We start from the raw sequence: 40,663 nt of genomic DNA, 5'->3' as shown, positions 1-40,663 counted from the left end.
ATCATCAAATACAAATGAAGAAGAAATAAGCGCTTTATCTGGTGTTGAAAGTAACGATATGAATCAAGCTTCAAGTAAAACATTAGATGATGGAGTATTAGATTTAGGAATTTCAGCGGATTTTCCTCCATATGAATATCATGAAGATGAAAAAATAGTCGGCATAGATCCTGAAATTGCAGAAGCTATTGGAGAAAAACTTGGTTATGAGATAGCTTTACACGATATGGATTTTTCAGCAATTATAGCATCTATAGAAAGTGGCAAACTAGATGGTGGAATTTCAGGTTTTACAGTTACTGAAGAGAGGGCACAACAAGTTAATTTTACTGATACTTATGCTAATAGTGTACAAGAAGTATTAGTGAAAAAAGGATCAGTTATAAAACAAATTGAAGATTTAGAAGGCAAAAAAATAGGTACACAACTGGGTTCGACTGGTGATTTACTAGCAGGAGATGATTTTGGTAGTGAGAATGTTCAATCATTTGCAAAATTTCCTGATGCTGTTCTTTCATTACAAAATGGTAAAATTGATGCAATTATAATAGATCAACAAGCTGCTGAAAAATTTGCGGATGCAAATGATGACTTGGAAATATTAGAAACTAAATATGCTGACGAAGAATATGCAATGGCAATTACAAAAGATAATGAAGAACTTTTTAAAGAGGTAAATGATGTAATTAAAGATTTAAAAGAATCAGGTGAAATACAAGATATAATTGATAAGTATATCAAAACAGAATAGGATAAAGAAATGAAAGTAAAAAAATTATTGATATTAGGATTAAGCAGTATTTTATTATCAGCTTGTTCAGCTAACGATAATGACAAAGCTGGTCAAACATTAGATAGCGGCCAAACTGCTAGTGCGGTAAGTAATGTAGAAACAACATCTAATTTAGTAAGTGATGGGATTATTGATCTGGGAACAAGTGCAGATTTTCCTCCATTTGAATTTTATAAAGATCAAGAAATGACAGGAATTGACATTGATATAGCTAATGAAATTAGTAAAAAAATTGGAATAGAAATAAAATTTCATGATATGGAATTCTCAGCTATTATAGCTTCTATCGAAAGTGGAAAGCTTGATGGCGGAATGTCTGGTTTTACAGTAACAGATGAAAGAAAAAAACAAGTTAATTTTACAGATTCTTATACCAAGAGCGTACAAAAAATAATGATTAAAAATGATTCTGAAATAGCTGCAATTGATCAATTAAAAGATAAAAAAATAGGTGTTCAATTAGGCACAACGGGTGAAATATTTGCTGTTGATGATTTTGGAGATGAAAATGTTCAATCATTTGCTAAATATTCAGATGCAGTATTGGCGCTTCAAAGTGGGAAGATTGATGCAATGGTTCTTGATCAACAAACAGCCGATAAGTTTGTAAAAGCAAATGATGATTTAAAAATATTAGAAACAGATTATGCACAAGAAGATTACGCCATAGCCTTAGGTAAAGAAAATCAAGCTTTATACGATGAGATAAATAAGGCTTTAAATGAGCTAAAAGAAGATGGGACAATTGATAAAATTTTAGATAAATATATAAATAGTGAAGATTAAAAATAGAAGAGAGAAAAAAGATGACTAGTATAATCGATGCTTTTGAAAGAAATCTTATAGAAAACAACAATTATAATTATCTGCTAGATGGATTTAAAACAACTATAATAGTAACCATAGTATCATTGTTTTTTTCACTTATAGTTGGCTTAATAGTTGCCCTCATACGTTCAGCAAAAATAGATATAAAACCTGGTCGGAAAAAGCCCAAAGAAATATTATTAAATATTTTAGATTTTATAGCAAAAATATATGTTACTGTAGTACGTGGAACACCATCAACAATTCAATTATTAATAGTTTTCAATGTAATATTAGTAAATATTGATAATCTATTAATAGTAGCAATTGTAACATTTTCTATAAACTCTTCTGCTTATATGTCAGAATTATTTAGAGGTGGTATCCAAGCAGTAGATAAGGGAGAAATAGAAGCGGCCAGATCTTTAGGTCTGAACTATTGGCAAACAATGAAACTAATAGTATTACCTCAAGCTTTTAAAAACTCACTACCCGCTTTAGGAAATGAGATTATTACTTTATTCAAAGAAACATCTATATCAGGGTTTATCGGATTAGTAGATTTAACAAGAGGAGCTGCTATAATAATCTCTAGAACATTTGAAGCGGCAATACCATATTTTGCTGCAGCGATGATTTATCTAGTAGTTGTTTTAATATTAGAGCAAATATTTAAGAAATTAGAAAAGAGATATGCCTATGCTTAAAGTTAAAAATTTAAAAAAATCATTTGGACAATTGGAAGTCTTAAAGGGGATAAATTTAGATATAGAAAAAGGTGACATAATTGCAATTATAGGTCCTTCTGGTTCAGGAAAATCTACATTTCTTCGATGCTTAAACTTATTAGAAATTCCTACTAGTGGTGATGTTATATTCCATGACAAAAAAATAAATTCAGATAATGTTGACATAAATAGCATTAGAGAAGAAATGGGCATGGTCTTTCAACAATTTAATTTATTTTCTAATATGAATATTATAGAAAATATGACCTTAGCACCGGTACAAAGAAAAAAAATGTCCAAAAGTAAAGCAAGAGAAAAAGCAATTGAATTGTTAGAAACAATAGGATTAGAGGATAAAAAAACATCTTTTGCATCACAATTATCAGGTGGTCAAAAGCAAAGAATTGCAATAGTTAGGGCCTTGATGATGAATCCTGAACTTATGTTATTTGATGAACCAACATCAGCATTAGATCCGGAAATGGTTGGTGATGTACTAGAATTGATGAAAAAACTTGCTAATCAAGGAATGACTATGGTTGTAGTTACTCACGAAATGGGCTTTGCTAAAGAAGTATCTAACAAGGTAATCTTTATGGATGATGGTGAAATAGTAGAAAAATCAGAAAATCCACAACAATTTTTCGAAAATCCAATAGAGGCTAGAACAAAAAAATTCCTATCAGCCATCCTATAGTTGACAAAAACAAAAATAGGGAGTATTATATAAAAGTAATACTCAAGCGGGATTGGCGGAATTGGCAGACGCGCAAGACTAAGGATCTTGTGACCGCCTTTAGGTCGTGGAAGTTCAAGTCTTCTATCCCGCACCATAAAGAGCTTAGGAATGTTGATTTTTCAGCATTCCTTTTTTAGTTAGTGGGTAACTAGTGGGTAATGTTAATTGCACATGTTTTATTATTTTAAATTTGTATTTTAAATAAAAGAAATATTAAAAAATTTATTAAAATTTGACACTACCATTATGTCTGGTAAGTCAAACTTTTTTATAATATATTTTAATTATATATTCTTGTACTTTCTATTACAATATCCTTACATAATTAATTATTATTTGAATTCTCCCTAAGTTTTGTTATAAAATATATACAAGTAAATATTTAGAACGGAGTTTGTATTAAGAAATATATTATGGCCCTTGATGCAGGTACTACTTCTAATAGGTGTATTATTTTTGATAAGAGGGGGAGGATTGTTTCTCTGGCTCAGAAGGAGTTTAGTCAGATTTTCCCTCATCCTGGTTGGGTGGAGCATGATGCGACTGAGATTTGGTCGACTCAACTGGGTGTCTGTATCGAGGCCTTGGCGAAGATTAATGCTCAGGCATCAGATATAGCTGCCATAGGAATTACTAACCAAAGGGAGACTACTATTATTTGGGATAAGGAGACTGGAGATCCTGTATATAATGCAATTGTTTGGCAATGTAGGCGTACTGCTGATATGGCTGATAAGCTAATCAAAGATGGCTACAAGGAGATGATCCAATCGAAGACTGGCCTTGTGATAGACCCTTATTTTTCTGCTACAAAGATTAGGTGGATTTTAGATAATATTGAAAATGGTCAAGACAGGGCAGAGAGGGGAGAGCTTCTTTTTGGTACTGTGGATACTTGGTTAATTTGGAAATTGACTGGGGGCAAGGTTCATGTTACTGATTATTCTAATGCCTCTAGGACTATGCTTTTTAATATAAATTCCTTGGTATGGGATGAGGAGATTCTTGAGATTTTAAATATTCCAAAGGCTATACTACCTGATGTTAAGCCATCTTCTTATGTCTATGGAAAGACTTTATCATCATATTTTGGTGGAGAAATTCTTATAGCTGGAGCAGGAGGGGACCAACAATGTGCCTTGTTTGGCCAAACTTGTTTTAATAGGGGCGACGCCAAGAATACCTATGGAACGGGTGCCTTTTTGCTAATGAATATAGGGGATAGGGCAATTATGTCTGATAAGGGACTTGTTACAACTATTGGTTGGGGACTTGAAGAAGGCAAGGTAACCTACGCCTTAGAAGGTTCGATTTTTGTAGTAGGATCTGCCATTCAATGGCTAAGGGATGAGCTTAGGATAGTAGATAGGGCAGAGGATACAGAGTATATGGCGACCAGGGTTGATGATACAGGTGGTTGCTATGTTGTGCCTGCCTTTACAGGACTAGGTGCGCCCTACTGGGATGCCTATGCTAGGGGAGCCATAGTGGGTATCACTAGAGGAACTAATAAATACCATATAATAAGGGCAACTCTCGAATCCCTAGCCTATCTTTCTAATGATGTCCTAAGAGCTATGGAGGAAGATAGTGGAACCAAGTTAAAGTCCCTCAAGGTAGATGGTGGAGCGTCTGCCAATAATTTCTTGATGCAATTTCAAGCAGATATGATCCAAACAGAGGTGCTAAGACCTAAGACCCTAGAGACTACAGCTCTTGGTGCAGCATATCTTTCAGGTCTTGCTGTTGGTTTTTGGGAAAGTTTGGATGAGATTAAGTAAAATTGGTCCATAGACAAGGTCTTTGAGCCTCAAATTATCAAGGAAGAGCGAGATAAGAAGTATAGGAATTGGAAGAGGGCTGTTGAGAGGTCTTTTGACTGGGCATAGGACTTTGAAGAATAAATTACGAGAAATTAACTAATTAGCCTACTATTTTTGGTAGGCTTTTATCGTGGAAAAATTTATAGGGAATTATATTCTAGTCGTTAATTTTACCTAGCAAATTTCGCCTCTTAAGTTTTCTTATGATATAATTAAAATGAGGTATTTTATGGAAAAAAATTGTTATGCAAAGATTAATCTAACTTTAGATAGTCTTTATAAAAGAAATGATGGTTATCACGAAATTGATTCTATCATGGTTAGGATTGGTTTATTTGATAAATTGATAATTAATAAAAACGAGAATGGAACTTTTAACTTCAAGTCCAATGTGGACCTAGGAGACCTTGAGGATAATCTTATTTATAAGGCCTATGCCCTCCTAAAGGACAGGGTGGATGATCAGGGTCTTGACGTTGAATTGGTTAAAAATATCCCTGTCGCTGCAGGTCTTGCTGGGGGGTCTACCGATGCTGCCGAGATGATAAAGGCCCTAAATGACCTTTGGGAGCTGGGTCTTAGTAAAGGAGAGATGATAAAGTTAGGGGCGAGCCTAGGGGCAGATATTCCATTTTTCTTCCTAGAAAAAGCTGCTAGGGCTAGGGGGATAGGTGAAATCCTAAGTCCCTTTACAAATAAGGTAAATATAAAGATTTTACTAATAAATGATGGGACCGAGATTTCTTCAGCCTTTGTCTACAATAGACTTAAGGATTATGGGGTAATTGATAATGAAAAGATAATTGAGGGACTCAAGGCAGGAGATCCTTATGTAGTAAAAGATTTTAGGAATGTTATGGAAGATGTTATTTTCGAAAATTATCCCCACCTAAAAGAAATCCGAGATATTCTCTTGGATAAAGGGGCTGCTAATGCCTTGGTGTCAGGGTCCGGTGCTAGTATTTTTGGAGTCTTCCTTGATGATGACTTCTACCAAAGGGCCTATGAAGACTTAAAGACTTCCTACAAATTTTGTGAAAAGGTGGACTTGATAGATGACTAATATTGGAGTTTTTGATACAGGTCTTGGTGGACTTACGGTCCTTTCTAAGCTTGTTGAGTCAAAAAAAGCAAATTACTTTTATTTTGGAGATACCCTTAGGGTTCCCTATGGCAATCGTCCCAAGGATGAAATCTTTGAGTTTTCTTGTGATATAGTCGACTTTTTGGAAAAGTTTGATATCGACTACTATGTAATAGCCTGCAATACTATATCAGTTACCTGCCTAAATCTCTTAGAAGAGAAGTACAAGAAGACCTTTATCCCAATAACTGATGGGGGCCTTAAGGCAGGGAGGTCTATCCCAGGGGATTTATTAGTGCTTGCTACCAAGGCAACAGTAGACAGCCATTTTTATAGGGATAATATTGAGAAAGTTGGCAAAAAAGTATATGAGGTAGCAGGTTACAACCTTGTTGACCTAATTGAAAATAACCAAATAGAAAGTCCCAAGATGGATGAGTCCCTTGAGGAGTACCTAGACCTTGCCAACAAAATTCAAATCCCTAATATCCTCCTTGGATGTACACATTTTCCCTTGATAAAAGATGAGATAGGGAGGAAATTAACTTATGAGGTCAATATCATAGATCCAGCAGACTATATTTTGGATAAGATCGAGACTAATGATAATGACCTTAAGATTAAAATTTTCCTATCCCAAAAATCTAAAATTGCTGAAAGTATTATACAAAGTTTGATAAAGTTTGACTATTCATTAACTTATGTAGACTTTGTTTAAAATAAAAGGGAAAATCTGTATAAAATCTATAGAAAAGCCCTTTTGCCCCTGTATTTTTTAAGAAAAAGATGTTATAATATAAATAAGAAATTTAGTAGTCTAGAGTAATTGGAAGGTTGAAATACATTTTCCAAAAAACTACTTATCCTAAAGATTTACTTAAAAATATTGAAATAAATAGAGGTAGGGAATGTCTAACAAAGGTTTAAGAGAGTTGAAGAGAAGAAAGCTTAGAGAAGCTAAGAAGAGAAGGAAAAGGATCCTTGCAGGTGGTATAGCGCTTGTGGGAGTGTTTTCGGTTGGCTATTTTATCAATGTAGATGATGATGACTTTACAATAGGAAGGCCAACAGAATATAGACAGGCACTAGGTGCAAGCGAGACTAATGATAAGCAAAAGCAAGAACCCCAAGGTGAATTTAATGAGAAGGCAACCAAGGCTGGCTTTTCTGATGTCGAAGTTAGTGAGGGGATGGAGGTAGAAGATACAGAGTATTCAGACACTCTAGTATCCTATATAAGAGCTGTCTGTGACCAAGAGGCCTTTCAATATCCAAACGACTATTCTAAAACAGACAAATCTATAAGGGAAGGGTCATACTTGCCCTTTTATGGTTGCCAAAATGGCTATGCCAAGATTAAGATAGATGATTCCTTTTATTATGTAAATAAGTATGGCCTAGAAAAATTAAGTGCTGAAGCTAGTGTCAAGGTAATCAATGGTATTGCCTATGTTAATAGCGACTACACCTTGCCTCAAGACTTCAATCCTGGTCTTGATAAGACTGCCTATAGAGCCTTCGAAACTATGAGACAGGATATGCAAAGACAAGGTCTTGACCTAAAGATAGCATCAGATTATAGGGACTTTGACCTAGAAACTAGACTATATGAAGCAGGAGATGTAGATAGTGATGTGCCTGCTACATCTGAACACCAATTAGGAGATGCATTTGACTTTTTTACAGGCACTATTAAGTATGATGATAAATTTACTTCAAGTAAGGAATATAATTGGCTTAAGGATAATTCTTACAAGTATGGCTTTATAGAAAGATATCCGGCTGGTAAGGAAAATATTACCAACCACCGTAGCCTACCATGGCACTTTAGGTTTGTAGGAGTCTACAATGCCAAGGAAATCTACGACAATGATCTTACTTTGGAAGAATATTTAAAGATAAATTAATTGTTATTAGAAATAAAATCCATATAATAGATAGTAAAAGAAAGGAGAACGATTATGGAAATTATTAAAACAGACAAGGCTCCAGCAGCAGTAGGAGCATACTCACAAGGAATTAAAACAGGAAACTTTATTTTTACATCTGGACAACTACCAATCAATCCAGAAACAAAGGAATTATATAAGGATATTAAGGAAGCCACCAAGCAATCTTTATTAAATGTTGAAGCTATAGTGAAGGAAGCTGGAGCTAGCAAGGAAAATATTGTAAAATGTACAGTATTTTTGGCAGATGTAAACGACTTTGAAGCCTTCAATGCAGTTTATGAAGAGTTCTTTGGAGATCACAAACCAGCTAGATCAGCTTTTCAAGTAGGAGCAGTTCCAAAGGGAGCACCACTAGAAATCGAAGCAATCGCTGAATTATAATAATAATCTTGGAGGGGCATAGGTCCCTCTTTTTTTGCCTAAAATGGGTATATAATATAGGAATAGAAAAAGTTAGTTTATATTTACAAATAAATAATAATGATAATGTAAGTATAGAAGTTAACCATAAATACTTTGTTTGGCAAGAGCTTTTGAAATTATATAGCTAATAGTTCTATATTCTAAGTAATAGTTACTTAAAGAAAAATGGCAAAAATTTGCTCTTTTTAGTAAGGAGAAGTTATGATTGAATTAAAAAATATTGTAGAAAGGCAGAGGGAATTTTTCTTGAAAGGTGAGTCAAAGACCAAGGCCTTTAGGAAAGAAAACCTAACTAAGTTAAAGAATTTGATAAGCAATCATGAAGATGACATAGTAGAAGCCCTAAGGGAGGACTTGGGTAAGTCAGCCTTTGAGTCCTATGTAAGTGAGATTGCCTTCGCAAAAGAAGAAATTGATTTTGCCCTAGATAACTTGGATGATTGGATGAAGCCTATCAAGGCAAAGACTCCCCTACCAGCCCAACCAGCCAAGTCCTACACCCTCTATGAGCCACTGGGCCTTACCTTAATAATATCCCCTTGGAATTACCCCCTTAATCTAACCCTAGATCCCCTAGTTGGGGTTATTGCAGCAGGAAATACTGCTATTATAAAAACATCATCTAAGACTCCCCACACATCAAAGCTTATTAGAGAGATGCTAAATACAAATTTTCCTAATGAATATATTTTTGTAGTAAATAATGACCTAGTTAGCCATGATGAGCTTTTGAACTACCAATATGACCATATCTTCTATACTGGTGGAAGAGAAGTAGGCAAGAAGATTATGGAAGTTGCTTCACAAAACCTAAGTAAGGTTACCCTAGAGCTTGGGGGCAAGAGTCCTTGTATAGTAGATAGGACAGCCAACCTCGCCAATGCTGCAAGGTCAATCGCCTGGGGCAAGACCTTCAATGCTGGTCAAACTTGTGTGGCTCCTGACTATATCTTGGTAGATGTTGCTATCAAGGATGAATTTATCAAAAGACTTAGGGGAGCCTTGCTAGAATTTTTCGGGGAAGACCCTATTAGAAACCCTGACTACCCAAAGATTATTAACCAAGACCACCTTGATAGGCTAGTCGACCTAACCAAGGATCAAGATATAATATGGGGTGGCAATTTTGATAGGGAAAATTTAAAATTAGCCCCAACTATAATTGATGGAGTGGACTTTGATAATAAAGTCATGGAAGAAGAAATATTTGGACCAATAATTCCAATATTGACCTATGATAATATAAATCCAATCCTATATAAGATTAAGAGACTTCCTAAGCCATTAGCCTTCTACCTATTTTCTGAAGATAAGCGCCTAATAGAGAAGGTAATGTATAATATAGAATTTGGTAATGGCTGCGTCAACGAAGTCCTTATGGAAATAAGCTCACCTTACCTTGAATTTGGTGGAGTAGGTGGATCTGGAATGGGTGGCTACCATGGCTACAATTCCTTTGTAAACTTCTCCAACAAAAAGTCCATAATGGAAGCCTCATCCTTCCCAAGACCAAAGGTAAAATACCCACCTTATACAAAAGGGAAGCTCGAACTAATTAAGAAAATATTGTAAATATAAATAAACCGGAGGTAAATCATAGTCCTCCGGTTTTACTTTACTTAAATTTCTGTATTTTTGATATCTTCAGCTATTACCTTAGCAAGTTCTGCTATTTGAGCTAGGTTTTCTTCCTTGACTGAAGAATTAATTTTAACATCTTCACCAATATAGTTTAATTTAGCTGGTTCTAATATTTCCTTAGAGATCTCTAGGGACTTACCACCCCATGACCAGTTGTTTAGGAAGGATACAGTTCTATTTTGATAGCCTGTTCCAACAAGTTCTCTTAAGAAGGCATCCATCTTGTAGTAGAGTCCTGAGTTATAGTTGATAGGTGCAAATACTGCGTGAGAATACCTATGGCAATCTGCTATAGGGAAGGATGGGTCCCAAGCTGATATATCGTAAAGAACTATATCTTCTACACCAAGATCAGCCAGGTTATTTGCCAAGATATCACTAGCTTGTTCAGTATCTCCATACATTGAGCAATAGATTATAGCCACACCTTTTTCTTCAGGGATGAATTTTGACCATCTTTGGTATTTTTCCATAATGAAGTTAATTGATTCTTCATCCTTGAAGATTGGTCCATGAAGGGCAAGTATTGCCTTAATCTCAAGTCCATCGACCTTCTTAAATAGGTTTTGAACCATGTTACCAAACTTACCTACTATATTAATATAGTATCTTCTAGCTTGATCTATCCAATCACCCTTGTGGATTACATATTTAGCATCGATATTACCATTTAGGGCATTGAAGGAACCAAAGGCATCAGCTGAGAAGAGGATCTTATCCTTAAGTTCATAGGCAACCATTACTTCTGGCCAGTGAACCATAGGTGCTGTAACAAACTTGAGAGTCCTCTCACCAATATTTAGCTCGTCCATATCCTTAACTTCGTAGTACCTATCCTTGAAACGATCATCATAGAATTGTTCATAGAACTTGAAGGTCTTGGCATTGCCAACGAATTTGGCATTTGGCCATCTTGTCAAGGCTGCTTCGATTGACCTACAGTGGTCTGGTTCCATGTGCAATACAACTATATAATCAAGCTCTTCTCCATCTAGGGCAGCTTCAATATTTTGGATGTAGTTTCTAGTAAAGGCTGCATCTACACTGTCAAATAAGACATTTTTTTCATCTCTAACAAGATAAGAATTGTAGGCAACGCCCTTGTCTAACTCAAAAAGGTTTTCGAAACGTTCGATTCTTCTATCGTTTACTCCAACCCAATAAACATTATCTAATATTTCTCTTATAGTGTGCATATTTACTCCTTTGAAATGTTTGACGAAAATGTTTTGTGTTTGTACCTATATTATACTTTATATATCTAAATTTTAAAAATAATTAAATAACTTATGGTTTATTAAAGTCAAGTCCATAATATTGTGTAAATTAGTCTAGTACAATATTTACTACTTCATTTTAATATACAATTTAGAAGATGTGATCCAATCCTCATTGATATCAATGAGGATTGAACCTATTAAGCGCATAGCAGATTTTTCATTAGGAAATATCCTAACGACTTTCTCTCGTCTTCTAACTTCTTGATTTAATCTTTCTATGCAATTTGTTGACCTAAGTCTACTATGAATTATATCATTAGCTAGATATGCAAAAGCATCTTCAAATCCTTCATCTAAGGTTTTTAATGAGTTTTGATATTTCTTTTCTTTTTCATATTTTACGAATATCTCATCTTTCATTTTTCTTGCTAGAGATATATCTTGAATTTTAAATAAAGACTTCATATCTGCCCTAAATTCTTCAGTGTTTTTCTTTGGTGCTTTTGTTAGGATGGTTCTTAGAAAATGGACTTGACATCTTTGCCATGATACATTTATAAATGTTTCTTTTATTGCTTTGACTAGACCTTTGTGAGCATCTGATATTACCATTTTAACTCCAGATAATCCTCTAACTTTTAGATATTCAAAGAAATTTGACCATGAGTATTCACTTTCGCTAGCACTTAGGTCTAAGCCTATGATTTCTCTGTTTCCTTTTTCATTTATTCCTATTGCAATGTGACAAGCTTTTGATACTACTCTATTGTTTTCTCTTACTTTTATGTATACTACATCTACAATTATGTAGGGATATGTTATCGTGCTTAGATCACTATTTCTCCATAGTTTTACTTCTTCGTCTAACTCTTTAGTTAAGGATGATACAAAGGATTTGGAATATGTTTTACCGCACATGTTTTCTATTACCTTGGATACTTTTCTTGTTGATACTCCTTGGATGTACATTTCTAACATGGTTGCAAGTAGTGCTTTCTCATTTCTTTGATATCTTTCAAAGACTTCTGTAGAGAATTTACCATCTCTTGTCCTAGGTACTCTTAGGGTTAACGTTCCTATTTTTGTCGTATAGTCACGTTCATAGTATCCATTACGGTAAGTGCTCCTATTAGGATCTCTTTGATAGGCTTGATTATCTAAGTATTCATCTCTTTCTTTTTCCATAAGCTCATTAAATACCTTGGTTAGAATTTTCTTAGCTATATCATTTTTAACTTCTGAGTTAATTAAATTTTGAATATCTTCTATGTTTAATGTAAAATGTAATTGGGTCATATGATTCCTCCTAGTTTGTTTTTGTGGTTAAAAACATTGTACTAGTTTAGGTTTCAAATGACCTTTTCTTTTTACACAATTATACGGGCACTATCTTTATTAATAATTTAGAAAAGTTTTTATGAAAATAAAAAGCGTTAAATTTTTGTAAAGTGGGTATATTATAAATATAAGAAATATTTTAGAAAAATATAATTTATACTAAAGGAGACATTATGGCTTACAATCTACCAAGAGATTTAGAAGAATTTAGAAAGTATGTTAGAGATTTTGCTGAGGAAAAAGTTAAACCTATAGCTTACCACTTAGACCGTGACAAAGTATTTCCTAAGGAAATAGTTAAAGAAATGGGTCAATTGGGTCTTATGGGAATACCATTTCCAGAAGAGTACGGTGGAGCGGGCTTAACCAATGAACATTACGCAATTGCAGTTGAAGAATTATCAAGAGTAGACGGCGGTGTTGGAGTTATCTTATCAGCTCATACATCACTAGGTACTTGGGGACTTAATGAATTTGGTAACGAAGAACAAAAACAAAAATATCTTGTTCCACTATTAACAGGTAAATCAATAGGTGGTTTTGGTCTTACAGAAGAAAATGCAGGATCTGACTCAGCTGGAACAGAAACAACAGCTGTTCTTCAAGGAGACCACTATCTTCTAAATGGTAAAAAAATCTTTATCACTAATGCACCAGAAGCTCAAACTTACCTAGTAACTGCAGTTACTACACCAGGTAAGGGTAATCACGGTATATCAATGTTTATCGTAGACAAGGACTTTGAAGGATTTACTTTCTCAGAACCATATGATAAGTTAGGTATCAGAGCATCAATTACAGCTGAACTTCACTTCAAGGATGTTAAGGTTCCAAAGGAAAACCTACTTGGTGAAGAAGGCAAGGGATTCAAATACGCTATGATGATCCTAGACGGTGGTAGAATTGGTATCGCTTCACAAGCCCTAGGAATTGCACAAGGAGCTTACGAAAGTGCCAAAGACTATGCATTATCTCGTATCCAATTTGGTGAACAAATCGCAAGGATGCAACACAACTCATTCAAACTTGCTGATATGGCAACATCTATCAAGGCTTCTAGACTACTAATTTATGATGCAGCAAAGAAAAAAGATGCTCATGATAACTATGGTATGGATGCAGCTATGGCTAAGATGTTTGCATCAGATACAGCTGAAAGAATTACTTCTGAAGCCCTACAAATGTATGGTGGGTCAGGATTTATTAAGGGAGTTGATGTAGAAAGATTCTACAGAGACTCAAAGATTACACAAATCTACGAAGGTACAAATGAAATAATGAGGGTAGTTATTTCTAACAATATCCTTCCTAGAGTTAAGAAAGATAAGAAAAAACCAGAAGCTAAGAAAGCACCTAGCCTAGTAGGAGATAGAAAACTTCAAATCTTCAAGGGTGATGCTAAAGAATCTGCTAAGAAACTAGTAGAAGCTCTAAAGGCTGAAGGATATACCTTCGATAAAAAAGATGTTGACCTAGAAGGACCTATCGATGGAGCTCAAAGAGTAGTAGCTGCTGGTATGGGAATAGGTGAGAGCCAAAACCTAGAACTAATCAAAGATCTAGCTAGAGAAACAGGAGCTGTTCTATCATCATCAAGACCTGCTTCACAAGTTAGAGGCTATGTACCAACAGATAGGTATATAGGACTTTCCGGAAAGAAATTTAATGGAGAGCTATATATAGGAGTTGGTATATCAGGAGCTATGCAACACTTAAAGGGAATTCCTGAAGCTAAGACAATTGTTGCAATAAACAATGACGAAAGTGCAGCCTTCTTTAATAACTGCGACTACGGTATCGTAGGCGACTTCCATGAAGTAGTTCCAGCACTTATTGAAGAAATCAAAAACGCTTAATATTTAGTAATCCACAATCTTAACAATAAAGTTTACACAAAAAAGGCTATGAGTTTTATCGCTCATAGCTTTTAATTTGAATATTTTTCTAATCGACTAAGTAAGCCCTATAAATTTTCCCTAATAAAGGCTTTGAGGGCCTCTATTAAATCATCAGATGTCTTATAAATTCTTGGATTCTCAAAAATATTGCCTTCCTTGTCTGCATAGGAAAGACCTGTTACTAGTTTATTGATGTAGAGAAAGTCGTTTTGGAAGACATCTTTCTTGATCTCCTCTAGTTTATTTTCTTTGTCATTGCCAGTAAGACGGATGTCTGTATAGAGTTGAAAGATGGGAATGCCGAGTTGGAAGGCTATACCCATCTCTGCTGCAAGACCTAGGTCCTTGGTATCCATAAGTCCTATTAGCAAGTCACTTTCCTTAAGCCTATCATAGTCGCCCAAAAGAATTTGGTAAGTTGAAGCAAAACCTGCTTCCTTATCATTTATCTCGTCATTATCTGCTGGGTTATATAGGTCAATCCCATCGCCAAACTCTTCTTCCAAGGCCCCTTGGACCTTCTTTGCTTGGAGTCTTTGACCTTCTGTAAATAAGTCACAACCTAAATAAATTTTCATATCATCACCTCTCCTTAATTATACTAAAAGTCTTAGTAAAAAACGATTTTTATTATATAATAGTAGAGAGGTGCTTATGTATAAGAATTTAAAAATATTAGGAGAAAATTTTAATATTGAACTTGGCGATATAGCCAAAAATATTGAAAGTATAAAGAAAATTATGACAAGGGCAAGGGACGAAGGTGTAGATTTAATCTGCCTACCTGAATTATCCCTTAGTGGAGCAAGCCTTTATGACTTGTATACAGAAAAAGTCCTAATCGAAAGGTCAAGACAAGCGATAAGGGACCTGGTAGATTTTTCTAAGGACTTTAACTTTATCCTAGGCCTTGGCTCTGCTCTTAAATCTGGCAAGGATATCTTTAATGCTTATATATTGATAAAAGCTGGGGAGATTTTGGATATTTGTATCAAGGAAAATCTAAAGCCTTATGAAAAAATGATTTTTTCTAATAACGCTCCAGACTATATTAGCCTTGACGGACTAGATATACCAGTTAATAAGGGAGAAGTCCTTGATATAGATGGGCTAAGGCTGGGAGTATCCATAGGGGAAGATGAAAGGATGCCTATAGCCAAGTCCTTGATTTTTAAGGAAAAAGGAGCGAGGCTAATTTTAAATCCTCATGCCTTCGAGAGATTTACCCTAAGTGAAAAGAAGTTAAAAGATGACATCACCTACCTATCCAATGAACTAATTTACCTGTCTGTAGGACCTGGTGAGGGTGAGTCTTCTACAGACTTTGCCTATAGCGACCTTTGTCTGATAGGATCAAATGGAATTATTGAGTCTTGTGATAGACATAGGGCTCTAACAACTTGTCCAATAGAGATAGAAGGGGAAAGTGCCTTTACTAGGAAAAATCTTAGCCAAGTTACTAGATTCCCTTACCTGCCTAAAGATGAAGATAGGGATGAGTATGTAAGGGATGTCTTCGAGATTGGAGCAAGGGGAATTCTTACTAGGTGCAAGAAGGTGGGAACCTATGACCTTTACCTGGGTCTATCTGGTGGTCTTGATTCTACCATGAGCCTTTTACTGATGACCTATGCTTATCATAAAGAAGGAATTGACTTTGACCATATCCACCTAGTAACCATGCCAGCCTTTGCTACCAGCAAGAAAACCAAGACCAATGCCTATAGGCTATCCGATGCTCTTGAACTTGATCTTAGAGAAATTGATATATCTGAGTCTGTTAGAAGCCACCTAAGAGATATAGGCCACGACCTAGAAAGTCAGGATGTTACCTACGAAAATTCCCAAGCCAGGGAGAGGACCCAGGTCTTATTTGACCTTGCCAACCAAGGATCAGGTCTTGTAATTGGAACGGGTGACCTATCTGAAGCCATGCAGGGCTTTGCTACCTATAATGGAGACCACATGTCATCCTACAGTACCAATGCCTCCCTAACCAAGACTCACCTACGCTATATTATTTCCTACGTGGCGGAAACAACAGACAATGAAAAGCTAAGTGAAGTTCTTGAGGATATCCTAGCTACTCCAATTTCACCGGAATTAACTAGTGAGAAGGAGGGGGAGATTAGTCAAAAGACTGAAGATATAATAGGTCCTTATGAATTAATTGACTTTTTCATCTACCACCACTTGGCAAATAAACTTGCCCCAAGGGAGATCAGAGACCTAGCCCAAGTTGCCTTTGCTGATACCTATGATAAAAAGATCATAGATAAGTGGCTTAGGTCCTACTATAAGCGCTTTAGCCAAAGCCAATTTAAGAGGGCAGCCTCAGTCGATTCTGTTTCAATTACTGGCCTATCCTATAGTCCAAGGACAGGTTACAAGATCCCATCTGATATGGGTAGTGGTATATATTTGGAAGAACTATGAAAAATAAAAAATTCCTATTCGCCTTAGGAGCCTTAGGTCTTGCTATTTACTTAGACCACGAGGCTTATTATGCTAGGGAAAAAATAATAAATCTTACTTCAAAAAAAATCAAAGATGAGATAAGGCTTACTCAAATTAGCGATCTCCATTCTAACCCTCTTGCCAATTTGGATGAGATGGTTGAAAATATAAGGGACTTTGATCCCCACTTTATAATTCTAACCGGAGATATAATTGACTATGGGACAGATAGGAAAATCGAAAGGTCCTCCTATGTTCTTAGAAAAGTAATGACCCTTAGCAAAAAAGTTTTCTTGATTACCGGAAACCACGAGGAGAGAGGTCCCAAGCTTGATATTTTCTTAGAAAAATGCAAGGACCTAGGGATAAGCTACCTATCCAACTCTTCTGTTGAATTTTCTATCAATAATAATATAGTAAATTTGTATGGGCTAAAAAATTTTGAGAGGTCCTACACAAGCTATAAGCCTAGTCCTGATAAGGTTAATATAATCCTGTCCCATTCTTTTAGGGCCATAAGGGATGATGGAATAAAAGACTTTGACTTTGTATTTTCAGGTCACACCCATGGGGGTCAGGTGAGAATGCCTCTAGTTGGGGCCTTGCTTGCACCAGGTGAGGGGATTTTGCCTAAGTATGATATGGGCAAATATTCCTATGGCAAGGGTCAAGTCTATATAGATTCTGGACTTGGCAATACCTTCTTACCTCTTAGATTTTTTAATCCAATTGGATATTCAAATATAAGACTCGGGTCTGTAGTTTAGTGGTAAAATAGAGGTGTCCGAAGCCAAAGATGGGGGTTCGATTCCCTCCAGGCCTGCCAATTAAGCACTTAGGTGCTTATTTTTTTGCCCTAAAATAGTTTGATTTAGGGATTTTCTTAAGTAAGTAATTTATTACATTACTAATTTAACAAAGTATATTGAAAAATAAAAATCTAAGAATATAATAATATAAGAATACTCATACATTAAAGGAGGCAATATGAAATTTGGAGTTAGAGATAAGATCTGGATTACAGGATCTACAGGCAGGCTAGGTTCTACAATTTATAGGTACCTAGACCCTATAGATTGTGAGATAGTTGCCACTGATAAACACGAGGTCGACATTACTAATCTAAAGGAAGTAGCCACATTTACTGAAAGGCTTAGGCCTACGGTTATAATAAATGCATCAGGTATTACCAAGCGCAATGAGTGTCAGGCTGACCCTGACAAGGCTTATTTGTTAAATGCAGTTGGTGCCAAAAATATAGCCATAGTGGCTAATAGGTTCCATGCAAAAATTGTTCAATTATCAACTGCAGATGTATTTGATGGCAAGGCAACAAGTCCTTATAAAGAAATAGATGAGCCAAGGCCTAGAACAATCTATGGCAAGAGCAAGTTTTTGGGTGAGCAATTTGTAAGGGACTTTTCTGACCATTACTTTATAGTGAGGGTTTCAAGGCTCTACTCAAGGGAAAATGGCTTGGTAGAAGATATAATAAGTCAGGCAAAAAGTGGCGAGGTTAGGGTAGCCAAGGATAGATTTTCTTCACCAACTCCAGCCTTTGAATTAAGTAAGTTCTTGATAGGGCTAATTAATACCAATAACTTTGGTACTTATCATGCATCTTGTGGTGGGGTATGTTCTCAGAAAGAATTTGCCCAAGAAATTATTGACTTCTTAGGTCTAGATGCCAAAATAAAAGAAGAAAACGATCCATCAAGGGTTGACTTTAGTCCTTTCTATGGAGGTATAGATAATTACTTCTTAAAAATTACCAAGGACTATGAGTTTTTGGAATGGAAGTTAGCCCTACATGAATACATAAAGAAGGAGGGATTAAATGGATAAGGGTAAAAAGGAGAAAAATAAACAAAGGTTCGGCCTATCACAAAGAATATTTTTATCATTGATACTAGGTGTTGTGGTGGGGATATTAATCCATTATTTTATACCGGAAGGACACTTTAGAGATGATATACTAATAGAAGGAATTTTTTATACCATAGGCCAGATTTTTATAAGACTCATGCAAATGCTAGTAGTTCCTTTGGTATTTTTCTCCATAGCAGATGGATGTAGGAACCTCGGAGACACGGATACCCTAGGCAAGGTTGGTGTAAGGATAGTGGTCTTTTACTTATTTACCACCTTTCTTGCCATAGTAGTTGCTCTTCTTCTTGCTAATCTTATTAATCCAGGTAAGGGGATGAACATAAATATTGGCGATAATAAGTTTGATATGGAAGGAAGTACAGAGATTTCTCTTTCTGAAACCATCCTAAACTTTATACCTACCAATCCAATCGAAGCCTTGGCTAGTGGTAATATGATTCAAATCATAATATTTGCAGTAATCTGTGGCCTTCTAATTGCCTATATGGAAGATAGGATGACAACTCTAGGCAATATTGTTACAGAGATGAATGACCTAATGATGGGGATGACCATGTGGGTAATGAAGCTTGCTCCAATAGGGGTATTCTTCCTCCTAACTAGGACATTCGCATCACTGGGCTACGAGGTAATCTTGTCTATGATTTCCTACATGGCAACGGTCTTAACAGGACTATTGTTCCAACTAGTGATTGTTTACCTCGTCTTATTAACGATCTTTACTAGGGTCAATCCTTTTACCTTTTTAAAGAAATTCTTCCCAGTAATGACCTTCGCTTTTTCTACAGCTTCATCATCAGCGACAGTTCCGCTCCACATAAAGACCCTAGATGAGATGGGAATTGATAGGAAGATCTCTTCCTTTACTGTTCCATTAGGATCTACCATCAACATGGACGGAACTGCTATAATGCAAGGAGTGGCAGTAGTATTTATAGCCAATGCCTACAAGATAGACCTAAGCCTGACAGACTTCTTGACTGTAATCCTTACTGCGACCATAGCATCAGTTGGTACTGCTGGTATACCATCTGTTGGACTTGTTACCCTATCCATGGTCTTACAATCGGTAGGACTTCCAGTAGAAGGAATAGCCATGATAATGGGTATTGATAGGATTCTTGATATGTCAAGAACTGCTATCAATATAACTGGAGATGCAGTGGGCACTATAGTTGTGGCAAACTCATTAAAGGCCTTTGACAAGAAAAAATATATGGAAAAAATTCAAGAAAATTAAAAAAAGGGCTGTTGCAAAACTATGAAAAATCATCGTCCCATCGTAAGAATGTTCTTCTAATGATTTTGGAACGATTTATTCATTTTACAACAGCCCTTAAATTTTCCTATAAACTTTTTTGACAATCAGGGCATATACCTGTAAATTCAAAATTATGACCAGAAATAATAAAACCTGTATCCTTTTCTATCTTATCTTCTAAGATATGGACAGGGCATGAGTCTATAAGAAACTTTTTGTGGCAGATATTACAAGTTATAAAATGCTTGTGGTCTGCATTATTTAGTTGGTAATAACTTACCCCATTTAGGTCAATGGACCTTAACAAAATACCATTTTCTTCCAAAGTGTTTAGGTTCCTATAAATGGTTGATAAGTCTAGTTCAATCTCATTTCTCAATAAATCGTAAAGATCTTCTGCTGATATAGGATTACCATCTTCAAGGAAGGCCTTAAGGATTAGCTTCCTTTGGTTTGTAACCCTAAGATTTTTATCTTTAAGTGTTTGTCTAATATCCAAAATGTCACCTCTTTTCGATATTATACCTTATTTGACAAAGGTTTAAACTCGAATATAATTAAATATGCAAATAAATTGCAAGAGGAGGAATAATGAAAAACAAGAAAATAATAACCCTACTTGCTTTGAGCTTAGCCTTAACAGCTTGTGGCAACAATAATCAAGGAGAACCGGCAAATATAGAAAATACAGAAGTAACATCTGGACCATCTACAGAAGATAGTGAGGGAGTAGTTAGACCTTCAACAGAAAAAGAGAAATCAGAAGAAAATGAAGAAAGCTCTGTAGTCTATGCTTCTTTTTATCCTATATATAATTTAACCAAACAAATAGCAGGAGATAAATTCGAAGTAAAATCCTTCACCAATCTAAAGACAGAATCCCATGGCTTTGAACCATCAGCCAAGGAAATAGCAGACCTATCAGAGGCTGGACTAATCTTTATAAATGGAGCTGGTATGGAAGAATGGGCTGAAGATGTTGAAGAAAATGTAGAAACAGACTTTGTCAATACATCAGAAAATATCGAATATATAAAGGCAGAAGGTGGCCATGTACATGACCATGAAGAAGGCGAAGAAGACCACGAACATGAAGAGGGTGAAGACCACGATCATGAACACGAAGAAGACCATGAACACGAAGACGTTGAAGACAACGATCATGAACACGAAGACGTTGAAGAGCATGACCGTGAAGAAGAAGGCCATCACCACCACAACCACGGCGAATTTGACCCTCATACTTGGTTAGACCCAGAAAATGGTAAAGAACAAGCCAAGGTTATAGCTGACAAGCTATCAGAGATAGATCCTGCCAACAAGGACTACTTCCAAGCCAACTACCAAAAAATTGCCGATGAACTAGATGCTATAGTTAATGAATATAGCGAAAAATTCTCATCAGTAGAAAACAAGAAATTCATAGTACCACATGAAGCCTTTGGTTACTTGGCTAAAAGATTTGACCTTGAACAAATCCCCCTAAACAACCTAACTTCAACAGGAGAAACAGATGCCAAGGTTCTTAAGGAAGTAACAGACCTTGCCAAGGAAGAAAAACTAAAGGTAGTCTTCTATGAAAAGGGTGGTTCAGATGAAGAAGCCAAGACCCTAGCTAATGAAATTGGCGCAACTGCTGAGCCTATCTCAACTATAGAGTTTGCATCTGATGAAGAATTAGAAAACGAAGTAACCTACCAAGAATTAATCAAAGAAAACCTAGAAGCAATCTACAATTCCCTAGCCTAATATGACTAAACTTATAGAAATAAGGAATTTAAAATTTTCCTATCCGTACAATTTAATATTAGACGATATAAATTTTGACGTAAATGAAGGAGACTTCCTAGCACTTAGTGGAGAAAATGGGGCTGGGAAGTCTACTCTTATAAATATCCTCCTTAAGAACCTAAAAAAGGATGGAGGAGAGATAAAAATCCTAGGTAAGGACATAGAAGCCTTCAAGGACTATGACAAGATTGGATATGTTCCTCAAGCGAAGGATTCGACAAAGATAGCTTTCCCCATAACTTGTGAGGAATATGCCATCCTGGGTCTCTACAAAAAGTTTAATATCTTCAAGAGACCTACAAAAGAGTGCTGGGAGAGACTTGACTTTACCTTCAAGGACCTCTCCATCCAAAAGCTTAGGAAAAAGCCCTTCAAGGACCTCTCAGGAGGTCAGCAACAAAGGGTGATGATAGCTAGGGCCTTGGTATCAGATCCCAAGCTCCTTATCCTAGATGAGCCTACAGTTGGTATTGATGCCAGGCACAAGAAAGACTTCTTGAAACTCCTAATCCACTTAAACAAGTACCATGGCCTAACGATCCTTATTATTAGTCACGAGCTTGATTTAATAAAGGACTATGTTACAAGAATCCTATACCTTCATGAGGGGAGGATAAGCCATGCTTAGTTACGATTTTATGAGAAGAGCCCTTTTGGCAGGGTTTATGATTTCCCTAATTATCCCTATGATAGGGATGGTAATGATTAATAGAAAGACCTCTATGATAGGCGATGCCCTTAGCCACTCATCCCTATCTGGAATAGCCCTAGGCTTAATTATGGGAATAAATCCCCTTTTGGTTTCACTAATTATATGTATCCTATCAGCCTTTGCCATAGAAACAATAAGGAAGAAGTTTGACCAATATGGGGATATGGCGACAGCTATAGTAATGTCTACTGGTATAGGCCTTGCTGCAGTCCTATCAGACTTTACACCTGGAGGGGCAAGCTTTGAATCCTTCTTATTTGGATCAATAACTACAGTAAGTAAAGAAGAGTTGCTTATTATAGGCGTCATGTTTATCTTAGTTAGCTTTGTTTCCATATACTACTACCATGGACTCTTGTATAACTCCATCAATCCCCTAATGGCTAGACTGTCTGGGGTTAAGATCCATGTGGTCGATGGTCTCTTTACCCTAATAACTGCCATAACAGTAGCTATTTCAGTAAAGACCGTAGGAGCCCTGATGATAACATCCCTCATGGTAATACCAGTGGCATCAGCCCTAATGGTCGCAAGGTCCTACAGGTCAACCTATATACTATCCCTAGTCCTCTCCCTAATATTTATGCTAGGAGGAATAAGCATCTCCTTCTACAAGGGACTAAAACCTGGAGGAACCATAGTTTTAATAGGAATAACCTTCCTAATAATCTTTTCCATAATAGGACTTATCAGAAGAAAGCTTAAGTAAGAGACTTAGGCTTTTTTTCTTGTGAGCTTTAGTGAGAATTTCGGAATATGTTAGTAAAAATACTAAGAAGGCTTAGGGATTAAATTGAAGTTCTTAGATATTGTCATTAGAGATAAATTTATTTTATTGGTCATACTTGTCAGGTTAATCTTATAACCTGGTCATTCTACTTTTTCCTAATCCTTTGAATAAAATTATAATTATGTGATATGATTATATTATCGATAAAAATATGAGTAAAAAACTGATAGTGATTCATGGGGAAAATTATAGGAATTAGGTATTATGACTAGTGAAAGTATTTTTTTAAATAAGATCAGTACGACTAAATATCTAGCATCAACCCTTAGCTTGGGGCTTTGTCTTTATTTGATGGTTAAATTAGAAGACTTTTCCTTAAAACAAATTTTTCTAGGGTGTCTTTGCCTAATTAATATTAAAGATTTGCTGGTAGGGGTAAGTGAAAAAGTTACCCATAAGGAAATATTAATCAAGTGGTTAGGAAAAACTTATAGGAATTTATATCCTACCTTAGGCCAAAGAGCCACTAAACTATTCTTTCTTTTCCTTGCTGTGCTTATTATAGCAATTAGAATTATCCTCCCTATAGTCATCTACCTTATTTAAGGAGGAAATGAGTTTGAAATTATCAAAAACAAAGGATACAAAGTTCAAACTCAGTCCTTTGTAAAAATGACAAATCAATTAAGCTAAATCAAGAAAAAAGATCAAAAGAAAATCCTATCAGCCTCTGGGATTTACATATTAATATAAAGGATACGAAATGGTAATACTAAATAATAGAGAAATATTTAATAAACTTATAGAAGAAGGTTACAAGAAAGAAGATGATAAAATTCCTCAAGGTCTACCAGTAGCAAAATATGCTAAGGGGTCTGATAGTTTCTACATATCTCATGGCAAGCTCCACCTAGATGATAAGACAAGTGAGCTTGTAAAAAGCTTTGGGATAAGTTATGAAGAATTTGGACCGAAAGATTCCCAAGCCCTCAAGGATTTAAAAAGAAAGATCTTGGATAATTTGTAAGATGGAGTAATTATGAAAAAGACATTTAAAATATTCTTACTTATTTTTGGACTTTTTTTCTTTGCTGGCAGGGCCTATGCCAGTGAAGCCGATTTAAAAAATGATATTCGAGAGGCCGTTTTTTCTACTGTTGATGGTAAACTTGACTACCAAGTCCATATCAAAAGCCTTTATGGGCCAAGTGATGTCGATGTTTATATGCAAAATACTGATGTAGACTACTTTACATCAGCGTCAACCATCAAGATTTTTATAGGACTTGCTGTAAGAGAGCAGGTCCTAGGTGGAGATTTATCTTATACAGATGAGATAAAAAGAGATCTTGACCTTGCTTTAAGAAATTCAGATAATGAAGCGACAAATAGACTAATAGATGCCCTGGGTGGTTTTGATAGGATAAACCAAACAATTTATAAGTATACCAAGAGTAATTTGACCCAACTAAATAGGTATATGCTAGGAGGAGGTAAGCAAAATATACCAATCCAAGGGACTTAACCAAGGGGATGGTAGCCATATACACAGCAGATGACTACATAAGTAAAGATATGCTTGAGTCTATGGAAAATTCGTCTTCCAAAAGAAAAAAGCTTCTAAAAAATATAAATCCAAATTATACCGCCTACAACAAAACAGGTGAGCTTATAACTATAGAAAATGACCTTGCCCTTATAGAAACAGACAAGTCAGCCTTTACCATTAGCCTTCTTACTGACAACCAAGACTATATGGATAAGGCTAGCCAAGTTAATTTAATGAACCTCCTAGGAGAGAAGGTAACCAAGGCCTTCGAAAGCTTTGATGAAGAATATATCAAAGACCAGGAAAGAAAAGAAGAAGAATTCTATGAAAGATTGGCTACAGATAATAAAAAAATAGCCTATACCATCTACAAAAACCAAATCTTTGTAGAAGCATCCAAGATCCTTATAAATACTAGTCCCAATACCGTAAAACCTATAAGGGCGAATTTCGAAGAACTTATAGGAGAATCTGAAGACCTAGTAGGTAAGGCTATCGATATCTTAAATCAAGGGTCAAATAGTCCTACAGGAGATGAAGATATTTGGAAAATCAACCTAATAAGACTTGTATTTACTGATGAAAGCGAGCTTAAAAATATAAACAAGGACCTAGCCCTAGCCTTTTATCAAAATGATATATATGTAAGGGCAGGCAAAATCCTCCTAGAAAAGGCCCCTAAGACAAGCCTAGGGATAAGGAATGAATTAATAAAAAGTATAAGGGAAGCCCAAAAAATAAGAAGTCAATTAGATGATATCATAAAGGCTAATAGGGGATAGGGATTTATTAAGGTCATAGACAATAAAATTTTGTAATATCGTAAGAAAGATCGGTAGGATTACTGGTCTTTTTTTAATATTCTTAAAGATTTTGGGCATATATATAAGGAGGGGTGTCCATATCCTCACTATAGGACTTTTGTTAATTTCATATTTGAATCAAGTTAAAAAATTCTTATAATATTAGGCGAAAATATTAAAATAATTATAAGCTTAGAATTGATTTAAAATTTAATGAGAGTACAATAGTTTTATAAGTAAATTAAATAAATAGATGATTATTGTCTATTTTGTGGAGAATATGAATCAATAGGAGGTTAACATGGCAAAAATTGATCCAACAAAAAAAAACAAGGTTGAAAAGTCAATACCAAGTAGAAATCAAAATGTAGCTGATGATCCAACTCTTAGACGTGCTGGTGGACAAGTTGTAGACAACAACGAAGATTCTATGACTGCCGGAGAACGTGGTCACATTTCTATCCAAGACTTGTGGTTATTTGAGAAACAAGCTCATTTTAATAGGGAAGTTATTCCAGAAAGAAGAATGCATGCCAAGGGATGGGGTGCTTGGGGAGAATTTACTGTAACAGATGATATCACCAAGTATACCAAGGCTAAATTATTCTCTAAGGTAGGTAATAAGTGCAAGGTCTTCTCTAGAATGTCTACAGTAGCTGGAGAACGTGGAGCTGCTGATGCTGAAAGAGATATCCGTGGATTTGCTGTAAGATTTTATACAGAAGATGGTAACTGGGATGTAGTAGGAAACAATACACCAGTATTCTTCTTTAGAGATCCAATGAAGTTTATCGACCTAAACCACGCTGTTAAGAGAGATCCTAAGAGCCACCTAAGAAGCCCAAATACAAACTTTGACTACTGGTCAGCTCTACCAGAATCATTACTACAAACAACAATAATTAACTCTGATAGGGGTATCCCATCATCATTTAGATATATGCATGGATTCGGTTCTCATACATATTCTATGTACAATGAAGAGGGAGAAAGATTCTGGGTTAAATTCCACTTCAGAAGCCAACAAGGTATCCAAAACTACACAGACCAAGAAGCAGAGATTGTAAATGGTAAGGATAGAGAATCTTCAGGTAGAGACCTATATGAAGCTATAGAAAATGGTCAATATCCAAAATGGAAGATGTATATCCAAGTTATGACAGAAGAGCAAGCTAAAAAACATCCAAACAACCCATTCGACCTAACAAAGATGTGGTTAAAGGAAGATTATCCACTAATTCCAGTAGGTGAATATGTGCTAAATAAATACCCAGATAATTTCTTCCAAGATGTAGAACAAGTTGCTTTCTCACCTGCTAATATAGTTCCTGGTATTGCTCTATCACCAGATAGGATGCTCCAAGCTAGAGCCTTCTTCTATTCAGATGCTCAAAGATATAGACTAGGTGTAAACCACCATCAAATACCAGTAAATAGCCCACAAGGTGTAAAAAATCCTCACGATTTCCACAGGGATGGAGCTATGAGAGTAGATGGGAACAAGGGCTCAGAACTCCACTACGGTCCAAACTCATACGGAGCATGGAAAGACCAACCAGAACTTGAAATACCACACGATGAAGGTGGTACTGTAAAAAGATATGACTTCAGGGAAGATGACCACGACTACTTTACCCAACCAGGTATGCTATTTAATAGAATGACAGATGAGCAAAAACTAGTTTTATTTGAAAATACTGCTAGAAATATGGGCGATTCTACCATGCAAATAAAACATAGATACATCAGAAACTGCTACCAAGCAGACCCTGAATATGGTAAGGGTGTAGCTAAGGCACTTGGCATAAACATTGACGATGTAGATGTAACAATGAACATACCTGCATCAAGAGAAGAGTGGGAGAAGGAAATAGCAAGAGATGCTGATCTCAACTATCCAACAGAACCTGCTGAACCAGAAAGTGCAATGGACCTACCAGAAGAAGGTAGAGATACCAACGTGGAAGATCCTAAGAGTCTTATCTCTTGGGAAAACGACCCATACTTGCTATAAAAATTTTACAAATAGGGATTGCTTTCGGGCAGTCCTTATTTAATTAAAAAAGGAGGTTAAATGAACATTGTATCATTAAATACAACCAGGGCTTGCAACCTATTTTGTAAACATTGCTATAGAAATTCTGGCGAAGATGTAGATACTTCAGGAGAATTGACTACAGAAGAATGTAAGCAATTGTTTAGGGATATGAAGGAAGCTGGTTTTAATATGATCAAACTATCAGGTGGAGAACCCCTTATGAGACCTGATATCTTTGAACTCGCTAAATATGCCAAGGACCTTGGTCTCTATACTTGCCTTGGATCAAATGGAACTTTGATAAATGAAGATAATATATTGGATATCAAAAAATACATAAAGTCTGTAGCTGTATCAATTGATTCTACTGACAAGAAGACCCATGATGAATTTAGAGGCTACGAGGGTGCCTTCGATAAAACCATGGAGGGGATTAGACTTCTTAGGGAAAATGGGGTCAAGCTCCAAATAAATACTACCATATCAAGACTTAATAAGGATGAAATAAGAGAGATCCTAGACTTTGCAACAGAGCTAGGTGCATCATCCATCCATGTTTTATTCTTGGTAATGACAGGTAGAGGGAAAAATCTCGGCGATTCCTACTTAAATAAGGAGGAGTACCTCCAAGCCATAAAGGAAGTTTTGGAATACGAGAGCGACATCTTTATCAAGCCAACCTGCGCTCCTCAATCCACAGTAATAGCCAAAGACCTAGGTCTTGATCCAAGGGTTAGGAAGGCCTGCATAGCTGGAACATCTTACTGCTCTGTAGTCTATGACGGTAGGGTAAATATCTGTCCTTATGCAGAGATAGAGGCTGGTAACTTGAGGGAAAATTCTTTCCTTGATATATGGAATAATAGTTCGATATTTGAGAAGTTAAGAGATTTTGACCAATACAAAGGTCTATGTAAGACTTGCAACAACCACGATATATGTGGTGGATGTAGGGCTAGGGCCTTTGCTGATAGCGGAGACTATTTGGGCTTCGATAGATATTGTAGTTTGGTGGATTAATATGGAAAATTTAAAAAAATTTACACTAAGAGATTGGGTTTTGATGGCACTTGCCCTAGCCCTAATGGTAGTTGTAGGTAGGCTTTTGTATACTATAAGCATGACTCTACCAATTCCTTCATCTAGAGTACTTGTTACAGCACCAGTCTTTGCCTTTATCTATGCGGCAACAGCCATGGTAACTAGGAGAATTGGTACAGTTTCTATAATTTCAATAGCCTATGGACTTTATATGATGAGGATGACAATATTTGGTGCTTTGGCTGGAGTTCTTTCAGGAATCTTGGCAGATATAATAACCCTTGTGATTTTTAGAAACTATAAGAAGAATAGAAATATAGTTTATTCTGTCCCAATAAGGTCATGTATTTCTGTGTGGACTTCGTTTTTTATAGTAAAATTCTTTGTCCCACAATCTAGATTTATCCAAGCAGGCTATATACCAACAGCTATAGTTACTGTAGTGATTTATTTTGTTGGTCTACTTGTTAGTAAGTACACAGTAGAAATCCTAAATAAAAGGCTAGGCCTATAATGATGAAGCTTGGAGTAAAAGAATACGATAGTGCCAAAGAGCTTGACCTTAGGGAGAGGAAGTATATCCTAGCCCACGATGATGAAACAGGCAATCTCATGGTTCACATTGTGAAGGACTTTGATGAATACAAGCTTTCAGATAAGCTAGATGAGGTCTTTGCCTATTGGGGAGATAATAAATTTGTAGTTGCCTTCCTCCTTGATAATGAAAAATCAGCATACGTCCCAGAAGGAAGGTTTAAGATATTTGAAGGTCACCTAAAGAATTCCCTTATAGCCATTCTAAAGGCTGAGAGAAAGCTTAGTCCTGATGATCTTAATCTTACACTCAGAGAAGAGTATAGGTCAGCTAATCCAAGCTTAAACCTTGTTAGGGAAGAAAAGAACCTCTATGATTATATTTATGGAGATGATGGTTTAGAGAAATATAAGCCAGGCTTTGACTACAAGACACTTGCCCACTATAAGAAAAAAATTTGATATGCTTGTAATAAATTAAGTGTAGGGCCATGCCCTTCATTTTTTGTGGGGATTTTTGCTTGCTAGTACTTTACATCTATAATCTAGTTTCTTATTACTAATTATAATTTTTAAGATGTGGTATAATATAAGTATGAAAGGTAAATTTATAGTATTTGAAGGACCGGATGGATCAGGAAAGACTACGGTTTTAGCAAAAGTTAAGGAAAGACTCAGAGAAGAAAGAATCGATTTTATAGATTTTAGGGAACCTGGAGGAACTGATATCTCTGAGAAAATCCGTGATATAATAATTGATAAGGCAAATTCTTCTATGACGGCGAGGTGTGAGGCTTTATTGTTTGCAGCATCAAGGGCACAACTAGTAGAAGAGAAGATAAGGCCAGCCCTAGAAGAGGGCAAGCTTGTCTTATCAGATAGGTTCGTCCTATCATCTCTTTGTTACCAGGGAGTCGGCAGGGGGCTTGGAGTTGATGAGATAAGAGCTATCAATGACTTTGCAACGGGAAGTATAGAGCCTGATTTGACCATATTTTTTGATATAGATTACAAGACTGCACTCATTAGGAAGAGGGAAAATTTTGAAGCAGACCGTCTTGAGAGCGAAGATTTTGACTTCCACAAGAAGATTTTTGATGCCTATAATTCTATAGCAGAGACCTATAAGGACAAGATCAAAAAAATTGATGCGACCTTGAGTGTGGATGAAGTAAGAGATCAAGCAATAGATTTAATATATAGGTTATTGGAGGAGAAGATATGAAATTACTTATAGCTATTGTGCAAGATGCAGACGTTAATTTTCTAATAGATGCACTAACAGAAGAGGGTTATAGGATAACTAAGCTTGCGACAACTGGTGGTTTTCTTAAGAAGGGAAACACAACCTTGCTTATAGGTGTCGAAGAAAATGAGCTTGAAGAGGTACTTGGTATTATAGAAAGTAATTGCAAGAAGAGAAATACCAAGACCAATATCATAAATCCTAGTGTAGAAAGCTCTATCTTGACCAACACAGTACCAATAGAGATAACTGTAGGAGGGGCTACCATCTTTGTAATTGATGTAGAACAATACATTCAACTATGAGTATCCTAGAAGAGCAGTTAGAGAAAAATACCCTTGCTTCTGCCTATATCCTAGAAGGGCCGGACGAAGAATATAACAAGGACTTCGCCCTAAATTTTGCAGGAGATATCTTAAAATCATACGGACTTTCGGAAAATCCGACCCAAAGCTCAGATGTCTATATGATTGATAAGGGTAAGGACATAATCGATATAGAAACAATAAGAGAAGTTCTAAAATCTATCTATATAAGACCCCTTAACTCTAAGGTAAAGATCTATATCATAAACAAGGCTCACAAGATGAGGGCAGAGGGAGCCAATGCCATGCTAAAGAGCCTTGAAGAGCTAAGGGACTATGTCAAGATAATCTTTACAACAACAAATGCCGACCTTATCCTACCTACTATTAGGTCAAGGTGCCAGCTAGTAAGGATTGGCTCATCCCCTAGGGAGCTAGCTATTGATAGATTGGCCCTCTATAGGCTGGTCGCTGATACCTACCAGGGAAAGATCGAGACCTTTTATAAGAATAAGGACTTTTTGGAAGACTTTAGGGAAGATAGGGAAGTCTTATTGGATGGAATATTGGAACTTTTTAAAAAAATTCTAGAAAAAAATTACAGGCAAGCAAGGCTAGATAGTGACAACTTATATATTGTAGAAAAATTTGATGGAATAGGAATAGATAGCCTAGAGACAATAATACTTTGCTTAGAAGACATAAAGTCATATAATAAAGTAAATATAAATTATGATCTAGCTATAGAAAAAATCTTTTTTACAATATTTAGAGAGGGGAATAGAAGGTGAAGGTTGTAGGAGTAAGATTTAAACCTGCAGGAAAAATATATCATTTTGATAAAGGAGACCTTGAACTAAATGATAATGATAAGGTAATAGTAAATACAAATAACGGCTTAGAACTAGCAGAAGTCGCAATAAGTGAAATAGATGTCGACAAGGATGAGTCAAGAGAAATATCTAAGATAATTCGTAGGGCTAATAGGGAAGACTTAGATAAGGCTGATGAAAATAAGGAAGATGCTATCAGGGCAATCGAAGTATGCAAGCAAAAGGTCAAAAAACATGGTCTTGATATGAAAATAATAGATGCAAACTATTCATTTGATAGGTCCAAGCTAACTTTTTACTTTAAGTCCGAAAACAGGGTGGACTTTAGAGCCCTTGTAAAGGACCTGGCGGCTATCTATAAGAATAGGATAGAGCTTAGGCAAATGGGAGTCAGAGACCACGCTAAGATGATAGACCAATTTGGAACTTGTGGTCAAAAATGCTGTTGCACAAGGTTTATGACAGACTTTAAACCTCTTAGCATAAAAATGGCCAAGAACCAAGATATAACCCTAGACCCAACCAAAATTTCTGGTATGTGTGGTCGTCTAATGTGTTGCCTATCTTATGAAGATGAATGCTACAAAAAAGCCAAAAAAATTATGCCAAGAGTAGGCCAACAAGTCCATACTAATGATGGAGATGGGCTAGTTTTATCAAATGATTATATCAAGAATGCTTCAAAGGTTAGGGTAAAACTTACCGATAGCGACCAAGAAATTGAGAAGACCTACCCAATCAAGGAAATAAAGTATAGCAAATGATAATGGTAATCAATACGAATAAATTATCGTTTTGACGGGCTAATAAGAATAAATATAAAAAATTCTTGACTTAATTAGAAATATGTTGTATATTATTACCATAAGATAATTAATACATAGGAGGAAATTATGGCATATAGAATAGATCCAGATACATGTGTATCTTGTGGAACATGCGAAGGTGAATGTCCAGTTGGTGCAATCTCACAAGGAGATGCAGCTTACGAAATCGATGCTGATACATGTATAGATTGTGGTTCATGTGCAGCTGTTTGCCCAACAGAAGCAATCGACCAAGAATAATCATATACATAACAAAAGAAAGCCCCTTAGAGGGCTTTTTCTTATGGCCATTTTTTGCTCAAGCCCTAAGCTTAGCTTAGCTAGGGCCAAGGTTTTAATTTTTGCCTAGGTCTAGGACGTAGTCGTAGATTTCGTTCTTACTTAGACCTGATTTTTCTTTTATAATCTTAACTATATCCTTGGTCCTCCTGCCATCATTGAGGAGGCTTTTTATTTCGTCTTCATAGGTTGCTATTGACTTTTCTTCGACCTTCCTTCCTTCTAATATAAGGACGAATTCGCCCTTGAGGGTTATGGTTTCTGGATGGATTTCTGATATTTTCTCTAGCCTATATTCTTCAAATTTCTTGCTTAGCTCCCTAGCCAGGCACAAGCGTCTTTCAGGGAAGAGCTTCTTGAAGTCTTCTATGGTTTCCTTTAGCTTGTGGGGTGTATCTAGGATGATGGATGTCTTATCTTCCTTAACTAGCTTTTCGTAGTAGGCTTTTTTGTCTGAGGATTTTTTGGGGATGAAGCCGTAGTAGGCAAAGCTATCGTTATCAAGTCCTGATCCAACTAAGGCCGTTATAATTGAGCTTGCCCCTGGCAAGATGGTGTAGGAGATATCTTCTTCCTGGCATTTTTTGATAAGGATATGGCCAGGGTCTGATATACCCGGCATACCTTGGTCGGTAATGACTGCATAGGTCTTGCCATTTTTTATATCTTCTATGATAGCTTCAGATTTGGCTTGCTCATTAAATTTGTGGTAGGAAGTTAGATTTTTGTTTATATTATAGTAGTCTAGGAGTTTCTTGCTCTCTCTGGTATCTTCACAGGCTATGACGTCTACTTCTTTTAGGACATTGATAGACCTTATTGTCATATCTTCTAGGTTTCCTATGGGGGTTGGTACAAAGTATATTTGGTAATCCATATTTGCTCCTTAGCTTTGTCCAGATATTTGTTTCATCTCTGGACTGTAGTGGTCATTGTCATAAATTATGAGGGGATCTTCGATTTTGAGGCCCTCATTGGCGTTTTTGATGTATTCTATGAGGATAAATTGGGGCTTTTCACTTGCTCTTGAGTGGACAAAGCGAACCCTCTTTGGTATAAGACTTTTACTCTTGCTAAAGAGGCCGACCATCCTTTCTGGCTTGTGGATCATATAGAGTCTACCCCTATCCTTTAGGCTCTTTCTTGCAAAGTCGAAAATTTCTTCTAGCTTTAGGTATTTTTCCTGTCTTGATATAAGAAATTCTAGATCGGCATTAGCTATATTGTGGCCTAGTTTGTAGTAGGGAGGGTTTGTAATTATGTAGTCAAGGGAGTTCGGCTCGAAGTTGATTTTGTTTAGGTCATCATTAATGACTTCTATATTATCAACTTGGTTTAATTCGATATTTCGTCTTAAGAGCTCGGCCTTTTCCTTTTGAATTTCTACTGAGTAGACTTTTTTGAGTCCATAAAGCTCACTTGTTAGAAAGGAAAGGACCCCAGTTCCTGATCCTATGTCGAGGGCTATTTTTCCTTTTTTCATCTTGGCAAAGTCTGCAAGGATTATAGAGTCAACTCCAAAGGAGTAGGACTTATCAACATGAATCATTTTAATTTTTGTTCTTGGTAGGTAGTCTAGTTTCATCATATCTTTATTATAGGCTTTTGTTCATAACTTACAATTTACTTTTTATATTATCAATCCCTTGATAATGGTATAATAGAACCATACCAAAGATAAAGGAGAAGAAGAATGAAATATTTCGGTACAGACGGTTTTAGAGGAGAAGCTAATAAAAATCTTGATGTATACCACGCTTTTAAGATTGGAAGGTATATAGGAGATTATTTTTCACCTAAAAAACATGGTCATGGCAAGATCATTATAGGAAAGGACACAAGAAGGTCCTCCTACATGTATGAATCAGCCCTAGCTGCTGGTATCACATCATCAGGATCAAATGCCCACTTGCTCCATGTAACTCCTACACCATCAGTTTCATATATAACCAAAACAGAAGACTTCGACCTTGGAGTAATGATTACTGCAAGCCACAATCCTTTTACTGATAATGGTATCAAATTAATTAACAGTGAAGGCGAAAAGATGGGGGATGACTTCCTCGAAGACTTAGAAAAATATATAGACAGCGATATAAGAGATATAGACCTAGCAGTTGATGAAAATATAGGTAGGACTGTAGACTTTGTTGGGGGAAGAAATAGGTACATAGCCTATCTAATAAGGACAGTTACCAAGTCCTTTGAGGGCTTCAAGGTAGGCCTTGACTGTGCCAACGGAGCAAGCTTTACCATAGCAAAACCAGTATATGATGCTCTAGGAGCTGATACCTTCGTTATAAATGCTGATCCTAATGGCTTTAATATTAACAAGGATGCTGGATCTACTCATATAGAGGGCTTGCAAAAATTTGTAGTAGATAATAAACTCGACATTGGCTTTGCCTTTGATGGAGATGCAGATAGGTGTATCGCAGTTGATCATAAGGGGAATATAGTAGATGGTGATGCTATAATGTATCTTAGTGCAAAATATATGAAAAAAATGGGAGCCTTGCCATCAAATACAGTAGTTACAACAGTTATGAGCAATATGGGACTATATAAGGCTCTTGATGAACTTGGCATAAACTATGTCCAAACTCCAGTAGGCGATAAGTATGTCCATGCCAAGATGGACGAAGAGGGTTATGAGCTAGGTGGAGAACAATCAGGCCATATCATCTACAAGAAATTTGCCAATACGGGAGATGGCATCTTGACCTCTCTAAAGATAATGGAAGCCATGATAGAAGATAAGACTGACCTAAATTCCTTGCTAAGAGATCTAAAAATCTACCCACAAGAGCTAGTAAATATAAGGGTTAAGGACAAGAACTATACACTTGAGAATAAAAAAGTAAATGATACAATAGGCCAAGTAGAAGAAGCCCTAGGGGACTCTGGTAGGGTCTTAGTTAGACCTAGTGGTACCGAGCCATTAATAAGGATTATGGTAGAGGCAGAAACAAGTGAGCTTGCAAGTAAAAGCGCAGAGCAAATAGCAGCTACTATAAAGGAAGAAAATCTAGCTGAAGAAAATTAATTATCAGCTAAGCCTATTATAATGGAAAAAATCCCACCAAAAGGCTTAATTAAATATTGACAAAATAGCTTGAAGGTGGTATTATAAACCATTGTATGGAGATATCCGTATAAATATATAGGAGGTGTTTTATGGCAGATAAAGTAAAATTAGAATGCACTGTGTGCAAAAACAGAAACTATGATACAACAAAAAACAAAAAGACTCATAGTGAAAGAATCGAATTAAAGAAATATTGCCCACACTGCAAGAAACACACTGTTCATAGAGAAACAAAGTAGGGAGATACTATGGCAAAGAAAAAAGAATCTTTCTTTTCAGGAGTATCTAGGGAATTCAAAAAAATCCAATGGCCAAAGGGCAAGACTACAGTAGAGTATACAGGAATTGTTATTGCTATCTCTGCCCTAGTAGGAATAACTATTTGGATCTTAGATAAGATTTTCCAATTCTTAATTTCAGTAATTATGTAGGTGGAAGATGACAGATTCTTACGATTCTCCAGAAAAAAAAGAAGAAAACTTAGAAGCTAATCCAAGTATCAATGACAAAGAAGATCAAAGGCTAGCTGAAATCAGAGAAAACGCCAGACGGTATGTAGTTCACACTTATACAGGATATGAGAACAGGGTCAAAGATAAAATTCAAATGATGATTGATAATGAGCAAAATCCTGACATAATTGATGTAACAGTACCAACTGAAGAGTATGTCGAAGTAAAAAATGACTCTAAGAAAGTAAAGACTAGAAAGCTATTTCCAGGCTATGTTATGATCAAGATGAACGTAACCAACAAGAGCTGGTATATTATAAGAAATACCCAAGGTGTTACAGGCTTTGTAGGACCGGAAGGTAAGCCAATAGCCCTAACTCCTGCCGAAGTTAGAAAATTTGGTGTAAAGGACGAAGCTCCTATCTTAAATATCAATGTAAAAGTTGGCGATGATGTCAATATCATAGCAGGAGCATTTGAAGGATTTGTAGCCAAGGTTGATGAAGTAGATACAGAAAAGGGAAGTATTAAGGCCTACGTAGATATGTTTGGTAGGGATACCCTAATAGATCTAGACTTTACAGATATCGAAACAATTTAGAACTGTCGATACGTGGGAGGTTAGACCCGTTTAAACCACAAGGAGGTAAAAAATGGCAGAAAAAGAAGTAAAAGCAATAGTAAAATTACAAGTACCAGCAGGAGCTGCATCTCCAGCGCCACCAGTAGGTACAGCATTAGGTCCACACGGAATTAATATCATGGACTTCGTTCAAGCATTTAATTCACAAACAGCAGACCAAGCTGGCATGATTATACCGGTAGAAATGACTATATATGCGGATAGGACATTTACATTTATAACAAAAACACCACCAGCACCAGTATTAATCAAAAAAGCTATCAACCTAAACAAGGGTTCAGGAGAACCAAACAAAAACAAAGTTGGATCAATCAAGAAAAGCCAACTTGAAGAAATAGCTAACACAAAGATGAAAGACCTTAACGCAGCAAGCCTTGAGGCAGCAGTTAGCATGATAGCAGGTACAGCAAGAAGTATGGGAGTTACTGTAGAAGATTAGTGGGAGAGGGAACTCATAGACCACAGGAGGAATTAAATGGCTAAAAGAGGAAAAAAATACTTAGAATCAAAAAAAGCTTTTGATTTAAAACAAGAATACACATTAGACGAAGCTTTAGATATTGTAGCACAAACTGCTAAGGCAAATTTTGATGAAACTGTAGAATTGCACTTTAAGCTCGGTGTAGATAGCAGACACGCTGACCAACAAATCAGAGGAACAGTAATTCTACCAAATGGTACAGGTAAGACACAAAAGGTGCTAGCTTTCGTTAAGGAAGATAGGATAGAAGAAGCTCTAAATGCAGGCGCTGACTATGCAGGTGGAGAAGAATATGCTGCTAAGATCCAAAACGAAAACTGGCTAGACTTTGATGTTGTAGTTGCAACACCAGATATGATGGCAACAGTTGGTAAACTAGGTAGGCTACTTGGACCACAAGGCCTTATGCCAAACCCAAAAACTGGAACAGTAACAAATGATGTTCAAAAAGCTATCGAAGACATCAAGGCTGGTAAGGTAGAATACAGAACTGACAAGGCAAACCTAGTACACGTTCCAACAGGAAAAATCTCATTTGGCAAAGAAAAATTAGCAGAAAATATCACAACCCTTATCACAGCTATTGCTAAGGCAAAACCAGCAGCAGCTAAGGGTAAGTATATGAAATCAATTACTATTGCATCTACTATGGGCCCTGGTGTAAAAATCTCACCTGCAAGAGCTATGGATTTAGTCGAAAGATAACTTGCAAAATAAAATATTTGTGATATAGTATAAAAGTCAAATAACGAGGCTACCAAAGACTACGCAGACCTTAGCGTTTAATAATTGCGTATAGGTGGGATACAGAAACTACATCCCCACCGATGTAGGCATAAATGCTATGCCTATTTGTGGGGATTTTTATATACCTACCAAAGCCTATAGGAGGTGAAAAAGTGAGCGAAAAAGCAATAGCTGCTAAACAACTAGTAGTTGATGAAATCAAAGGTAAAATCGAGCAAGCTCAATCAGTTACCCTAGTTGGATTTGATCGTATGGATGTAAAAGAAATCACAGACCTACGTAACAAATTTAGAGAAAGCAAGTCAGAATACAAGGTTTACAAAAACACAATGATGAGATTTGCCTTCCAAGAACTAGGCTATGATGAGTTCGCTGATCAACTTACAGGTTCTAACGCCCTAATCTTCTCTAACGAAGACATAGTAAACGGGCCAAAAGTTGCAGTTGATTTCAGAAAAGAAGACAAAGAGAAAAAAGAAAAATTAATACTAAAAGCAGGAGTAGTAGAAGGAAACTTCCAAACAGGAGAAGAAATGATGGCAATAGCTTCATTACCAACAATCGACCAACTACACTCAATGCTAGCAAATGTACTACAAGCACCTATTAGAAGACTTGCAGGAGATCTTAACAATTCAGTATCTAAGATTGCAATCGTGCTTAATGCAGTACGTGAGAAAAAAGAAGCAAACGGCGAAGAATAATTAAAAAATAAATTAAAGGAGAATATTTAAAATGGCAAGCGAAAAAGTAACAAATCTATTAGAAGAAATCAAAAACCTAACAGTTTTAGAACTATCAGACCTAGTAAAGGCTATCGAAGAAGAATTTGACGTAACAGCTCAAGCGACAGTAGCAGCAGCTCCAGTAGCAGCAGCAGGTGCAGCTGAAGGTGGAGAAGCAGAAAAAACTGAATTCGACGTAGTTCTTAAATCAGCAGGACAATCAAAAATCAACGTAATCAAAGTTGTTAAAGACGTAGCTGGTCTTGGACTAAAAGACGCTAAGGCTCTAGTAGACGGAGCTCCTAAGACAGTTCTTGAAAAAGTAGCTAAAGACCAAGCTGAAGATGTAAAAGCTAAACTTGAAGAAGCTGGTGCTGAAGTAGAATTAGCATAGTTTTCTTTAATTTAAGGGCTCTCTTTGAGAGCCTTTTATATTGCAAATTATTAAATTACTGGTATATTACATTAAATAATAGTTCTAATATTAGAAAGAGGTAAAAGGTGGAAAATTTAGCAAAAAATCTTAGAACTCAAGAATATGGGCATAGGATATCTCAAGTAAAAGAAATATTAAATAACCATGGTATAAGGGTTTCTCACCAAAGACTTTTGGTATTGGACTATTTGATAATGCATCCTGACCATCCAACGGCTGATAGTATCTACAAAGATCTCAAGATATTAGACCCTGTAATAAGTCAAGCTACAGTCTATAATACCTTAAATCTTCTTGTTGAAAAAAAGATAATAAAAGAGCTAGACTTCAATATGACTAGCAAGAGATACGAATTCAAAAAGTCTAACCATGGTCACTTTATATGTGAATCTTGTGGAAAAATAGAGGATGTTGATGTAGTTAATATAGAATATCCCAAAAGCTTAGATGATTATGACATAGATAGCGTTGAAGTTATATTTAGAGGTGTATGTCCAGAATGTAGGTAAGTGTATAGCTTACGCATTTTATTGATGATTTATCAATTTAAACTATATTAAGAAACATATAAAAAATTCACTAAAATCCTCTATCATATAACAAATTGCAAATAATATTGAGATACTTACAGTAAACTAAATACGTGGATAGATATTGTAAATGGAGTTTGATAATTTAGATATTTTCTTGGTCTATTATTAAGCTCTATTAATTTTTGATATTTTTTGGACTTTACTCATTTAAGAAACCATTGATTTTCCTTCATTTTACTTAATTATTCAGAATATCTATCCACCAAGTAGATTATATACCAATATTTACTAGCCTATTATTTGCCTCTCTCATATAAAGCTTATAAATTATAAGCTTGGTATTGGGGTATCTTTGTTGATTAGATCATAGTTTCTTTTCTCCTATCTTTCATTGGTAATTATTAATATTTTCTTTAAACTTAATTATAACAAATTTGAGTAGACATAAGGGCTATTGTAAATAAAGCAAAAGGAAATAATGCAAGCTAATATAGCCCTAATTTATTGTAAACATAACTTAGAATACGATTTATCCATTCCCTAATCTTTTAACAATGTTTTGTAAATAATAGAGTTACCAAATCCGAGAATTTTCGATAATATTATTAAAGACATTAGATAGAGTAAGATTTACAGTATTTATTTTGATATCTTAGCTAGTTATATTATTATTAACTTTTTTAGACTGGGAAGAGATGAATATTTAATATAAATCATATATTAGATTTAAGCTTAATTTTGAGCTTATTATACAAAATAAATAAATGATAAAAAAGGCAAAAAAACTCTTGACAAAATTATAAAAAAGATAGATAA

44 protein-coding genes, 1 tRNA gene and 1 pseudogene are annotated in these 40,663 nt (G+C 35.9%); 40 read left to right on the top strand and 6 right to left on the bottom strand.

The window, feature by feature from the left end:
• From MUN42_RS03485 to MUN42_RS03435, 11 genes and pseudogenes are all read left to right on the top strand, one after another.
• Nucleotides 1-751 (top strand): transporter substrate-binding domain-containing protein (locus tag MUN42_RS03485; RefSeq protein WP_243342981.1); only part of this gene is annotated, 751 nt, incomplete at its 5' end.
• A gap of 9 nt (nt 752-760) precedes the next feature.
• Entirely contained in the window at nt 761-1,579 is an 819-nt protein-coding gene (locus tag MUN42_RS03480) for an ABC transporter substrate-binding protein (protein ID WP_243342980.1), read from the top strand.
• 20 nt (nt 1,580-1,599) lie between these two features.
• The gene (locus tag MUN42_RS03475) at nt 1,600-2,307 is read left to right on the top strand and encodes an amino acid ABC transporter permease (RefSeq protein WP_243342979.1); all 708 of its coding nucleotides are present in this window, start codon (nt 1,600-1,602) and stop codon (nt 2,305-2,307) included.
• A complete protein-coding gene (locus MUN42_RS03470) occupies nt 2,300-3,025 on the top strand; it encodes an amino acid ABC transporter ATP-binding protein (protein ID WP_243342978.1) in 726 nt (241 codons plus the stop codon). The genes MUN42_RS03475 and MUN42_RS03470 overlap by 8 nt, the downstream gene beginning before the upstream one ends.
• Nucleotides 3,026-3,071: 46 nt before the next feature.
• Nucleotides 3,072-3,161 (top strand) — tRNA-Leu (locus MUN42_RS03465).
• 304 nt (nt 3,162-3,465) lie between these two features.
• A pseudogene (gene glpK / locus MUN42_RS03460) lies at nt 3,466-4,956 on the top strand (glycerol kinase GlpK).
• Nucleotides 4,957-5,119: 163 nt separating this feature from the next.
• Entirely contained in the window at nt 5,120-5,953 is an 834-nt protein-coding gene (ispE, locus tag MUN42_RS03455; protein ID WP_243342977.1) for a 4-(cytidine 5'-diphospho)-2-C-methyl-D-erythritol kinase, read from the top strand.
• On the top strand, nt 5,946-6,692 hold the full coding sequence (murI, locus tag MUN42_RS03450) for a glutamate racemase (protein ID WP_243342976.1): 747 nt from the start codon (nt 5,946-5,948) through the stop codon (nt 6,690-6,692). Before ispE ends, murI begins: the two co-directional genes overlap by 8 nt.
• 190 nt (nt 6,693-6,882) lie before the next feature.
• Entirely contained in the window at nt 6,883-7,881 is a 999-nt protein-coding gene (locus tag MUN42_RS03445) for a M15 family metallopeptidase (RefSeq protein WP_243342975.1), read from the top strand.
• A 54-nt stretch (nt 7,882-7,935) separates the two neighbouring features.
• Nucleotides 7,936-8,307, top strand: coding sequence for a RidA family protein (locus tag MUN42_RS03440; protein WP_243342974.1), 372 nt, complete (start codon nt 7,936-7,938; stop codon nt 8,305-8,307).
• Between the two features lie 243 nt (nt 8,308-8,550).
• The gene (locus MUN42_RS03435; RefSeq protein WP_243342973.1) at nt 8,551-9,921 is read left to right on the top strand and encodes an aldehyde dehydrogenase family protein; all 1,371 of its coding nucleotides are present in this window, start codon (nt 8,551-8,553) and stop codon (nt 9,919-9,921) included.
• A gap of 47 nt (nt 9,922-9,968) precedes the next feature.
• Here the strand turns inward: MUN42_RS03435 and MUN42_RS03430 are convergent, their stop codons facing one another.
• Both MUN42_RS03430 and MUN42_RS03425 read right to left on the bottom strand, forming a co-directional pair.
• Entirely contained in the window at nt 9,969-11,186 is a 1,218-nt protein-coding gene (locus MUN42_RS03430; RefSeq protein WP_243342972.1) for an FprA family A-type flavoprotein, read from the bottom strand.
• Between the two features lie 150 nt (nt 11,187-11,336).
• Nucleotides 11,337-12,506: an IS256 family transposase gene (locus tag MUN42_RS03425; protein WP_243342971.1), complete on the bottom strand. Its 1,170-nt coding sequence runs from the start codon at nt 12,504-12,506 to the stop codon at nt 11,337-11,339.
• A 215-nt stretch (nt 12,507-12,721) separates the two neighbouring features.
• Between MUN42_RS03425 and MUN42_RS03420 the strand changes: the two genes are divergently transcribed.
• Entirely contained in the window at nt 12,722-14,404 is a 1,683-nt protein-coding gene (locus MUN42_RS03420; RefSeq protein ID WP_243342970.1) for an acyl-CoA dehydrogenase family protein, read from the top strand.
• Nucleotides 14,405-14,511: 107 nt separating this feature from the next.
• On the opposite strand, the gene MUN42_RS03415 is transcribed toward MUN42_RS03420, so the two are convergent.
• A complete protein-coding gene (locus MUN42_RS03415) occupies nt 14,512-15,024 on the bottom strand; it encodes a nucleoside 2-deoxyribosyltransferase (protein ID WP_243342969.1) in 513 nt (170 codons plus the stop codon).
• 76 nt (nt 15,025-15,100) lie between these two features.
• Between MUN42_RS03415 and nadE the strand changes: the two genes are divergently transcribed.
• The 4 genes from nadE (at nt 15,101) to MUN42_RS03395 (ending at nt 20,033) form a co-directional block, all read left to right on the top strand.
• Entirely contained in the window at nt 15,101-16,882 is a 1,782-nt protein-coding gene (gene nadE, locus MUN42_RS03410; RefSeq protein ID WP_243342968.1) for an NAD(+) synthase, read from the top strand.
• On the top strand, nt 16,879-17,670 hold the full coding sequence (locus MUN42_RS03405) for a metallophosphoesterase (RefSeq protein ID WP_243342967.1): 792 nt from the start codon (nt 16,879-16,881) through the stop codon (nt 17,668-17,670). Before nadE ends, MUN42_RS03405 begins: the two co-directional genes overlap by 4 nt.
• A gap of 220 nt (nt 17,671-17,890) precedes the next feature.
• Complete coding sequence (locus MUN42_RS03400) at nt 17,891-18,748, top strand: NAD(P)-dependent oxidoreductase (protein WP_243342966.1); 858 nt, start codon at nt 17,891-17,893, stop codon at nt 18,746-18,748.
• Entirely contained in the window at nt 18,741-20,033 is a 1,293-nt protein-coding gene (locus tag MUN42_RS03395) for a dicarboxylate/amino acid:cation symporter (RefSeq protein WP_243342965.1), read from the top strand. Before MUN42_RS03400 ends, MUN42_RS03395 begins: the two co-directional genes overlap by 8 nt.
• A gap of 106 nt (nt 20,034-20,139) precedes the next feature.
• On the opposite strand, the gene MUN42_RS03390 is transcribed toward MUN42_RS03395, so the two are convergent.
• Complete coding sequence (locus MUN42_RS03390; protein ID WP_243342963.1) at nt 20,140-20,553, bottom strand: Fur family transcriptional regulator; 414 nt, start codon at nt 20,551-20,553, stop codon at nt 20,140-20,142.
• A gap of 92 nt (nt 20,554-20,645) precedes the next feature.
• Here MUN42_RS03390 and MUN42_RS03385 point away from each other — a divergent pair, with 92 nt between their 5' ends.
• From MUN42_RS03385 to MUN42_RS03315, 15 genes are all read left to right on the top strand, one after another.
• Nucleotides 20,646-21,803, top strand: a complete 1,158-nt coding sequence (locus MUN42_RS03385) for a zinc ABC transporter substrate-binding protein (RefSeq protein ID WP_243342962.1) — start codon at nt 20,646-20,648, stop codon at nt 21,801-21,803.
• A gap of 1 nt (nt 21,804) precedes the next feature.
• Nucleotides 21,805-22,473, top strand: a complete 669-nt coding sequence (locus MUN42_RS03380) for a metal ABC transporter ATP-binding protein (RefSeq protein WP_243342961.1) — start codon at nt 21,805-21,807, stop codon at nt 22,471-22,473.
• Nucleotides 22,466-23,266, top strand: a complete 801-nt coding sequence (locus MUN42_RS03375; protein ID WP_243342960.1) for a metal ABC transporter permease — start codon at nt 22,466-22,468, stop codon at nt 23,264-23,266. The genes MUN42_RS03380 and MUN42_RS03375 overlap by 8 nt, the downstream gene beginning before the upstream one ends.
• 784 nt (nt 23,267-24,050) lie before the next feature.
• A complete protein-coding gene (locus tag MUN42_RS03370; protein ID WP_243342959.1) occupies nt 24,051-24,314 on the top strand; it encodes a hypothetical protein in 264 nt (87 codons plus the stop codon).
• Nucleotides 24,315-24,326: 12 nt separating this feature from the next.
• Nucleotides 24,327-24,812: a class A beta-lactamase-related serine hydrolase gene (locus MUN42_RS03365; protein ID WP_243342957.1), complete on the top strand. Its 486-nt coding sequence runs from the start codon at nt 24,327-24,329 to the stop codon at nt 24,810-24,812.
• Nucleotides 24,813-24,820: 8 nt separating this feature from the next.
• A complete protein-coding gene (locus MUN42_RS03360; RefSeq protein ID WP_243342956.1) occupies nt 24,821-25,618 on the top strand; it encodes a serine hydrolase in 798 nt (265 codons plus the stop codon).
• 322 nt (nt 25,619-25,940) lie between these two features.
• The gene (locus tag MUN42_RS03355; protein WP_279323793.1) at nt 25,941-27,653 is read left to right on the top strand and encodes a catalase; all 1,713 of its coding nucleotides are present in this window, start codon (nt 25,941-25,943) and stop codon (nt 27,651-27,653) included.
• 60 nt (nt 27,654-27,713) lie between these two features.
• Complete coding sequence (locus tag MUN42_RS03350; RefSeq protein ID WP_243342955.1) at nt 27,714-28,697, top strand: radical SAM protein; 984 nt, start codon at nt 27,714-27,716, stop codon at nt 28,695-28,697.
• 1 nt (nt 28,698) lies between these two features.
• Nucleotides 28,699-29,232, top strand: coding sequence for a hypothetical protein (locus MUN42_RS03345; RefSeq protein WP_243342954.1), 534 nt, complete (start codon nt 28,699-28,701; stop codon nt 29,230-29,232).
• Nucleotides 29,232-29,714 (top strand): staygreen family protein, encoded by a 483-nt coding sequence (locus tag MUN42_RS03340; protein ID WP_243342952.1) that lies wholly within the window; start codon nt 29,232-29,234, stop codon nt 29,712-29,714. Before MUN42_RS03345 ends, MUN42_RS03340 begins: the two co-directional genes overlap by 1 nt.
• A gap of 133 nt (nt 29,715-29,847) precedes the next feature.
• Nucleotides 29,848-30,477 carry a dTMP kinase gene (tmk, locus tag MUN42_RS03335; RefSeq protein ID WP_243342951.1) on the top strand — a complete coding sequence of 210 codons (630 nt, stop codon included), beginning with the start codon at nt 29,848-29,850 and terminating at the stop codon, nt 30,475-30,477.
• On the top strand, nt 30,474-30,803 hold the full coding sequence (locus tag MUN42_RS03330; protein WP_243342950.1) for a cyclic-di-AMP receptor: 330 nt from the start codon (nt 30,474-30,476) through the stop codon (nt 30,801-30,803). Before tmk ends, MUN42_RS03330 begins: the two co-directional genes overlap by 4 nt.
• Entirely contained in the window at nt 30,800-31,594 is a 795-nt protein-coding gene (locus MUN42_RS03325; protein WP_243342949.1) for a DNA polymerase III subunit delta, read from the top strand. The genes MUN42_RS03330 and MUN42_RS03325 overlap by 4 nt, the downstream gene beginning before the upstream one ends.
• Complete coding sequence (locus MUN42_RS03320) at nt 31,591-32,400, top strand: stage 0 sporulation family protein (RefSeq protein WP_243342947.1); 810 nt, start codon at nt 31,591-31,593, stop codon at nt 32,398-32,400. The genes MUN42_RS03325 and MUN42_RS03320 overlap by 4 nt, the downstream gene beginning before the upstream one ends.
• A gap of 129 nt (nt 32,401-32,529) precedes the next feature.
• The gene (locus tag MUN42_RS03315) at nt 32,530-32,703 is read left to right on the top strand and encodes a 4Fe-4S binding protein (RefSeq protein ID WP_243342946.1); all 174 of its coding nucleotides are present in this window, start codon (nt 32,530-32,532) and stop codon (nt 32,701-32,703) included.
• A 94-nt stretch (nt 32,704-32,797) separates the two neighbouring features.
• On the opposite strand, the gene rsmI is transcribed toward MUN42_RS03315, so the two are convergent.
• Both rsmI and MUN42_RS03305 read right to left on the bottom strand, forming a co-directional pair.
• Nucleotides 32,798-33,619 carry a 16S rRNA (cytidine(1402)-2'-O)-methyltransferase gene (gene rsmI, locus MUN42_RS03310; RefSeq protein ID WP_243342945.1) on the bottom strand — a complete coding sequence of 274 codons (822 nt, stop codon included), beginning with the start codon at nt 33,617-33,619 and terminating at the stop codon, nt 32,798-32,800.
• A 9-nt stretch (nt 33,620-33,628) separates the two neighbouring features.
• Nucleotides 33,629-34,330 (bottom strand): methyltransferase, encoded by a 702-nt coding sequence (locus MUN42_RS03305; RefSeq protein ID WP_243342944.1) that lies wholly within the window; start codon nt 34,328-34,330, stop codon nt 33,629-33,631.
• A 105-nt stretch (nt 34,331-34,435) separates the two neighbouring features.
• Between MUN42_RS03305 and glmM the strand changes: the two genes are divergently transcribed.
• The 9 genes from glmM to MUN42_RS03260 all read left to right on the top strand — a co-directional run bounded on the left by glmM (nt 34,436) and on the right by MUN42_RS03260 (nt 39,823).
• Nucleotides 34,436-35,788 carry a phosphoglucosamine mutase gene (gene glmM, locus MUN42_RS03300; protein WP_243342942.1) on the top strand — a complete coding sequence of 451 codons (1,353 nt, stop codon included), beginning with the start codon at nt 34,436-34,438 and terminating at the stop codon, nt 35,786-35,788.
• A gap of 131 nt (nt 35,789-35,919) precedes the next feature.
• Nucleotides 35,920-36,069, top strand: coding sequence for a 50S ribosomal protein L33 (gene rpmG / locus MUN42_RS03295; protein WP_243342941.1), 150 nt, complete (start codon nt 35,920-35,922; stop codon nt 36,067-36,069).
• Between the two features lie 9 nt (nt 36,070-36,078).
• Nucleotides 36,079-36,261, top strand: coding sequence for a preprotein translocase subunit SecE (gene secE / locus MUN42_RS03290; RefSeq protein ID WP_243342940.1), 183 nt, complete (start codon nt 36,079-36,081; stop codon nt 36,259-36,261).
• Nucleotides 36,262-36,268: 7 nt separating this feature from the next.
• A complete protein-coding gene (nusG, locus tag MUN42_RS03285; protein ID WP_243342939.1) occupies nt 36,269-36,883 on the top strand; it encodes a transcription termination/antitermination protein NusG in 615 nt (204 codons plus the stop codon).
• A 52-nt stretch (nt 36,884-36,935) separates the two neighbouring features.
• Nucleotides 36,936-37,364 (top strand): 50S ribosomal protein L11, encoded by a 429-nt coding sequence (gene rplK / locus MUN42_RS03280; protein WP_243342938.1) that lies wholly within the window; start codon nt 36,936-36,938, stop codon nt 37,362-37,364.
• 36 nt (nt 37,365-37,400) lie between these two features.
• The gene (gene rplA, locus MUN42_RS03275) at nt 37,401-38,111 is read left to right on the top strand and encodes a 50S ribosomal protein L1 (RefSeq protein WP_243342936.1); all 711 of its coding nucleotides are present in this window, start codon (nt 37,401-37,403) and stop codon (nt 38,109-38,111) included.
• A 194-nt stretch (nt 38,112-38,305) separates the two neighbouring features.
• Entirely contained in the window at nt 38,306-38,857 is a 552-nt protein-coding gene (gene rplJ / locus MUN42_RS03270; RefSeq protein WP_243342935.1) for a 50S ribosomal protein L10, read from the top strand.
• 31 nt (nt 38,858-38,888) lie between these two features.
• Nucleotides 38,889-39,272 (top strand): 50S ribosomal protein L7/L12, encoded by a 384-nt coding sequence (gene rplL / locus MUN42_RS03265; RefSeq protein ID WP_243342934.1) that lies wholly within the window; start codon nt 38,889-38,891, stop codon nt 39,270-39,272.
• Nucleotides 39,273-39,379: 107 nt separating this feature from the next.
• Nucleotides 39,380-39,823, top strand: a complete 444-nt coding sequence (locus MUN42_RS03260; RefSeq protein WP_243342933.1) for a Fur family transcriptional regulator — start codon at nt 39,380-39,382, stop codon at nt 39,821-39,823.
• The last annotated feature ends 840 nt before the right edge of the window (nt 39,824-40,663 follow it).

The sequence above is a fragment of the Anaerococcus sp. AGMB09787 genome, assembly GCF_022808955.1.
In the GTDB taxonomy this organism is placed as follows: Bacteria; Bacillota; Clostridia; order Tissierellales; family Peptoniphilaceae; genus Anaerococcus.
This window is presented reverse-complemented; position numbering and strand designations above follow the sequence as displayed.

Bases quoted from the DNA above. Each gene is read 5' to 3' on its own strand.
- MUN42_RS03480 (WP_243342980.1), top strand. From the start codon at position 761: ATGAAAGTAAAAAAATTATTGATATTAGGATTAAGCAGTATTTTATTA.
- MUN42_RS03475 (WP_243342979.1), top strand. From the start codon at position 1,600: ATGACTAGTATAATCGATGCTTTTGAAAGAAATCTTATAGAAAACAAC.
- MUN42_RS03470 (WP_243342978.1), top strand. From the start codon at position 2,300: ATGCTTAAAGTTAAAAATTTAAAAAAATCATTTGGACAATTGGAAGTC.
- ispE (WP_243342977.1), top strand. From the start codon at position 5,120: ATGGAAAAAAATTGTTATGCAAAGATTAATCTAACTTTAGATAGTCTT.
- murI (WP_243342976.1), top strand. From the start codon at position 5,946: ATGACTAATATTGGAGTTTTTGATACAGGTCTTGGTGGACTTACGGTC.
- MUN42_RS03445 (WP_243342975.1), top strand. From the start codon at position 6,883: ATGTCTAACAAAGGTTTAAGAGAGTTGAAGAGAAGAAAGCTTAGAGAA.
- MUN42_RS03440 (WP_243342974.1), top strand. From the start codon at position 7,936: ATGGAAATTATTAAAACAGACAAGGCTCCAGCAGCAGTAGGAGCATAC.
- MUN42_RS03435 (WP_243342973.1), top strand. From the start codon at position 8,551: ATGATTGAATTAAAAAATATTGTAGAAAGGCAGAGGGAATTTTTCTTG.
- MUN42_RS03430 (WP_243342972.1), bottom strand. From the start codon at position 11,186: ATGCACACTATAAGAGAAATATTAGATAATGTTTATTGGGTTGGAGTA.
- MUN42_RS03425 (WP_243342971.1), bottom strand. From the start codon at position 12,506: ATGACCCAATTACATTTTACATTAAACATAGAAGATATTCAAAATTTA.
- MUN42_RS03420 (WP_243342970.1), top strand. From the start codon at position 12,722: ATGGCTTACAATCTACCAAGAGATTTAGAAGAATTTAGAAAGTATGTT.
- MUN42_RS03415 (WP_243342969.1), bottom strand. From the start codon at position 15,024: ATGAAAATTTATTTAGGTTGTGACTTATTTACAGAAGGTCAAAGACTC.
- nadE (WP_243342968.1), top strand. From the start codon at position 15,101: ATGTATAAGAATTTAAAAATATTAGGAGAAAATTTTAATATTGAACTT.
- MUN42_RS03405 (WP_243342967.1), top strand. From the start codon at position 16,879: ATGAAAAATAAAAAATTCCTATTCGCCTTAGGAGCCTTAGGTCTTGCT.
- MUN42_RS03400 (WP_243342966.1), top strand. From the start codon at position 17,891: ATGAAATTTGGAGTTAGAGATAAGATCTGGATTACAGGATCTACAGGC.
- MUN42_RS03395 (WP_243342965.1), top strand. From the start codon at position 18,741: ATGGATAAGGGTAAAAAGGAGAAAAATAAACAAAGGTTCGGCCTATCA.
- MUN42_RS03385 (WP_243342962.1), top strand. From the start codon at position 20,646: ATGAAAAACAAGAAAATAATAACCCTACTTGCTTTGAGCTTAGCCTTA.
- MUN42_RS03380 (WP_243342961.1), top strand. From the start codon at position 21,805: ATGACTAAACTTATAGAAATAAGGAATTTAAAATTTTCCTATCCGTAC.
- MUN42_RS03375 (WP_243342960.1), top strand. From the start codon at position 22,466: ATGCTTAGTTACGATTTTATGAGAAGAGCCCTTTTGGCAGGGTTTATG.
- MUN42_RS03370 (WP_243342959.1), top strand. From the start codon at position 24,051: ATGGTAATACTAAATAATAGAGAAATATTTAATAAACTTATAGAAGAA.
- MUN42_RS03365 (WP_243342957.1), top strand. From the start codon at position 24,327: ATGAAAAAGACATTTAAAATATTCTTACTTATTTTTGGACTTTTTTTC.
- MUN42_RS03360 (WP_243342956.1), top strand. From the start codon at position 24,821: ATGGTAGCCATATACACAGCAGATGACTACATAAGTAAAGATATGCTT.
- MUN42_RS03355 (WP_279323793.1), top strand. From the start codon at position 25,941: ATGGCAAAAATTGATCCAACAAAAAAAAACAAGGTTGAAAAGTCAATA.
- MUN42_RS03350 (WP_243342955.1), top strand. From the start codon at position 27,714: ATGAACATTGTATCATTAAATACAACCAGGGCTTGCAACCTATTTTGT.
- MUN42_RS03345 (WP_243342954.1), top strand. From the start codon at position 28,699: ATGGAAAATTTAAAAAAATTTACACTAAGAGATTGGGTTTTGATGGCA.
- MUN42_RS03340 (WP_243342952.1), top strand. From the start codon at position 29,232: ATGATGAAGCTTGGAGTAAAAGAATACGATAGTGCCAAAGAGCTTGAC.
- tmk (WP_243342951.1), top strand. From the start codon at position 29,848: ATGAAAGGTAAATTTATAGTATTTGAAGGACCGGATGGATCAGGAAAG.
- MUN42_RS03330 (WP_243342950.1), top strand. From the start codon at position 30,474: ATGAAATTACTTATAGCTATTGTGCAAGATGCAGACGTTAATTTTCTA.
- MUN42_RS03325 (WP_243342949.1), top strand. From the start codon at position 30,800: ATGAGTATCCTAGAAGAGCAGTTAGAGAAAAATACCCTTGCTTCTGCC.
- MUN42_RS03315 (WP_243342946.1), top strand. From the start codon at position 32,530: ATGGCATATAGAATAGATCCAGATACATGTGTATCTTGTGGAACATGC.
- rsmI (WP_243342945.1), bottom strand. From the start codon at position 33,619: ATGGATTACCAAATATACTTTGTACCAACCCCCATAGGAAACCTAGAA.
- MUN42_RS03305 (WP_243342944.1), bottom strand. From the start codon at position 34,330: ATGATGAAACTAGACTACCTACCAAGAACAAAAATTAAAATGATTCAT.
- glmM (WP_243342942.1), top strand. From the start codon at position 34,436: ATGAAATATTTCGGTACAGACGGTTTTAGAGGAGAAGCTAATAAAAAT.
- rpmG (WP_243342941.1), top strand. From the start codon at position 35,920: ATGGCAGATAAAGTAAAATTAGAATGCACTGTGTGCAAAAACAGAAAC.
- secE (WP_243342940.1), top strand. From the start codon at position 36,079: ATGGCAAAGAAAAAAGAATCTTTCTTTTCAGGAGTATCTAGGGAATTC.
- nusG (WP_243342939.1), top strand. From the start codon at position 36,269: ATGACAGATTCTTACGATTCTCCAGAAAAAAAAGAAGAAAACTTAGAA.
- rplK (WP_243342938.1), top strand. From the start codon at position 36,936: ATGGCAGAAAAAGAAGTAAAAGCAATAGTAAAATTACAAGTACCAGCA.
- rplA (WP_243342936.1), top strand. From the start codon at position 37,401: ATGGCTAAAAGAGGAAAAAAATACTTAGAATCAAAAAAAGCTTTTGAT.
- rplL (WP_243342934.1), top strand. From the start codon at position 38,889: ATGGCAAGCGAAAAAGTAACAAATCTATTAGAAGAAATCAAAAACCTA.